37 protein-coding genes and 2 pseudogenes (1 of these 39 only partly in view) are annotated in these 43,518 nt (G+C 58.9%); 22 read left to right on the top strand and 17 right to left on the bottom strand.

Annotated features, from left to right (window positions below):
- Nucleotides 1–383: hypothetical protein (locus AC0L20_RS12960; RefSeq protein WP_473288829.1), on the bottom strand; the 383-nt coding region annotated here is incomplete at its 3' end.
- Nucleotides 384–514: 131 nt separating this feature from the next.
- Nucleotides 515–1,114 (bottom strand): SGNH/GDSL hydrolase family protein, encoded by a 600-nt coding sequence (locus tag AC0L20_RS12955; protein WP_473288828.1) that lies wholly within the window; start codon nucleotides 1,112–1,114, stop codon nucleotides 515–517.
- 865 nt (nucleotides 1,115–1,979) lie between these two features.
- Here AC0L20_RS12955 and AC0L20_RS12950 point away from each other — a divergent pair.
- Complete coding sequence (locus AC0L20_RS12950) at nucleotides 1,980–2,237, top strand: hypothetical protein (RefSeq protein WP_456768633.1); 258 nt, start codon at nucleotides 1,980–1,982, stop codon at nucleotides 2,235–2,237.
- 226 nt (nucleotides 2,238–2,463) lie between these two features.
- Here AC0L20_RS12950 and AC0L20_RS12945 read toward each other — a convergent pair whose 3' ends face one another.
- Together AC0L20_RS12945 and AC0L20_RS12940 are read right to left on the bottom strand one after the other, a co-directional pair.
- Nucleotides 2,464–2,655 (bottom strand): hypothetical protein, encoded by a 192-nt coding sequence (locus AC0L20_RS12945; RefSeq protein WP_473288827.1) that lies wholly within the window; start codon nucleotides 2,653–2,655, stop codon nucleotides 2,464–2,466.
- Nucleotides 2,656–2,974: 319 nt separating this feature from the next.
- Nucleotides 2,975–3,142: a hypothetical protein gene (locus AC0L20_RS12940; RefSeq protein ID WP_155809755.1), complete on the bottom strand. Its 168-nt coding sequence runs from the start codon at nucleotides 3,140–3,142 to the stop codon at nucleotides 2,975–2,977.
- 799 nt (nucleotides 3,143–3,941) lie between these two features.
- On the opposite strand from AC0L20_RS12940, the gene AC0L20_RS12935 reads away from it, so the two are divergent.
- The 8 genes from AC0L20_RS12935 (at nucleotide 3,942) to AC0L20_RS12900 (ending at nucleotide 13,491) form a co-directional block, all read left to right on the top strand.
- Nucleotides 3,942–4,211 carry a phasin family protein gene (locus AC0L20_RS12935; RefSeq protein ID WP_051462794.1) on the top strand — a complete coding sequence of 90 codons (270 nt, stop codon included), beginning with the start codon at nucleotides 3,942–3,944 and terminating at the stop codon, nucleotides 4,209–4,211.
- Between the two features lie 420 nt (nucleotides 4,212–4,631).
- Nucleotides 4,632–4,790, top strand: coding sequence for a hypothetical protein (locus tag AC0L20_RS12930; protein WP_197031148.1), 159 nt, complete (start codon nucleotides 4,632–4,634; stop codon nucleotides 4,788–4,790).
- Nucleotides 4,791–4,819: 29 nt separating this feature from the next.
- A complete protein-coding gene (locus tag AC0L20_RS12925) occupies nucleotides 4,820–5,254 on the top strand; it encodes a YybH family protein (protein WP_473288826.1) in 435 nt (144 codons plus the stop codon).
- A gap of 793 nt (nucleotides 5,255–6,047) precedes the next feature.
- On the top strand, nucleotides 6,048–7,577 hold the full coding sequence (locus tag AC0L20_RS12920; RefSeq protein ID WP_473288825.1) for an SUMF1/EgtB/PvdO family nonheme iron enzyme: 1,530 nt from the start codon (nucleotides 6,048–6,050) through the stop codon (nucleotides 7,575–7,577).
- Between the two features lie 17 nt (nucleotides 7,578–7,594).
- Entirely contained in the window at nucleotides 7,595–8,038 is a 444-nt protein-coding gene (locus tag AC0L20_RS12915) for a DUF4399 domain-containing protein (protein WP_473288824.1), read from the top strand.
- Between the two features lie 662 nt (nucleotides 8,039–8,700).
- Entirely contained in the window at nucleotides 8,701–10,743 is a 2,043-nt protein-coding gene (locus AC0L20_RS12910; protein ID WP_456768629.1) for a hypothetical protein, read from the top strand.
- A 640-nt stretch (nucleotides 10,744–11,383) separates the two neighbouring features.
- Nucleotides 11,384–12,271 carry a Bug family tripartite tricarboxylate transporter substrate binding protein gene (locus AC0L20_RS12905; RefSeq protein ID WP_245446915.1) on the top strand — a complete coding sequence of 296 codons (888 nt, stop codon included), beginning with the start codon at nucleotides 11,384–11,386 and terminating at the stop codon, nucleotides 12,269–12,271.
- A 26-nt stretch (nucleotides 12,272–12,297) separates the two neighbouring features.
- Nucleotides 12,298–13,491: an FAD-dependent monooxygenase gene (locus tag AC0L20_RS12900; protein WP_456768627.1), complete on the top strand. Its 1,194-nt coding sequence runs from the start codon at nucleotides 12,298–12,300 to the stop codon at nucleotides 13,489–13,491.
- Here AC0L20_RS12900 and AC0L20_RS12895 read toward each other — a convergent pair.
- Nucleotides 13,492–13,677 (bottom strand): annotated as a pseudogene (locus AC0L20_RS12895) (AraC family transcriptional regulator); the annotation flags it as partial. It lies immediately after the preceding gene.
- A gap of 36 nt (nucleotides 13,678–13,713) precedes the next feature.
- Nucleotides 13,714–13,914, bottom strand: coding sequence for a DUF6494 family protein (locus AC0L20_RS12890; protein ID WP_473288823.1), 201 nt, complete (start codon nucleotides 13,912–13,914; stop codon nucleotides 13,714–13,716).
- A gap of 371 nt (nucleotides 13,915–14,285) precedes the next feature.
- On the opposite strand from AC0L20_RS12890, the gene AC0L20_RS12885 reads away from it, so the two are divergent.
- From AC0L20_RS12885 to AC0L20_RS12870, 4 genes are all read left to right on the top strand, one after another.
- Complete coding sequence (locus AC0L20_RS12885; protein WP_473288822.1) at nucleotides 14,286–15,083, top strand: alpha/beta fold hydrolase; 798 nt, start codon at nucleotides 14,286–14,288, stop codon at nucleotides 15,081–15,083.
- A 119-nt stretch (nucleotides 15,084–15,202) separates the two neighbouring features.
- The gene (locus AC0L20_RS12880) at nucleotides 15,203–16,711 is read left to right on the top strand and encodes a tetratricopeptide repeat protein (RefSeq protein ID WP_106946060.1); all 1,509 of its coding nucleotides are present in this window, start codon (nucleotides 15,203–15,205) and stop codon (nucleotides 16,709–16,711) included.
- 1,020 nt (nucleotides 16,712–17,731) lie between these two features.
- On the top strand, nucleotides 17,732–18,310 hold the full coding sequence (locus tag AC0L20_RS12875) for a DUF2939 domain-containing protein (RefSeq protein WP_473288821.1): 579 nt from the start codon (nucleotides 17,732–17,734) through the stop codon (nucleotides 18,308–18,310).
- Nucleotides 18,311–18,580: 270 nt separating this feature from the next.
- Nucleotides 18,581–18,979: a hypothetical protein gene (locus AC0L20_RS12870; RefSeq protein ID WP_473288820.1), complete on the top strand. Its 399-nt coding sequence runs from the start codon at nucleotides 18,581–18,583 to the stop codon at nucleotides 18,977–18,979.
- A 937-nt stretch (nucleotides 18,980–19,916) separates the two neighbouring features.
- On the opposite strand, the gene mddA is transcribed toward AC0L20_RS12870, so the two are convergent.
- Nucleotides 19,917–20,699, bottom strand: a complete 783-nt coding sequence (gene mddA, locus AC0L20_RS12865; RefSeq protein ID WP_473288819.1) for a methanethiol S-methyltransferase — start codon at nucleotides 20,697–20,699, stop codon at nucleotides 19,917–19,919.
- A 515-nt stretch (nucleotides 20,700–21,214) separates the two neighbouring features.
- Between mddA and AC0L20_RS12860 the strand changes: the two genes are divergently transcribed.
- Complete coding sequence (locus AC0L20_RS12860; protein WP_473288818.1) at nucleotides 21,215–22,534, top strand: winged helix-turn-helix domain-containing protein; 1,320 nt, start codon at nucleotides 21,215–21,217, stop codon at nucleotides 22,532–22,534.
- A gap of 533 nt (nucleotides 22,535–23,067) precedes the next feature.
- A complete protein-coding gene (locus tag AC0L20_RS12855) occupies nucleotides 23,068–23,361 on the top strand; it encodes a hypothetical protein (protein ID WP_473288817.1) in 294 nt (97 codons plus the stop codon).
- 218 nt (nucleotides 23,362–23,579) lie between these two features.
- Here the strand turns inward: AC0L20_RS12855 and AC0L20_RS12850 are convergent, their stop codons facing one another.
- The 6 genes from AC0L20_RS12850 to AC0L20_RS12825 all read right to left on the bottom strand — a co-directional run bounded on the left by AC0L20_RS12850 (nucleotide 23,580) and on the right by AC0L20_RS12825 (nucleotide 29,633).
- Complete coding sequence (locus tag AC0L20_RS12850; protein ID WP_473288816.1) at nucleotides 23,580–24,056, bottom strand: hypothetical protein; 477 nt, start codon at nucleotides 24,054–24,056, stop codon at nucleotides 23,580–23,582.
- Nucleotides 24,057–25,085: 1,029 nt separating this feature from the next.
- Nucleotides 25,086–25,796, bottom strand: coding sequence for an ABC transporter ATP-binding protein (locus AC0L20_RS12845; protein ID WP_456768622.1), 711 nt, complete (start codon nucleotides 25,794–25,796; stop codon nucleotides 25,086–25,088).
- Nucleotides 25,793–26,545, bottom strand: coding sequence for an ABC transporter ATP-binding protein (locus AC0L20_RS12840; protein ID WP_456768621.1), 753 nt, complete (start codon nucleotides 26,543–26,545; stop codon nucleotides 25,793–25,795). Before AC0L20_RS12840 ends, AC0L20_RS12845 begins: the two co-directional genes overlap by 4 nt.
- A complete protein-coding gene (locus tag AC0L20_RS12835) occupies nucleotides 26,542–27,495 on the bottom strand; it encodes a branched-chain amino acid ABC transporter permease (protein ID WP_456768620.1) in 954 nt (317 codons plus the stop codon). The genes AC0L20_RS12840 and AC0L20_RS12835 overlap by 4 nt, the downstream gene beginning before the upstream one ends.
- Nucleotides 27,492–28,391, bottom strand: coding sequence for a branched-chain amino acid ABC transporter permease (locus AC0L20_RS12830; protein WP_473288815.1), 900 nt, complete (start codon nucleotides 28,389–28,391; stop codon nucleotides 27,492–27,494). Before AC0L20_RS12830 ends, AC0L20_RS12835 begins: the two co-directional genes overlap by 4 nt.
- A gap of 6 nt (nucleotides 28,392–28,397) precedes the next feature.
- Entirely contained in the window at nucleotides 28,398–29,633 is a 1,236-nt protein-coding gene (locus tag AC0L20_RS12825) for an ABC transporter substrate-binding protein (protein WP_456768619.1), read from the bottom strand.
- A gap of 619 nt (nucleotides 29,634–30,252) precedes the next feature.
- Between AC0L20_RS12825 and AC0L20_RS12820 the strand changes: the two genes are divergently transcribed.
- Nucleotides 30,253–31,224 carry an MBL fold metallo-hydrolase gene (locus tag AC0L20_RS12820; protein WP_456768618.1) on the top strand — a complete coding sequence of 324 codons (972 nt, stop codon included), beginning with the start codon at nucleotides 30,253–30,255 and terminating at the stop codon, nucleotides 31,222–31,224.
- Nucleotides 31,225–31,650: 426 nt separating this feature from the next.
- On the opposite strand, the gene AC0L20_RS12815 is transcribed toward AC0L20_RS12820, so the two are convergent.
- The 3 genes and pseudogenes from AC0L20_RS12815 to AC0L20_RS12805 all read right to left on the bottom strand — a co-directional run.
- Nucleotides 31,651–33,258 (bottom strand): flavin-containing monooxygenase, encoded by a 1,608-nt coding sequence (locus AC0L20_RS12815; RefSeq protein ID WP_473288814.1) that lies wholly within the window; start codon nucleotides 33,256–33,258, stop codon nucleotides 31,651–31,653.
- Between the two features lie 154 nt (nucleotides 33,259–33,412).
- On the bottom strand, nucleotides 33,413–33,841 hold the full coding sequence (locus AC0L20_RS12810; RefSeq protein ID WP_373681174.1) for a ketopantoate reductase C-terminal domain-containing protein: 429 nt from the start codon (nucleotides 33,839–33,841) through the stop codon (nucleotides 33,413–33,415).
- A 65-nt stretch (nucleotides 33,842–33,906) separates the two neighbouring features.
- Nucleotides 33,907–34,083: pseudogene (locus AC0L20_RS12805) on the bottom strand (hypothetical protein); the annotation flags it as partial.
- Nucleotides 34,084–35,653: 1,570 nt separating this feature from the next.
- On the opposite strand from AC0L20_RS12805, the gene AC0L20_RS12800 reads away from it, so the two are divergent.
- The 6 genes from AC0L20_RS12800 to AC0L20_RS12775 all read left to right on the top strand — a co-directional run bounded on the left by AC0L20_RS12800 (nucleotide 35,654) and on the right by AC0L20_RS12775 (nucleotide 42,385).
- The gene (locus AC0L20_RS12800; RefSeq protein ID WP_473288813.1) at nucleotides 35,654–36,655 is read left to right on the top strand and encodes a substrate-binding domain-containing protein; all 1,002 of its coding nucleotides are present in this window, start codon (nucleotides 35,654–35,656) and stop codon (nucleotides 36,653–36,655) included.
- Nucleotides 36,656–36,764: 109 nt separating this feature from the next.
- The gene (locus AC0L20_RS12795) at nucleotides 36,765–38,249 is read left to right on the top strand and encodes a sugar ABC transporter ATP-binding protein (protein WP_473288812.1); all 1,485 of its coding nucleotides are present in this window, start codon (nucleotides 36,765–36,767) and stop codon (nucleotides 38,247–38,249) included.
- Nucleotides 38,242–39,246: an ABC transporter permease gene (locus tag AC0L20_RS12790; protein WP_106946057.1), complete on the top strand. Its 1,005-nt coding sequence runs from the start codon at nucleotides 38,242–38,244 to the stop codon at nucleotides 39,244–39,246. Before AC0L20_RS12795 ends, AC0L20_RS12790 begins: the two co-directional genes overlap by 8 nt.
- Entirely contained in the window at nucleotides 39,243–40,250 is a 1,008-nt protein-coding gene (locus AC0L20_RS12785; RefSeq protein WP_106946058.1) for an ABC transporter permease, read from the top strand. The genes AC0L20_RS12790 and AC0L20_RS12785 overlap by 4 nt, the downstream gene beginning before the upstream one ends.
- A 6-nt stretch (nucleotides 40,251–40,256) precedes the next feature.
- Nucleotides 40,257–41,675, top strand: coding sequence for a carbohydrate kinase (locus tag AC0L20_RS12780; protein ID WP_473288811.1), 1,419 nt, complete (start codon nucleotides 40,257–40,259; stop codon nucleotides 41,673–41,675).
- Entirely contained in the window at nucleotides 41,672–42,385 is a 714-nt protein-coding gene (locus AC0L20_RS12775) for a class II aldolase/adducin family protein (protein WP_456768613.1), read from the top strand. The genes AC0L20_RS12780 and AC0L20_RS12775 overlap by 4 nt, the downstream gene beginning before the upstream one ends.
- Before the next feature lie 237 nt (nucleotides 42,386–42,622).
- Here the strand turns inward: AC0L20_RS12775 and AC0L20_RS12770 are convergent, their stop codons facing one another.
- On the bottom strand, nucleotides 42,623–43,518 hold the 3' portion of the coding sequence (locus AC0L20_RS12770; protein WP_027519166.1) for a tagatose 1,6-diphosphate aldolase. Its footprint extends 142 nt past the window's final position; 896 of the gene's 1,038 nt are visible here — the last part of the coding sequence; its start codon lies beyond the right edge, outside the window; the stop codon is at nucleotides 42,623–42,625.

The following is a 43,518-nucleotide window of genomic DNA, read 5'->3' as shown; positions in this document are numbered from 1 at the left end:
ACTGCGGCGGTGCCCAGCTGCTCCATTTCCTTGTCAGCAGTGTAGGCTGAAGCCGCTCGTCGATAGGCGATTGCAACTGTTGCGTATGCATCCGTGATCAGTACAGCTGAATGGTCGTGCGCATCCTTGGCTTTCCGATCACGTACTTGGACGACTTTTGTCGCCGCCTGAGCGGCTAATTCAGCAAGCTTCTCGTTACTTAAACTCGGATCATCAATACCAGGCTGACATGCAGAAGCCGCGCCGGCGATTGCCTGATAGTATTGGCGCTTTTGCCACTCATTGGCCGTCAGGTAACTCTGCAGCAGGCGGCGAGCCCTCACTTCAAGCTGCTTTCGATCGCTTCGGATCTTTTGATGATCTGAGCTAAGCCAGCGGAGCATCGTTTGCCTATTCCACTTCGGCGCCTAACGCAAAGATCAAGGGGCCATAAGTTCCATCAGCACACTTGAGCTTGTGTTGACGTCGATTACAGCCTTCAGGTCTAGCGAATAAGAACGAATTCTACGATGAATCAAGTGAGAGGAAAGAGGGAGTTGAGCGTAGGTCGAAAGTAATTTGCCTCCATGTTGCTTTGTCCGCCCTGCGAAGGATGCGTGCCGTCAGGGTATAAAGCTTGGTTTGCGGCAGCGGAGTCAGACCCCCAGGTCGGATCGGCAGCCCAATCGACGACAAAATCGCACTTTCCTTCATCTGGAAAACGCCGCAGGGCTGCGTCGGCGGCGGCCCGATTAACATTGAAGATAATTTCGTTACGAGGATTATGCGTGCTGATTCCGAGCTGCACGATTTTGCGTGAGGACTTAATTGCTTCCTGAAAGTTGGCTAAATAACCGACAAATGCCGCCAGCCACGCTGATGCGTCACTCGAACGAAGATCGTTTTGTCCCGCCTGAACGAACAGGATGTTCGGGACATCCTTGAATGCGGCGATTACTGACGATTGTCGGCCGAGCATATCTGCAAGAAGAGCACCATCCGTCGCAAAGCATTGCTGACTAGTCTCATGGATAGCGTTTAGTAGGTAGAGGGTGTGATACGATGTCGTCCTAGCCCCGCCGTTATCGACACTGGAGCTTGAACCTTCAACGATGAGGTGACGGATCAGATGCATTCGGCTTCTCCCAGTTGCAGACCAAGGGTGCAGCGCTACGAGAGCATTTGGCCCACCACCTGCTCGGCTGGAGCGCATGCCCTGCGCTGGTCGCACGACTCTTTGCGCCCTCCCAATAATCTGCTTTAGCGCCCTGTTCTTCTTAAGTGACTTCCATTTGGAACGAGATCGAGCTGGGGCGTTTTTTCCTATGCAGCATAGGAGCCCACAATGCGATCTTCCACATTTCTCTTCGTAGCGGCGCTAGTTTTGACCAGCGCCTCGGCGCTGGCGCAAGCTGGCGGAGGTGGTTCAGGTGGAGCTTCTGGAGGAGGAACAGGCTCAGGCAGCACGGCGGCCGGCTCGATGTCGAGCAGTGGCACCGCGAGCGGTACGGGTGGTTCGCCCGGACCTAACACAAGCAACGCTCTCAACTATCAAACCACGGGAAATCGGCTGGGCAATCCCGCCAGGAATGAGAACAACGGCTCTTCTACCCCCGCCAGCGGCTACGTCACCGACCCTACGATGAACAAGGCTGTGCAGGATTTGGGGAATACGAACACTGGTATTGTAGCGCCGAATCGCTAGGCCTCCCCTCCCACAGTGGACGTTCATCAATTCCGGCTACTTCTCACGAGGATAGACCAATCTCCTGATGGGTGGACCGTGCCGTCTGCAAACCTCGGGAAAGAAAAAGACCGCCAGAGCAGGGCCTAATCGCTGATGTACCGCCGCCACGACGCGCAGAACATGTCGGGGCCGAGGAGTTTTGCCAAGTGGTGTACACGATTAACACAATCATTCGCGACAAAGGGTGGCGATTCCCGCCTACGTCGCGGGCAAGTCAAGCCAGGCATAGGCGCTTGAGGTTTTGATTCCAGCGATGAAGCACGTCACTGAACGCCCTTTTGCCGATCCAGAGGCTGCCGCCCGCCAGCTCGTTCAGCTGGCTTCGGGCATTGGGGCAGTACAGGACGGCAGAATCTATATCGAGAAGATCAACTACACGTTCAAGGGAAGCGGCACGGAGTTCGGCGCCGGCATCAAGTCTGCATTCGAGCGCGACTGGTTCGATCTGCACGAAAGCGGCACCTATGTGCGACTCCTGACGCCGGGCAAGGATTTGCTGGCGAAGGCATGAAGTGGTCCGCTTTCGACGAGTCGATCGTGCTGCCAAACCGCGGCAAGTTGGTGACGCTGCTTGACGCTAGTGGCAAGCCGCGATGGACCGTTGATTTTGGTCGCGGAAGGTGGAAGCCGACCATGTTTGCCCGCATCGGTAGCATGCGGGCGTTGAACGGGCACTAGAACCACACTGAGGCCGACGCAAGCTGAACAGGATCAATGATCACGGCTGCCCCTGAGGGTCACCAACCTATCGCATGCTGCACATCGCGAAGCACCGTAGCTGTGCTTCGTGTATAGCGGCCATCGTTCCAGCGATGATCCGCCGCATATGCCGCAATCGCAGCAAAGATGATTGCAAATCCGATCTTGCCCATTATCCAACTGCGCTCGCCCGCGCTCAAAATGAACTTCGGGATCAAATTGCTACGCAAGACTGTCGTCTAACGAAAATTTCGATGTGCGCGGAAGTGTATTTCTCACGGAAAAGCCGCAGCGTGGTTCCAGCCCCACTGCGGCATTCCCGGTCAACTTGAAATTGGTTGGTATTTAAATCGCGCCGGTGTTCTCACAGTAGAACACCCCGTTCCGAAAATGGACTCCGGACAACTACCGGATTCCGGTTTTGTACGCATTGTCGATATAGGGCTAACGTGGCATCGCATGGCTTCCAGCCCCCAATGCTCCCGGCAGCCGATCCAATTGCGGATTAGAGCGCCGGGAGTGCTAGGCCGGCCAGCGTGACCGGAGCCCTTAACCCCGCAGTTGAAGGCCGAAGTTTTCCGCCACACGCTTCACCGATGAAATGTATCTATCCAACGCACTCGCAATCTGTACCGCGCCGGCGCCTTCGCGCGACAGAGCGAGCAAGAGTTGCACCTCTGCATCGGTCCATTCTTTGGGTTTGTCGTTTCTCTTCATCCACGCGATGCTTGATGGATCATCAGACTGTTTCAGATAGGAAGAAAGCCCGCCAGGTGCGTTAGCTAGCGGGCTTCCGGCCGAAGGTCGCAGCGAGTTCACCATTGCGACCGACGAATATGAACGCAACTAGGTTTACAGTTTGTTAGCGGCGGCTGCGTGGCTTGTTGCTTGGGACAGGGCCGTGGGGGACATACGCGGCCTTGTGCTCGAGGTGAGAGCCCGCCAGCTAGCCCGCCTCGGCGGCGCTCTCCCTCAGCATGGATGGTTCAGATTAATCACTAATGCGGGTTCGTGATTTAGATCATACTTCCCTTGCCCGACGGCCCGGTATGATCGGTTCACCGGGGCTGGCTTCATATTTCACTTAGATCTTTTCCACCCGGATTTTTGACCGCGCGGGGCCGCAGCAGGATCTCCCTGCTGTGGCCTTCGCTCGCCGGGGCGCCGATGGAATTCCCAAAGATCGATCGCGACACGCTTCGCCTGATCAAAGCGTTCAAAGAGATCAAGAGTCGGGGCACGCGCCGCGCAATTCTCCTGCTTCTTGAGCAGCTAGCCCACAAGGACGGCGGAGCCTCAAACGCCGACCGGAAGGGCCATTAGGCCGTTAGAGGCAGCCTGTGACTCGAAGCCGTCCATCTTCAAATGTGAACTCCGTAAAACTACAGTCTACAAACTGTCATTGCTGCGGCGCACCAATTATGCTTGCTTTTTAGGCACCCCCACCTTCATAAGACACCGTGATCAATTGGATCGGAGATCTCCTCCGGGACTGATCGACCAAGGACCATTTAACATGACCGATTTTTCCAACATTCAGCAGCATCTTACCGCTATTACAACCGCCCAGACCGATTTCGCGAAATCGTCGTTCGAGGCCAGCAAGGCCTATTTCGAGAAGCTTGCAGCCGTGAAGTCCCCCGACAAGTTCACCGAATTGACAACCGAATACGCCAAGTCTGCACAAGAGACGTTCTTCGCTGAAGCGACCAAGATCGGCGAGCTTTACAGGACTTTTGCGCAGGAAGCCTTCAAGCCGATCACCTCAAGCTTTCTGCCCAAGTGACCGCATCGCTCGGCCACTCCGACGCATTGAAGAAGCAGCGATAAGCTGCATCAGGCCCCGGCGGCCAACGACAGTGCTTGGATTACTAACGCAAGTAAGGATTTCGCGCCGTAGCACTTCGATTGTGACACGCTTTGTCCGCGAAATCTGTGCGCTGCAAGATGCGCGAAGGCCGTCAGCTCGAAACCATATGGCAGGTCCCACGAAGCGATCCTGAAACAGAACGGCACTAGCCTTCATCAGGTGGATAGGGGACCTCACGTCATGTGGACGATCATCAACGCACTCTATGAAGAGTACTGCCAGGCTCGCCTCGACGAGATGCTGCGGATCGATGCTGTAAAATAGGCGCTGACTCCGCGCCGTGATGGGCCGAGCGCGAGTTTGGTTCAGCCGCGATAGAACAAATTGGAGGGCAACATGGCGGCATTGACTACCCGTATTTTTCCCAAGGCGTCGGTCGAGACGATTGCTGACTTCGAGGCGTTCTTATCGGTATCTCTATTCTGTTTTGGCGGCTTGCTCGTGTCTGTGAGCATTATTGTTGCCGACAAGTACATGCCGGGCGAGTGGTTCTGACCGAATCGTCCTGACGAAGGCGAACCCCGATGGCGCGTACGATCGTACTTGCCGCATTCTTATTGATGTCGGCTTGCTATGTTGCCGCCGCTCAGCAGACTACGGCCGACCAGTATGCCGACCTGCAGAAGGATTTCGCCGAGGCATACAATCGCAAAGACGTCGATGCCATGGCTGCAGCTTTTACCAACGACGCTATTCGGGTGACGCCAAGCGGTATCTTCGTAGGCCGAGAAGCGATTCGCCGTAACCTGCAGGATGTCGTCAACTTGGACCTGCACGACTACTCGGTCGAGCGCAACGTGGCGCGGTCTTTCGGCAACTTCGTGTTCAATGCTGGCGAGTGGCAGGCCAAGCTCGGCGACCAACCTCTACACGGCTACTATACCGCAATCGTGGTCCGAGACGGTAGCGTGGCGAAGATCATGGAAGAGACCGTGACCATTGCTGCTCCTGGGCAGTGATGAAGCCTTATCATGAGGCGGAGATCGGCGTGCTGCGCTGGTTGGCATTGTTCTTCTAGCTGTGCAAACTTGCGGCTCAGTTCACGCCGAACGCCGGATCGCGCTCATGATAGGCAACTCCGCCATAAGAGCGTTCCTCCGCTCGCGAACCCGGTGAACGACGGCACTTTTGTCGGATGCCGCAGTCATCCCACCGCGGCGGCGGGGTCTCACAATTGCGCCTGGTGGGGTTGGCATGAGCACGCAGATGATGCTCGGGCGCCAATGGTCCTGGTCCCTAGCAGCGATTTGTCGTCATCGTCACGATGAACACTGGTCCCGTCTCACTGACGACGCGAAGTGTTCAACTTTCACCGGTCGCAGCCCATGCTCAAGGTCACGGGCAAGCCGAAGGGCCGCTCCCAGGCAGCCTCGTCGTCTTGAGGACTTCGCCCGTATGGTTAGTATGGGGGCGACTTCCTTCAAAGTGAAACTAGTACCTGCGCATTCCATGCAATGCCGAAAGGTATCGGAATGTTCTAGGACCGGCTGCTAGCAGCCCTATCGTCTCTTCGCCGCTGACATGCCCTCACGCCGCCCTATGGTCGCGGCGCCCAATACGTACGCTCGACAGTCATCGGCGGCGAGACCGCGTCCGAGGACCGGCAGGTAATATAGGATGGCATTTCGGTCGGCAACGCGATACAGACGAGTGCTTCGATATTGTCTGCGTTCATCGGTGTGATATTTTTTGGAATTCGATCCTTTTGGCGGATCGTATGCTGCGGTCGCCTTCCAGTTTTGTAGGTCCGCTATGGGCGAAATTCGCAACTTCCGATCCGGGAACAACGGTGAACCCCCTTCACATGGCGTGGGGCCTCGCCGTCTGGCAGCGATCATTGTCGGTGACATCGCTTCCTACAGCCGCCTGATGCAGGCTGACGAAGAGGGCACGCACGTTCGCGTCAAGCGGATCGAGCGGGATCTCATCCAGCCCAGCATCGTCGAGCACCATGGGAGCCTGGTGAAGACGACGGGCGATGGCTTCATCGCGATCTTCGACAGTCCAGTCGAGGCCGTCCGATGCAGCATCGTCATCCAGCAGAACCTCATCGGCCGCAACGCCTCGCTTCCGAAGGATACCCGGATCGAGTACCGGATTGGCGTCAATCTCGGCGACGTCATCGTTGAGTCTGACGATATCTACGGTGACGGCGTCAACATCGCCTCACGCATCGAGGGCATTGCGGGGCCTGGTCAGGTCTACATTTCGGGGGCGATCTACGAGCAGATCAAGCACAAGGTGGTGTGCGGCTACGAGTCGCTCGGGGACCGGAAGGTCAAGAACATCACCGATCCCGTCCGCGTCTATCGCGTGCTTCCGGATGCAGATGCAGTCGGCAAGACTAAGGGCCGGCGCGAGAATATCTTGATCTTCCTCCTGAGCCTCACGCTGCTGGTCATTGCCACCGGCGTGCTGTGGTACCTGCTGACGCAGGCGCCGGGCAAGGTGAGCGAGCAGGCCGCCCTGCCCGCTTCTCCTAGCGCTTCTCCTACCGCATCGCCAAGCCCGCAGCCTCCGCCGCGCGACGCGGCGCCGCAGACTTCTCCCTCGTCGGCTTCGTCGCCCCCCTCGCCCGCTCCGGCGCCAAGTCCATCGACCGTTCCCGTCCGCGAACCCGAGATGGTCGCCATTCGCGGCGGCAGCTTTGCAATGGGAAGCAATGATGACCCGACCGAGCGTCCTGTGCATCAGGTGACGGTCAAGCCATTCTCGATCGGCAAATATCCGGTGACCGTGCAGGAATGGAACGAGTGCGCCGCCGCAAAGGCGTGCAGCTTCACGGCCATCGGCAAGGACGATGCGCCGGTCAGCAATGTGAGCTGGACCGACGCGCAGCAATATGCGGCTTATCTCGCTCAGGCGACAAAGAAGACGTATCGGCTTCCGAGCGAAGCCGAATGGGAATATGCCGCGCGGGGCGGAACGCAGACCAAATATTGGTGGGGCGACAAGCTGCAGCCGGGCATGGCCGGTTGCAAGGATTGCGGTGATCTCCCGGCCGAGCAGCCAACGAAGGTCGGCAGCTTCAAGCCTAATCCGTTCGGGCTCCACGACATGGGCGGCGGTGTCGATCAATGGGTCGAGGACTGCTGGCACAAGACCTATCAGGGCGCGCCCGGCGACGGCTCGGCATGGAGCAGCGGGGACTGCAGCGCTCATGTTCTGCGCTCGGGCTCCTGGAAGAACGATTCGAGATATGTGCGGCCATCCAACCGCGACGGCTACGACACCAATGTTCGTTATCCCACGCACGGATTCCGCGTGGCGCTCAGTCCTTAGGTGGTGGAGTTGGTCTGATGCAGATCCTTCGTTGCGCCGCACTGGCGGCGGCGCTCGCATTGCTTCCGGGGGCAGCCTTTTCGCAAGGCAAGGCAGCGCCCAAGGACGCAAAGCTCTATTTCATCACCCCGCATGACGGGCAGAAGGTCCGTGGCGGATTTCTGGTTCGGTTCGGCCTTCGGAACATGGGCGTGACGCATGCCGGCGACGAGTATCAGAACGCCGGTCACCATCATCTGCTGATCGACGTCAACGACCCCATCGATCCCAAGGAGCCGATCCTGCAGGACAAGTCGCATCTGCATTTCGGGGCGGGACAAACCGAAACGCTGCTCGAACTTCCGCCCGGGACGCACACGCTTCAGCTCGTGCTAGGCGATGCCAAGCATTATCCGTTCGAGCCGCCCATTGTTTCGGAGAAGATCACGATACGGGTCAGGCAGCCCGTGACGGCGAAGTAAATCGCAAGCAGGGTCTAAGGTGTCATTCCACCATTGCCGTCACTGGCCGCCGCTGCTGCGATGCGTATATTTTTAAGGAGATCAGCTTCGAGCGACAGGACTGGCAATGAACCTGCACCCTTGGTGCTTTTCGGCCTGGCAGTCACCCCGATCATTGCGATTTGGCGTGGTTCGCTTTTGAGAGCTTTGAACCTTTTTCGCGATGCGAGCGTCTTATAATTGAAGCTTCCCTAAGCTTCACCCCCACCAGAAAGCCCCGCTTCCCCCGGCGGGGTTTTCGCTTTTGCGCGCTGCATCAACGCACCAAGCTTTCCAAGCGGCACCGCGAGCAAGCTTGGTTCGTTCTACGGCTTACTAGCCATCGGCGGTGTACTCATCGTGAAAAGAGCGCTCTTGGGCAAGCGTCGCAGAAGCTGATCGACCTGGAGCTTCCACGCTTTCCAGCGGACTTATCGATTTAGATCCGAGACGCTCGCTGAAACCAGGCTTGGGCCGCCACTAATGACAATCGGCCAAGCGCCAATCTCTAGGTGCAAACCAACTCGTATATTCATTTGCCGATGTGAGCGAGTTCACACGCGCTCCGCGCGTCCGGGCGTATTCAACTTTAGGGGACAAGGGATAGATGAAACGACCACGTCGACAGCACCGTCGGAGGTATCATGCTTCACTATTCATCCGAGACAGCAGAGCTTCTCAGAGAACACTATCACCCGCACTCGACCACAAAACCGGAGCACGTCAGGGTCACTCCGTCACCGGTTTTGGACAAACATGCCTATGCTAGGGCGTTGGCCGAAGGCTTGCGAGCCTCTACGAAGTTTGGACGCGTGGATGTGCTTGGACCGCGAGCGCTCCGGGAGCCCGTCAGCGGCGTCTATTCGTTGGCGCAATGGCAATCGGGATTCAAGCTCCAGAATGACCGCGGTACATGCTGGGCTTTTGCGGGTGCCGCGGCTTTGGAGGCGGCATATCGACGCAAGTATGGTCTGCTCATCGATGTATCCGAAGAATACATCTTTCATATGGGCAAAGCGTTTGCTTTGAATCGAGACAGCGCGGGGGCGGCAGCGCGTCCGGTAGAGAACAATTCCTCGCTGACCGGTTTCCAAGGCAGTGGAGATATTGCGGAGAAAATTTCGGAGAATGCCTCGCCTCCAGAGGATGCGGCTCCATACTTACAAAATCAGCAGACGTTGTTGGACATCTTACCCGTGTTGGGATTTGCAGGCGTGGAAGCAGTGGCGAGCCAAGAGGACTACGACGCCGTTGAATTTTGTGAACAACACATTCCGCTCCTGGCGCGGGTGAACGCTCGCTACAGAGCGGCGGGTTGGGGGTCTCTTGGCAACAACCCGAGCATCATCGCGCTGGAGAATACCATCCTCGCGGACCGCGAAGTAATCTGCGATGTCTTCCACAAGACCCCGAACATCGGAGGTCACGTGCTTTTGCTGATCGGCTTCGATCGCAATCGACAGGTGTTCTTCGCTAAGAACCACTGGGGCGAAGGCAAATTCATCGAGATCGCCTACAACAACGATCCGAACTGGCAGATTAATTCGGGCTGGTACATCACGGACGTCGTCGATCCAACGTTTGTGCAGAGCGAGGCTTGTTGGCTTGGCAACTGGCATGCAAACGTGGGGAACTCCTCGTTTCGGCTTATCCTGCGGAGGTCTGAGGATTTTGCCAATCCGGGGACGCCGACGAAGCTTGGGACGGCGTACTTGAGCGATGGGCCTCACGACGTGAACGGACTATTTCTAAACGGGGGCGCTCATCTGCGTATGTTTATTGCGCCGACAACCGCCCCAGTTTCCATTGGAACACTGAGCGGCTGGCAGATCGACGCCGACCTAAACTTTTCCGACATCTATAACGCGGCTGGGCAGGCCGGACAAGAGTCTGCCGCACTCTCCCGCTTCAACACACGCTTCGCAGCTCTGTTCGACAAGGGTGACGGATCGGCATGGCAAGCACGGCACGGGATCACCCCAGAGGCCTATCAATCGATTTTTGATTTGCTGGTCAGAGAAGGATACCGGCTGACCAATGTATGCGGATACAGCGAGGGGACGGGCTCCCGGCTCAATGCTGTCTGGCAACTGCGCGATGGCCCCGCATGGCAGGCGCGCCACGGCCTGACTAACGACCAGTACCAATCGACATTCGATGATCTCGTGGCAAAAGGCTACCAACTCGTTTGCGTCAGCGGTTACGCCGAGAACGGACAGGCCCGGTACGCCGCGATCTGGGAACAGCGGACATCTTCTGATTGGGAAGCGCGGCACGGGATGTCGCGGAGCCAATACCAGCAGACCTTCGACCAGATGGCCGCCGACGGCTTCGCGCCCGTGCAAGTTTGCGGTTTCCGGGTCAATGTTGATGTACGTTTCGCAGCGATCTGGGAACGGCGCCCTGGCCTGGAATGGGTTGGTCGGCACGGGTTGACGGCGAGTGAATACCAAAAGGCTTTTGATGACCAGAACGCCGCAGGTTTCCGTCTGGTTTCTGTGAGCGGGTATAGTGACACAGGGATCGCTCGCTACGCTGCAATTTGGCACAAGGACCAGCCGGGCGAATGGCAAGCACGGCACGGTCTCGATGGCGTGGCATATCAACAAGCCTTCGACGATCTGTCCCGGCGAGGATTCCGTCCCGTCCAGGTGTGTGGATACGGTGATGGATTTTATCCGGCCTAGACCCGGAGCTGCCGCCGCTCAGCAGCCGACAAGCTCTCGAACTGCGCGGCTAATTGTACCGATCACGCCGGCGAGGCGTAACGCCTCGCCCGCGTGATGATCATGTTACCTTTGCGGCCTGTAAGTGCTCCGGTCTTGACGGCTTGGCAGAAGTCTCGGCTCGGGATGGGTGAAGCAAGCTTTTCCGTATCCGTCTTTGACGTCGATAATTCTGTTCTGACTGAGTAAGTGTCCTCAGCGCACGGGTTGCAGCGAGACTCGCGGTGGTTGCAGAGTTTCAGAAATGGATGCCGACTTACTGCAGCTTCGCCGCGCAGGGGCCAGTAGACTAAAAATAAGCGGCCCGGCTCCGAAGGGTGATGAGCTCCGTCCGAGCCGGAATCTCAGCCAATCTTCATCATAATTTCAGGACAGTGACGCCCGGCCATGGTCTACTGGCAGCGGCTTAGTCGCGAACGCGGTGCCATCCAAGTCCTGGCAACATCGTGTTTGAAGACACTTTTCGAAATTCTCCTTCGAGGCCGACCGGGAGAAGCTAGTGGGGTTGCGAGACCTTCGAAATGTCGTCCGCGTCGCGATGCTTCTTGCCGGAGCCACCTGGGCGACTGTATCCACCTGTCGTGGAGACGACACCTGGCCAGTGCGCAATGTGAAGATCATTGTCCCATTTGCCGCAGGCTCCGCCAACGATGCAAGCGCGCGTTTCTATGCCGACGGTTTGACCAGGCGTTGGGGCAAGCCGGTCATCGTCGAGAACCGGCCCGGCGCCGATGCCGTCGTCGGAGGCGGCGCGTTTGCAAACGCCAGGGACGATCACACCCTTCTCTACGGGACCGCCTCGATGGTCACCGTGAGCCCGCTATTGCAGGACTCGCTTCCCTACGATCCGTCCCGGGACATGGTACCGATCGCCTCGACAGCTAGTTCGATCCTGGTCATCGCGGTCCACGACGGCCTCCCAGTGCGCTCGCTACAGGAGCTGGCGGAACTGGCCCGAGCGAAGCCCGGTGAATTGTCGTGGAGTTCGGGTCCAAGCCTGCCACACTTCGTGTTCGAAGCAATGCTGGCGCGGCACGGGCTTAAGCAGATCTACATCCCCTATCGGGATGCCTCGGCCCAGCAGGCGGATTTTGGCGAGGGACGCGTGCATATTCTTTCCCACGCCCTGCTGTCGGTGAGAGCTCCTGTCCTTGCGGGCAAGGCGCGGATACTGGCCGTCACAAGTCCCGAACGCCAATCAAGCTTGCCCGACGTGCCGACCGTCGCTGAATCCGGCTTTCCTGAAATGGAAATCGAGGGTCTTGCAGGTCTGTTCGGCTGGCGCGACATGCCGCTGGGGTTGCGCGACCGGATTTCCGCGGACGTGCAGGCGGTGGCCGCCGATCCCTTGGTCCGCTCTCGAATTGAGGCGAGTGGCGCGCAAGTCCTCGGCGGCACACCCACTGAGTTTTCCGCGGCCATTGAACGGCAGCGAACGCGCATCGAGCAGATCAACCGCATCGTCGATTTGAAAAACGTCGCAAGGTAGTGCGGCGCGAGAACAGGGAGGTTGAAATGAAGCTTCGGGCCGCCATTGTCGGCGGAGGAATAGGCGGTCTTTCCGCGGCATGCGCGCTGCGTCGAAGGGGCATCGACGTCATGGTTTTCGAGCAATCCGATGCGCTCGGCGAGATCGGTGCCGGCCTGTCGATCTTTCCGAACGCGCTGCGGCAACTCGAGCGAATGGGGCTGGGACCTGCTCTGGCCAACGTCGGTGCCACGATCGGCGATGCATCACAATACTGCCGCTCCGACGGCACGAGGGTCGGCTCTGTCGTCACGACCGACTCCAGCGGCTGGAATGGGATGTATGGCATGCACAGAGCCGATCTGCTGAATGTGCTCGCGGCAAGCATTCCCAGAGAATCCATTCGAGCCGGCTATCGCTGCATCGAATTCGAGCAGAGCGCGGTCGCGGCGCGATTGAAATTCGCGAATGGGGAAACCTTCGAAGCCGATGTCGTGATCGCTGCCGACGGCATACACTCTGCCTTACAGAAGTATGTGGTCGAGCCGACGCTACCCGAATATTCCGGGGTCCGCTCCTATCGCGGCTTGATTGCCAGCGACAAACTTCCGGGATGGCGAGAGGCAGCTCATCAGGTTTGGATGGGGGACGGGAAGCACTTCATTGTATTTCCGGTGCGCGCCGGCCGGCTGCTGAACTATGTCGGGTTCGTCCCAACCTCCGACGCCAAGGCCGAATCCTGGTCCGCCATCGGAGACCGCGACGAGCTTGCGTCGTCCTTCATCGGATGGGATGCACCTGTCGTGAGACTGCTCGCAGCGGTGGAGAGCTGCTTTTGGTGGGGCTTGTATGACCGCAAGCCCCTGCAATCGTGGACGAACGGGCGGCTCGCGCTGTTGGGTGACGCTGCCCACGCCATGCTTCCGCATCTGGGGCAGGGCGGCAACCAGGCAATCGAAGACGGCATCGCTCTCGCTGTCCTTCTCGAGGGACGAGATCCGGCCGAGGTGCCGGCCATCTTACCGCAGTACGAAACAATGCGCCGCGTCCGGACTGACGTCATTCAGGCGGAGGCACGGAAAAACGGACTGCGTTTTGATTCGAAATATGAAGACCTCGAACAACGCGATCGAGAAGTCGCAAACTCCGCCGCATTCCGCAGATGGCTGTTCGATTATGATGTTCAGAGCGCTGCCATTAGCCAGCGCGCGCACAGTAAAGATTTGCCAGCTCATCGCTGATTGCTGCGATGCGACCAGTCTCTTGGCGACTTTGAGCGCCGTTTCCGCGCCATGCCGCTGCCCGACCAGCGCCAAACCCAAATCCATTCCCGCAGTCACACCCGGCGCGGTGATCAGCCGCCCATCGCGCACATAGATCAAATCAGGCTCGACTTTTGCTCTTGAGAAGCTGGCCGCCAGCGCCTGCCAAGAGGACGGCAGTGACAGGCGCCCCGAATATTGTCAAAGTGCAATTCTTTCCTCAATTACATGTTCCAGCGGCGTTCCCTCAGCGGACAAGGTCATTCGCAATTTGAGCTCGCCACTTTCCACTGCCCCGCTACGCACGAGGTTCTCAATTTCACGCTGCGATGTAACCCCGACATGCTTCAGAAATTTACGGATAGCCATATTGAAGCGGTCTTCATCGAACTCGGCGGTCATGTCTGTTCTCCTGGTCTGACGGGCCAAGTCTACCACGACGCGCGCCAAGACCAAAGATCCGAGACCCAACTCGCGTCACCGCCGACTTCCTCCTCTATTTGATTGCCTGAATGCGAGAAGGGAGCGAACAAGAAGCCGGTCACGACGCGCGGGACAGCACAACGAAGCGCGAGATCGAAAGCTGGCAAGACACCGAAAGGGCGTTACGCGATAGGCTTGCACGTGTTAAGTGTAGGGCGAACCGCCGCCCGGGTTTTCATAGTTGGTTAGTTCCGGACATTGGAATGTTCACAGGTTAGCCGCACGTCACGAACTGAACTGACGATACTATCTTCACTACCGATAATTTCGTTGCACGGAGGAGGAAGACGATGAAACGTCGAGAATTCTTGGCAGCAGCCGTCGCGAGCATCGCCCTTCTTGCAACGGCATCGCCGTCCATCGCGCAGTCTTCTGGAACAACATTTTTAGTCTGTACAGGTGCGTGGTCTGCGGGATGGTCGTGGAAGAAGATGCACCCGCTAATGGCCGCCGGCGGCCATCGTTTGGTCACTCCGACCTACACAGGTCTTGGCGAGCGGGAGCACCTAGCTAGCCCGTCAAACGATCTCGAAACCCATATTCAGGACATTCTGGCGGTCATCAAATACGAAGACTTGCGCGACATTGTGCTAGTCGGCCACAGCTACGGTGGCATGGTCGCGACGGGGGTCGCGGACCGGGCGCGAGACCGTATCACCCGATTGGTTTATCTGGACGCATTTGTGCCAACGGATGGACAGTCTCTGATGGATGTGGGGCCCCCGATGGCACGGCAGCGCATGAAGGAGCTCGCAAAGGCGGGCGATGGCTGGCGGGTACCATCGAATCCCATTCCGCCTGACACATCGGATGCCGACGTGAAGTGGATTTCTGAACGCAGGTTGCCCCAATCCATCAAATGCTTCGAGCAGCCGCTGAAGATGCACGGTGGGGAGCTGTCCTTGCCGCGTAGCTACATCTATCTCACGCGCGTAGCTCCTTCGGACCCTTTCCGACCATTTGCCGAGCGCGCGAAAAGCGATCGTAATTGGCGTTACTACGAACTCGACGCCAGCCATTCGGCGCACATAACCGCTCCCGTAGCTCTCACCCAGGAACTTCAAACGATCGCGTCGCAGCCCACGTAAGGTTGTCGAGCGGCAACTTAAAAGAACGCGAATGAGTCATAGGCCCTGACCCAACCTGAAGTCGTGCAATTCTGCTACGGTTAAAAAATCCGGACGTATGGCTAGTGTGGGAGGCAGCTGTGACAAACTGGGAGGTCTCCAACGATCCATCTGGCAAGCCGCCATCCGATAACGGGCAGCCGGACAAAGCAGGATCCGATGAGCAGCGATCGGGGAAGCCGCCATCTGATCGCAGTTTAAGGATTCGCTTGCGGGCACGATTGCAGTTGATGGGCGGCGCGCTCGCCTCAATTGCGGCCGTGGGTGCAATCGCGGGCGGCCTTGTCGGCTACTGGACTGTTTGGAAGACGCTACGCACAGACGTGTTTCCGGAAAGCCAGAAAACGCAGAAACAGGCTACGGCCCGGCCCGACATTGCTCCCCGTTTGTCTTTCGTTGTCCTGCCATTCGCAAACCTCAACAACGATGCAGAGCAGGACTATTTCGCCGATGGCATTACGACCGATCTGACGACCGACCTCGCGCAAATGCCCGATACGTTCGTGATCGGGCGTGGGACGGCTTTCACCTATAGGAATAAGCAGGTCGATCTCAAGACGCTCGGCAAGGACCTTGGTATCCGATGGGCGGTGCAAGGCGCCGTGCAACGGGCCGGAGATCGCGTCCGGATGAACGTGTCGCTTGCTGACCTTTCGACCGGTCGTGACGTCTGGTCGGACCGTTTTGACGGCGATCGCATGAATCTCGCCGCCTTGCAGGACCAGGTGACGGCGCGGCTTGCCCGCTCTCTCAACGTTGAACTCATCCAAGCCGAAAGTCGGCGCAGCCTGATGGACCAGCCCGCGAATCCAGATGCCGTGGATTTCACCATGCGCGGATGGGCAAAAGTCTATGGACCTCAGAGTAAGGTAACGATCATCGAGGCAAAGGACTTGTTTGAGGCCGCGCTGCATCTCGATCCGGACCACATTGATGCAATGCTCGGTAAGGCGTGGTGCATAGCCGGCGGCATACTCAGCGGATGGTCAACGTCCGTGACCGAAGACAAAAAGATCGCCACCAGCTTAATTGATCAAGTTCTTTCAAAGCGACCGACGAGCGCGAATGCGCACATAACCAAAGGAAACATTTTACTCTATGGAGATCCCGAGGCGGCGTTACCTGAATTCGACGCCGCCTTGGAAGCCGACCCGAATTCGCCGATTGCATACGCAACAAAGGGAATTGCACTGGTCACAGCGGGGCGCGCACACGAATCATTCGACCCCGTTCAGATTGCTTTACGCCTAAGCCCCAAAGATCCGGCGCGTAGCACCTGGCATTTCTTCCTGTGTCACGCTCACGTCCATGTGCAGCAATATAAAGAAGCCATTGAGGAATGCAGGCGCTCGATCAATCTGAATAAATTATACTGGATGCCGTATGTGGATCTGGTTTCAGCCTATGGAGCCACAGGCCAACTCGAAATGATCCCGCAAATGACGGCCGAACTGGATGCAATCCTGCCGAATTTCACGGTCCAATGGTTCCGTCAAATAGGCTACGCTCGTTCGAGCAATACGCAGTTTCGTCGTGAGTACGACAACATCCTTGATGGACTTAGAAGGGCTGGCGTCCGCGAGCAATAAGATGAGCAGGGTCTTCTTTGCTTGGCAACCAGCACAGTCTCCTCTGGTCCTAAGCCGAAAAGCGCTTGAGCCGCGGTGACGTCCGGCGTCGCTGGCGACTCAGACGCCGAGCTGCTCTTCCAGTCCCCCAAAATCGACATCCAGTGCCGCGCTCGACAGTATTCATCAATGTCCCTTACCTACTCGCGCCAGGGCTATGTGCAAGCTGGCAGGGGGGTGTGCGAGTGTGCTTGCTCGCCGGTAGCGTTCCCACATTGCCTTTCCGTCTAGATCTTCAACCAGCTCCAGTCCAACACAGGCGAGATCGTTGACGATCTCATCCGGATGGAACCCCGAAATCCAAGGTTCGCCGGTCTGCGCTACCAGGTTGGCATTCTCGTTGTGCGGTAATTGCGATCTGTTTTGGGCTGTCGAGCACATAGCAGTATCGATTGCGAGGTGCAGCCTTTTTGCGGGAGACGGGGGCGGCGACTAAAACGGGCGTGGGTTGGCCGAAATACTTCCACTATATCGTGGTCGACGCTCAGTCACTTTTTCATGCAAAGCCCAATCGTTGGGGATGTCCCGCACTTCGCGCCGTCCGCGGCACCGCCACTCGGGCAGAACACGGACACTAGTGCTTCGCTGCTGTCGCAATTGACTGCGCCGTCGGCCTGAACCGCTCGGATGTTGACCGTCGCTGGATCACCCTTGTCTCCCTTTTCGCCTTTCGGACCCTGCGGCCCTTGAGGCCCCTGCGCGCCGGCGGGGCCTTGTGGTCCAGGCACTCCTTGGATGCCTTGGGCTCCCTGCGGGCCGGCTGGACCTTGCGCGCCTGGATCTCCTTTAGGCCCTGGGTCTCTCCCACACGCTGCAAGTGCGAACGCAGCGCTCATTGCGGCTACAGCGATCATTTTGTGCATTGCCAACCTCCAACGATCAAGATGATTAAACTTCTCGGCTGACGGCCGTGCAAGAGGCGTCAGAGGCCCTTGCCGATCGCATCTTGGAACAATGCCCTTCCACCACGATTGCCGCTCCATGAGGTGGCTCGTTGGCATCGTGGCGGCGTTCCTGATCTGCCTCCTTACTTATGCCGGGTCAGCCTTCGTTTCTGTCTTGGAGCTGGTTTCAGCGGTGCGAAGCGGAGACGCCGCTCAGGTGGTGGCCCGAACGAACCTTCCGCGCCTCCGCCATTCGGTGGTCGATCAGGTTGTGTCCGCCTATCTCGACCGAATTGGCCAAAAGCGACCGGTGCGGCCGTTCGAACGAATGGCAGTTAACGCAGTCGGTGCGACAATCGCTGACGATCTCGCGGTCAGGCTCATGACACCGGAAAATTTGTCCGTCCTGTTGAGGAGCGGCACCGTCCGCAACGCGGCAGAAAACATTGCATTTGGGACGATGTCTTCGTTTGCCGAACTCGACGTTTCGAACATCTTTGTTCTCGCGGGACGGATAACGCCAGTGCAGCCGGTCGAGTTTGCGGTGAGGCTCGGAGCAAATCAGGACGCGGGGAGTGTTAGCCTGCATTATGAAGGGGCGAGCTGGAAGCTATCCGGCATCACGTTGCCGCCAAAGGTCTTGTCCAGCATAGTGGACCGGCTACCGGCGCGCTGAGCCGACGCTTTTGGTGACCTTGCGCGCGGGAACGACCCCGGTCGTCCCGGGGCTGGCGCCGGACGCGCCGGGGCCGCCCGACGCACTACCGAAGCAGCGCGCCGTTGCTATCTTGCGTCCCGCGGTAACTAGCTGGAGTATCATTTGATTGAAGCCGGCGCTAAATCCCCGCTGCCCTTCTTCCGAATGAATCCTGGGGAGATGCCAATACGGTACCAATCCCGCCTGAAGCAAAAATGGGATATCTTGCCGCGACTCAGGGAGGCCCGGATGGCTAAAAAATCAATAGTAGAACGAATTTCAGACACTGTGAAAGAGATCGTGGACACCGCCTCGACTGCAGCCGCGGAGGCTATGAAGCCCGATCCAGAAGCGGTTGCCGGAGTGACTAACGAGCAAGTCTACATTCCTGAAGCGACCGATGCTGCCGCTGTTCCGCCGCCGAGTATCACTCGGAAGAAGAAGCGCGTTCCTCCCCCTTTGAGAGCTAACAAACGGGTCGCAGCTGCTCGTACAAAGAAGACACCATCCGCGGCGAACAAGTCTGCCAAGAAGGCGGCTAAAACGCCACCCAAGAAGGCTGCAAAGAAAGCCACACCAAAGAAGGCGGCCAAGAAATCTGCGCCTAAGAAGGCCGCGAAGAAGAGCAAGAGTAAATCGCAGCGCTAGCGCTCCTTCGTGGAGCGGTGCGTTGCAACGCCAGAAACGCCTCCATGCTTGGCTTCTTCGACGCCCGAGACCTCCCTCCCCGTTCGTCGGTCGTAGCCCGGCCGTCCTGACAGTCGAAATAGAACCTTGTCATCCCACTAATGCGGTTGATGCGCCCGGAACCTGATTGCCTCGACGGCTGAAGCTTTCTAGCGGGTTACTTTCACGACTCGAACTGGGCGGGCGAAAGCACATTTTTTTCAGACGCCTGTCCTAAGCAGTACGCTGGAGCCCGATGATGAAGCCATCACAGATTTACAAAGAGAACGCAGACAACTGCGCCATGCTCGCTGAAGGAGAAGCATCTAAGGATAGTCCGGCTTACAAGCGGTACCGACGCATGGAAGAAGCGTGGCGAGCTTTAGCCGAGGAGCAGGAATGGCTGGACGGGGAAGTGCCACCCGTCGGGACAAACCGCGCCAACACAACCAAAAAGCCGCCTGGTTAGGGTGGCACCTACCAGCACTCGATATTTTCAAGGTACTCATGATGCCGCTTTGATGGCGGAGAGTCTCGCCCTATCCCACAGAACACCCCCAATGAACGCCGCCGGCCGGCCGGGAAAAGTCACCTTCGGCGAGATGGATGAGATGGGTCTACGTGGCGTCCTGGTCTACTGATCGAGTCGCGCTTCCTTTGCGCCCGAGGCGGCAACCGGGGGCTGACGTCAGGCCGGATTTCAGCAGTGGCAAGCCTCCGCAGTTTGCGACCGCGACGTGGCAAGCTTATTGTCGAGTGCGATGGTTCGGACCTTGGGTGAGGTGCCGTGCCTACAACGCAGTGAGTCAAGGCTTACCCAGAACGGGACGAGATCCGCGATTGCTGGCTAAATGTTGAACCACCGCCGGCGGCAAACGGCCCGCTTATCGGTAGGCCGTTCGCGCACGAGATCGATCGATCAAAACAGACCGGGGAGCAGCATTGCGACCCGCTCGCGATACTTGCGGTACTCGTCACCAAAGAAGGCGACCAAATCCCTTTCTTCCAGCCAAATTCCCACAAAGATGTAGCCTGTCGTGACCGACGCGAAGAGCAGATGGCCGACGGTCATCAACGGGGTGCACCAAAAGGCGATGATGAAGCCGAGGTAGATCGGATGCCGAACCAGTCGGTAGAGTCCAGGCGTCTTGAACTTGATAGGCTGGGCAACCCGTCCCATGAACTGCGTGATCACCTGCGTCAATCCGAACAGCTCGAACTGACTGATCAGGAATGTGCTGTACAGCACGATGATCCAGCCGATGGCGCCACCAGCGGCGACGGCGCCGGCGAAGACCGGGCCATCGATGCCCCACACGACGGTGGGTAATGGTTGCCACTGCCAGAACAGCAAGATCAAGCTAAGACTCGCGAGCAAGACGAAGGTGCTGCGCTCGACGGCCGGGGAAAAGAAACGCGCGAAGAACGACTTGAAAGTGCGCCGTGCCATCCCGCTATGCTGCACAGCGAAGACCGACATCAAGGCGAGGTCGATCATTAAGGCCGTGCTCCACGCCCCAGTCGTGCCGTCGTCGATCGTCTTCGGCACCAAGACGCCCGTAACGAAGCCGATCGCGTAGAGAAATGCACCCAGAAAAACGGCATACGAGAGGAGGCCGTACACGAGGCCGAGCGATCGTGTCGCGCGAGATGGCGTAGCCGGAAAAGCGGAATTTTGATCGGGATGCAAAACCATAGTCATGTGAATCTCCATCACTTCTAAAATTTATCTCGGGATGCGTGCGCTTCAGAGTCGTCGGCCGCTGCCTAGCCGTGCTGCCGCCCAAGCGATCAGCTGGTCGAGGGGACTGTAGCGAGTTGATCTCTGGACGAGGTGCGAACTCTCGGCTCGCCACTGCTGCCGCGTCACCGCATGCTTGGCCTGTTCGGCTATTGCCGCCGCGATCGCCTCGTTTGTTGCCCGCCTTAGCCGAGCGGCCACGACCAGAACGCGCCGTGATAGCGAAGGCTCCGGCTCGAAACGAAGGACAAGCAACGACGATCCGGGTCGGGTTGGTCGCTTCACGGGGCAGAATTTGCCCGAAGCACGGGTGTAGTTTTGAGGTGGGCCGGTCATATGGCTTCTCCTGTTGAACGCTATTTCATCGGTCTGTAGATTGTTGTTGTCCGAACTGCTTGGCGGACTCCTTGAGGAAACTCTTATTTTTCGTTTGCTCGAGGATCGTTGACCGCCCGGCAGCTTGAGGGGCAATGGTAATGAAATACCGGTTCGCGGAATTCGAGATTGATCTCGGGCAGCATGAATTGCGCCGGCGCGGCTCGCCCGTTCATGCCGAGCCGCAGGTTTTCGACCTCATCGTTCATCTCGTGCGCAACCACGACCGGGTCGTCAGCAAGGATGAGCTGATCGAGAACATCTGGAACGGCCGGATCATCTCGGAAGCCGCGTTTTCGAGCCGCATCAACGGCGCCAGACGCGTGCTCGGCGACAGCGGCACCGAACAACAATTCATCAAGACCTTGCATCGCCGCGGCTTCCGCTTCGTGGGAGATGTCGAAGAAGTGCCGAGCTCGGACGCGGATGCTGTCAAGCTCGTACCTGGCGAGGCGGGCGGCCCGGAACGTAGTCCGCCGAGTACTTCCGTTCACGGTGAGATTTCGCAGCTGGACGACGTCGTTTCGGAGGCCGTCAAAGCCGAGGCGATCACCCGACCATCCATCGCCGTGCTCCCGTTCCAAAACATATCGAACGACCCCGAAAACGAATACTTCAGCTATGGGCTCACTGAAGACATCATCCGGCTGCTCGCCCGAAACCGATGGCTTTCCGTGATCTCCCGCCATTCCACGATCGGCTTCCTGGGCGGCACCGTCGACGCTCGCGAAGTGGGCGCGCAACTTGGTGCGACCTACGTCATGTCGGGAAGCGTGCGAAAGAGCGACGGCTCGGTGCGTATCGCCGCGGAGCTCGCGAGAGCCGCGGACGGACAGCAGCTCTGGTCCGAAAAGTACGAATTTCAGCTGCTGAACATCTTCGACATCCAAGACGAGATGGCGCGACAAATCGCCGCCACTATCGAGCCCGAGCTGTCGAAATTGGAACAGCAGCTGGCGGCCCGCAAGCCACCGGAGAGCCTGGACGCTTGGGACTGCTATCAGCGCGGACTGTGGAATCTATGGCGTTTCACCACGCCTGGTTTCGACAGCGCGGAAGAATACTTTCAGCGGTCGATCGCCGCCGATCCGACTTTCGCGAGAGGACACGGCGCGCTCAGCTACGTCAACATTCAACGCTCACTCTACGATGCGCCCGAAGCCCGGGGGGCTCGGCTAAAAACCGCTTTGCATCAAGCCCAAACCGCCGTATCTCTCGACGAGCTCGATTGCTTCTGCCATTGCGCGCTCGGACGCGCGCTATGCCTCACGCGGCAGAACGAAGAGGCGTCCGCGGCAATCGGCCTGTCATTGGAACTCAATCCCAGCTTCGCACAAGGCTATTTCGCGCAAGGCTTCAATCTCCTGTGGTGCGGGCGCGAGATCGAAGCGGAAACGCTGCTGACCAGGCCACGATATTAAGTCCACGCGACAGCCACCTGTGGAGCTTCCACCACACGCGTTCGTGGGCACACTTCTCGCTTGGAGAGTACGACATCGCTGCGGAGTTCGCCCGCAGAGCGGCGCGCCAATCGAACGCCACGTATCGAGCCTATGCAACCTTGGCCGCTTCGCTCGGACGCCTCGGTGACCACGCGCAGGCAAGCGCCGCTGTGGCAGAATTGATGAAGCGCAAGAGCGGTTACACAACAGGAACCGCGGGACGAGAGCTCTTCTTCTGTAGGGATCCCCGGTTCTTGAGCGAATACACCGAAGGATTGCGTTCGGCCGGCGTTCGCGACGACTGATCGTTGCGCATTGCGTTGCGGCCTGGGGCGCGCCCGATGTCCTCAACTTCCCGAGGTCGAACGCCATGCTATTCGCCCCCCGCACGATCGATCAAGTTGACGGATGCCCGGCAGATCACGCCTTACAAGTGGGTGCATCCGACCGAGGAGAGCTAAAGGTGCGACCGAGGGCGAAGTGTGCCAATGAATAGCCGATGAAGCGGCTCAATGGCGGCGCTTCTTCACGTCTACGTCCGAAATGACGTGGCTGGCATCCGGCTCCTCGATTCCTGCGTCTACGTCCGGCGACCTGTTGCAGGCGCACGGATCACCGGCACCACACTGGCAGCCGAAATCCCTAATCTTGCCGCGCGCCTGCAAGGCGTGGCCGAGCCGAACACCGTTGTCATTGCTGAGAGCACGCGAAGCCGCCGCACGTTCATCTCGAGGTTCACGGCCGGTTCGAACGGCTCAATGCGTGCGATCGGCTGCTCAACGTTGCGCTGCGTCCGGACTTGCTGATCGCAACGCCGGTTCCATCGCAAGGTGGGCCCGGCCGCGTGCTGAATTTCGATATTTGTTCTTGCGCGGGGATAGGTCGGCAAGACAGAAGCATGTCGGCAGCCAATGTTGCGACTACCCGCTTCGCGCCAGAGATGGCCGTTCCGAGGAATCAGCTTTTGACCGGAGCGCAGTTAGAGCGACCGAGGCCGATTCAGCGGGAACGACGGCTCGGTGAATCAGAACTCGCAGTCGGCTGAACCCAAAGCCTTAAGCAAGCCACCAAACGCGCCTAGCCGGCAAGGTTCGGCGTTCCCGGCAGCCTTTCGCCGTTCGGTAGTTGTGGTCCGCTTGACCTCGGCTTTCTTTGGCTTCGACTTCGGAGAAGGGACGGTGGTGACTTTCTTCGGCTTGGGATCGTGCCGATGGGGGTTCATCGTCCTCGGCGGCTCCGATGCACCGACACTGGTGCCTTCCGGCGAGGAATTGCGTTCGTCGACGAGAGCAGGCCGCGCTGGTGTCTCGATGCTCGCTGCGGCCACTTCGAGTCGATCAGCCTTGGCCAACACCCCGCGTGGCTCGGAAACGCCTGCGGCTATCTCGGCAACGGGCGGGACAGGCACTGCTGCACTCCGCGCTGGCGTTTTGAGTTCCATTGCCGCAAGCACTCCCACACCCAGTGGGATGAGGAAGCCCAACAACATCATTCTCAGCATGATGCCTCCGGCTTGAAATGGCGCCGGTTAGAATTCTCCGATCTAATGAGGCAACTTGGCGGCGGCCGACCTGACAACGCGCCCCACGTGCAGAGCGTTGGCCGATAGGGTTAACAGCCGCTCCAGAAAATCCGCTTTGCTAGATCGCGGAACAGGCTTCGGTCAGGCTTGGCCGCGGCATCGCCGTCGTGTTGAAGTCTTCTCGAACTTGCTGTCGTACTGCCCGTCCTTGCACTTGGCGTCATCGAGTTCAAAGCAGCCGCTGCCCTCGGTTTTCCTTTCCATCTGCCGTCCGTGCAGCCAAGGACTTCCAGGGCAACTTGATTTCTCAGCCTCCCCCGGTACCACGGGTGTGTCAGCAACTGCGAAAGTGCTGTTTGCAAGTGCAGTAGCGACGCCCGGTGCTCCTACGGACGAATAAAGGCCGCACCTTGCTGAAATCAGCCTTCGGGCGAATGCCCGCTTCCCGCCAGAAGGGGCCGTTCACAAGCGTGACTCCCTGCCCGCCGTGCGAACTGATAAGCTTTTGGCAACTACCTTATCAGTCGGCCAACTGACTCCATTTGCGACCAAACATTACAAGTCACCGGAATAAGTGGCGAGAGAGGAATCGACCCGGTCTTGGCATTGCACTGCAGTACGCCTTCTGAAGGTCTGCAACAGGTAAACGGTCGTCTGGTTGTCGCAAATCGATGTACCTAGAGCGCCGAGGCCTTGAACCGGCGGATTTTTGCTTCGGCGCCAGCGTATTCGCGGGTTTTTGGGGCCTGCTAGGTTCTGTCAGCCCGGCTTCGGTCATACGATACTCGACACCTTCGCCCGTTGAGCGTTGCTCCATCCATCCGTTTCGCAAAAAGAGCGAGCGTTGTTCCGGGTTGATCGGGAAGCTTCGAAAACACATCCAATCGCGGTCACGAAGAGGATCGAGCTTTTGCCGGTGATACTGATTAAAGATCGGCCTGCGCTTTTCCTGCTGACCGATGTCTTGACGTGTCGTTTCAAGCGGGCGTTCTGTCTGCTCCGCAGGGTTTACATCGCCAGATAGCGCCTTCGAATATCGTCATTTCCTGAAAGGCCTGTCGTGCTTTCACGATGTACGACTTTGCCCTTATCGATGACGAGCGCCTCCTGTGCAATCCGCAGGCAGAAATGCATGTTCTGTTCAGCCAGCAAAATCGTGGCGCCGCCCGCGCCCAATTCTCGCAAGACCCTGCTGATGTCGGCCACAATGATCGGCGCCAGCCCTTCGCTAGGCTCGTCAAGCAGCAGGACCAGCGGGTTTCCCATCAGCGCACGGGCGATCACCAGCAGCTGTTGCTCGCCACCGGAAAGGCGGCCTGCCTGGCGGGATCGAAGCCTTGTAAGAAGCGGGAACGTTTCCCAGATCCGCGGCAGCGTCCAGTCACGCCGGCCGCCAGGGCCGCTCTTAGCCGCGATCTGGAGGTTGTCCTCCACACTGTGCTCGGGGAATACTTGCCGGTCTTCCGGCACATAAGCCATTCCCAGCTGCGCGCGCGCGTGAGGCGGTGCGTGCGTGATGTCGCGGCCAGCGAAGAAGATGCGTCCGCTGCGCACCGGGACAATGCCAGCGAGCGCCTTCATTGTCGTGCTCTTGCCCGCGCCATTTCGGCCGAGCAGCGCTAGTGTACGCTTTTCCTGGAGCGCAGCATCGACGCCGAATAGGATCTGGCTCGCGCCGTAGAACACGCTTACGCCCTCCGCACGCAAGAGCTCGGTCAAGTCGCGTTCTCCTCTGCCCCAAGATAGGCGTCGATGACAGCCTGGTTGTTGCGGATCTGGTCTGGGGTGCCCTCGGCCAGCACCTTGCCGTAGCAGAGCACGCGAATGCTGCTGGCAACCTTGAAGACGATATCCATGTCGTGCTCGATGAAAATAAGTGTCAGCTTTCGGCGTTCCCAAAGTGCGCGAACGCGGTCAATCATGCGCCAGCGTTCGTCCGGGCCCATGCCAGCCGTAGGTTCATCGAGCAACAGCACTTTGGGCTCCAACGCGAGCGCAATAGCGATATCAAGCAGCTTCTGATCGCCATGCGAGAGGATGTTCGCCTCGACATCGGCAACATCGGTCAACCCGACGAACTCCATCACATCGTCCGCACGCTCGCGCATGCCGGGGGACGGAAAGCGATGAGACAGGCTGGCCCAGCGGCCGGCGTGGGCCGTGACCGCAGCCATCAAGTTCGCGCGCACAGTCATGGTCGGAAAACAACTCGCGACCTGGAAGGCACGCCCAATGCCCCGCCGCATGCGTTCCGTCTTGGAGAGCTGGAGAATGTCCTCACGGTCAAGCAGCACCTCGCCAGAATCGGCCATGAACGCGCCGCTGATCAGGTTGAAGAAGGTGGTCTTGCCGGCCCCGTTTGGTCCGATAACAGCTGATAAGCTGCCGGAGGGAAAGGCAAGCGACACGTCGTCGATCGCGCGTACGCCGCCGAATGACTTGGTGAGATGATTGATCTCAACATTCATCGCGCGCGCTTGCTCCAGACGAGGTGGATGAAATCGAGTACGCCTCGGCGCAGGCCAAGCGCGAATGCGAGGATCACGATGCCCAGAACAAGTCCGTGATACTCCGTGAACCGCTGCACTAGATCGTTCAGCGCGAGCAGGATCATCGCGCCCAGCACGGGCCCAAGAAAGCTGTTGATGCCTCCCAGCATGACCGCAAAAATGGCCTGGCCCGAGTTGGGCCAATCGGCCAGCTCGGGATAGGCGCCTGATACGAACAGGGCCGCCAGCACGCCTCCCATCCCGGCGAAGCCGCCCGCGATCGTGAAGGCTAGCAGCCGGGCGCGCCACAGGACGATGCCGACAAAGCTGGCGCGTTCCGCATTGTCGCGGATCATGCGCAACGTATTCCCAAACGGACTCATCGAGACATGGCGGAGCGCCAACAATCCGAGCACGGCTACGATGGCGCAGAACTGGTATAGATGAAGCTGCGAGCCCAGGTCGAAACCAAAGATGTGGCGGCGAGGAATACCACCGCGCAACCCCTGATCACCTCCGGTCAGGCTCTGCCATGAGACAATAACGCTGAAGAAGAGCATCTGCACCGCGAGGGTGATGAAAGCGAAATAGTCCGTGCTTAGTCGGACGCAGATTGCGCCAACCACGAGAGCGGCGATGGTCGTCAGAGCCACCGCGAATAGCGCCGCGACGGGCAGAGACAATTCCGTCAACTGCATCGTGAGGCCAAATGCATAGGCGCCGAAGCCATAGAACATCCCGTGGCCGAATGAGACCATTCCTGTGGTGCCGACCAGCAGATTCAGCGACGTCGCGAACAGCGCCATCGCGCTGAGACGGATAATGAAGTCCTCGAAGGCCGGGCTACGGTGCAAGATTGGGATCGCGAGCAGCAAGATAAGCACGATCGCGGCGAACAGGGCATCGCGCGAGGCGGGATTGCGCTTCATAGGGGGCGGCCGAACAGTCCCTGCGGGCGCAGGACCAAGATACCAATCATGACGATGTAGATAAGCCCATCTGTGAAGCCGGGGAAGCCGATCGTGCCGAAGCCTCGAACGAGCCCGATGATGAGCGCCGCAACCATCGCGCCTGCGATCGAGCCCATACCGCCGATCACAGTGACGATGAATCCCTCGATCAGGATCGAGAAGCCCATGCCGGGCGAAAGCGAGCGAACGGGACCCGCGAGCGCGCCTGCGAGGCCAGCGAGCCCGCCGCCGATCGCAAAGACGATCGCGAATAGCACCGTCGTATTGACCCCCAGCGCCGAGACCATCTGCGGATTGACCGCCGCGGCCCGAACTGTCTTGCCGAGGCGCGTTCTGGACAGCCCGAGGCTGAGCACGATGGCGATCAGCGCAGCTATTCCGATCAGCACGGCGTAAAACGGGGGCACGACGCCGCCTGCAATGAACAGCGGCGGGACCTGAAAGGCTGCCGGCATTCCCATGGCGCGGAACTCGGGACCCCAGACAATCTTGACGATGTCGTCGAAGATCAGCACCACCGCGTAGCACACCAGAAGCTGCATAAGCACGTTGCTGCCGTAGACCCTGCTCATCAGCACGCGTTCGAAGAGCACGCCGAACAAGGCCATGGCCACCGCACCCGCCAACACGGCGAGCGCGTAACTATCCGTCGCGGCATATGCACTGTAAGCTACATAGCCGCCCAGCATGTAGAAGGTGCCGTGGGCGAAGTTGACGATCTTGAGAACGCCGAAGATCAGCGTCAAGCCGGCAGCCACCAGGAACAACAGCATGCCCACGATCAGGCCGCTGGTGGCCTGCGTCACCACACAGGCGGGGGTCGTGAAACATGCGCCGAGCGCGTTGAAGTCCATCGATCGTCAGCTATAATTCTGCTGCTTCTTCCACTCCGTCTCAAGTTCGATGATCTTGCCCCAATCGGCGGGTTTGATGTCGGTGATGAACGGATCCTTCGGAATGGTCTGTCCCCACCCGATCGCATAGCCGATCGTGGTGTGATCGTCCCGCATGGTGATGGTGCCGTCGGCGCCAAAGGGCGAATTGATCTTCAGTCCCGTCAGGGCAGCCGCTATCGCCTTGCCGTCCAGAGAATTGGCCTTCTTGATGGCCGCCTCATAGAAGTGCATGGCGACCGAATTCTGCCAGGACCAATTAGTCGGCCGTTCGTTCCACCTTTTGAAGTACGCCTGACCCCATTCCTTGTTCGCCGGCGTATCCGGGAATGTCTCAAGATAACGCGTGGCCGACTGGATGCCCGCGGGCAGGTTTTTGATCGCAGCCAGCACTGGATAGTCGACGTTCGGAGTTGCGACGGTCATCTGCCCGAACAGAGCATAGACATTCCCCTGGTTCACGAACGCCGAGAGATCGCCGGCATACAGCAGTGTGAACAGCGCCTGCGGCTTGGCCTGGATAAGCTTGGTAATCACTTCGGTGAAGTCCGGCTGGCCGAGTTTGGGCCAGGCCTCGGTTACGACCTCGACATCCGGTTTGAACTTCTTGAAGAACTGCAGATACTGCGCCGTCGTGTCGCGCCCATAGGCGTAGTCCGGTGAGCAAGTCGCCCATTTGTTGATTTTCTTGGCATTGGCGAAGTCGGCGAGGTAGAGGCTGCCGGCGACAGCATCGTGCACGCCCTGACGCGCCACGCGAAATGCGGTGGGCACCCGGATCTTCGGATCTGCGGTGAGCGATGACGTCTCGCTGTTGGTGTGAATGCAGGCCACATTGAGGTCGCGCATAACCTCCTGCACCGCGAATGAGGCGGACGACGCTTCCGCATCGACCAGCAGCTCGCAGCCTGCAGTGTTCACCAGTTCACGTGCGACGCGCGCGGCTTCCTGCGGCTGGCCTTTGGAATCCCGGAATACGAACTCGATTTGCCGGCCCAGGAAGCCGCCAGCGGCATTGATGCGATCTTGCTCGATTAGGAGCGAGTTGCGCGAAGAGGTGCCGAGCAGCGCGATGGGTCCCGATAGGATGCTTTGCATGCCTATGCGGAGAGCATTTGCCTGTGCCCTGGCTACCCATGGGGCGGCCACCAAAGCAGCCGTGCCACCGGCCAAAAACGTGCGACGCGTGACGGGTCCGCTCATCGAACTGCACCTCCCTGTGATCCGGCTGTTGAACCAACCAGTCGTGTTGTGCCCCGACTGTAGATCGGCGAGGCCATGCTGATCAAGCGACATAAAGGTGGAGCGAGGCCGGAGCCTCGGTATGGGCATTGTACCTTCCGGTAGAGTGGGGCGCCGCCTTGCTGCTCAATATACGTCACGGGATCGTCCCGCGATGCGCTGGTGCCGCACTATCCACCCTGCCCATTCCGCTCATCGCAAGGACTTTCGCGAAGCGGATCCGGTTCGGGAATGAACGACGACATAGCGATCGCAAGATGAGCGCACGGCGCCTGTCGCCCGAGGTGTTTAGCGCGAAGGAAGGACGTCTACTCGCGGTCCCACACGTCGAGCTCATCCAGCGCGGGTCATTTCCCTTCCAACCTAACTGCGGACAGATGGCGACCCGGGAGAACTCAGACGCAAATGATATGTGACGCAGCTCCGCTCACCAGGAGCGATCTACGGCAGTACGCGGGTCATTTCGAGCCGACGAGCGAGATATACGGACGGTTCGCTCGCACAAGGCGGACGCCCCTTGCCAGCCTTCGGGAACGAGCGCATCCTACTATGTTACTTCATAATAACAAAAGGAGGAAACATGACATACGACTTTTCGCGACGCTCCTTGCTTGCTCTCGGCGCAGGATTAGGCGCATCGACCGTGCTGGGCAGTAACGCTTTTGCGCGAGCACCCAAGCTTGGGACGCAGCCAGCTTATTTCTATCGCTTCGGTCTTGGAGACGCCGAAGTGACGGTCGTTTCTGACGGTCCGCTGCCACTCGGTCCTCCGAAAGGGACCTTCATCGGCGTGCCTGATGAAGAAGTGAAGAAGATGCTGAGCGACAATTTCCTCTCACCAGAAAATGTGGTGCTGGAGCAGAATTCGCCAATCGTGAATATGGGTGACAGGCTAGTTCTGTTCGACACAGGCATGGGAACGTCTAAGGCCTTCGGACCGACCACCGGCCGTCAGCAGAAGAGTATGGCAGAGGCTGGCATTAAACCAGCCGACATAGACGCCGTGGTCTTATCACACGCGCACATCGATCATATCGGCGGCATTGTGGACGCGGACGGCAAGCCATTATTCCCCAACGCACAGTACTACATAGCTCAGAGCGATTTCGATTTCTGGACCGATGAAGGCAAGCTTGGCAGTCCATTGAAGGACTTTGTCGTTCATGCACGCAAGAACTTACTGCCGGTACGAGATCGCCTTGTGTTCTTCAAGGACGGTCAGGAATTCCTTCCCGGCGTGCAGGCCATGGCAGCTCCTGGCCACACCGTAGGTCACACAATCTTCATGGTCTCGTCGGCAGGGAAATCGTTCGCCTTCCTCGGTGATCTTACTCACCATCCGATACTGCTGCTTGAAAAACCGCGGATGCAGTTCTCGTACGACACCGATCCGCAGCAGGCAGCTGAAAGCCGGGTCAAACTGCTGGATATGATTGCTGCAAATATGATTCCTGTGATGTCCTATCATTTTGCCTGGCCAGGTTACGGCCATATCGCCAAGACATCGGAGGGCTTCCACTATTACCCGGAAGCGATGAGCTTGAATCTCTGAACTCCGAGCGCAGACAAAAGAGACGACCTACAAAGCAAACTCTAGCCCCGGACTTGACGGGGCATTTTTGCGCCTTGTCTCTGACGAGAACGGTGTCGGACTGCGATGTGGCCTTCGAGTCAGACTCGGACGTGTTAGTGAAAATCACGACGCCCGATAATGGTCCTCGCAGACAATGCTGGAGCTCAACCTGCGCAGGCTTGTGCTCCGCACATCGCGACTTAGGAGAACATCGGCTTTGGCGTCAACCTTGTCCACCGCATCACCCCAGGATTTTCCACCTGCAGCTGGCGACTTTCTGGGGCACGCTTCGGCCGTGAGGGGCGGTGGCCTCGGAAGGATAGGCGCTTCCAGCTCCGCTAGGCACGGTTCAGGTCAACGACCGGACCATCGCCGAGGAAGACGGGCCGAACTCGTTGCGAACGACTATGACAGAGCGAAACCTTCGTAGCCGCGGGTGACGACGTCCTGACAGATCTCGCGATAACGGACCAAGCCGCCCGCATAGGGCATGAACACCTGCGGCTTGCCTGGAATATTCGCCCCGAGGTACCAGGAATGCTTTGCCTGCGGCAGTAGTGTTCGGGCAGCAGCCTCGTTGACTTCGCTTACCCATTTCTCGACGGCGTCGGCTCGTGCCTCGATGCGCTCCAGCCCGTTGGACCGCATATGAGCGATGCAATCGGTGATCCAGTCGACATGTTGCTCTATGGCTACGGGCATGTTGCACAGAACCGATGGACTGCCGGGCCCCGTGATGGTGAAGAGGTTTGGAAAACCAGCGACCTGCAAACCTAGATAATTGCGTGGTCCTGCCTCCCAGACATCCTTGAGTGCGATCCCGCCCCGCCCGCGAATATCCATCTTGAGCAGCGGTCCCGTCAACGCATCGAACCCTGTCGCAAAAACTATGATGTCTAGGGGGTACTCGGCCTGATCCGTGCGAATTCCAATCTCGGAGATCTGCCGGATTGGCGCAGCTTTGACGTCCACGAGCGTGACATTCGGCCGATTGTAGGTCTCAAAATAGTCGGTATCGATCGGCGGGCGCTTGGCCGCATACGGATGATCAATGTCAGCGAGGACCGCCGCGGTCTTGGGATCCTTCACAATCGAACGGATCTTCCTTTTTATGAAGTCGGCAGCGGTGTCGTTTGCTTCCTTAGAAACGAGCATGTCCTCAAAGGATGCGCGGAACTGCAGCCCGCCACGCTCCCAGGCCTCGTCATAAATCCTCTCGCGCTCCTCGGGCGGCGTGTCGACCGCTTTGCGTTCCGCAACCCTGAAGCCCATGCCATTATAGGTTTGATGCGTAGTCGCGCGTATTTCGCTGGCGCTGTTTTTGACATATTGCTTGAAGTCCGCCGTCAATGGGACGTTGCGTGCTGGTACTGAATAGTTCGCGGTACGCTGAAATACGGTCAGATGCTTGGCTTGATCGGCGATCACCGGCGCCGCCTGGATGGCGGTCGATCCGGTGCCGATCATCCCCACTCGCTTGCCCGCAAACTCGACGCCTTCGTGCGGCCACTGCCCTGTATGGTACCACTCACCCTTGAAGGTCTTCAGTCCCAGAATGTCGGGCACGTTGGCAGTGGAGAGGCAGCCGACCGCGGTAATGAGAAACTTCGCAATGAAGGTCTCGCCCGTTTCTGCACGGATGTGCCAGCGATTCCTCGCTTCGTCGTAATGCGCCGACGCAACCCGGGTACCAAATTGAATGTCGCGTTTCAGGTCGAGCTTGTCGGCAACAAAATTCAGATAACGCAGAATTTCTGCTTGGCCCGGATAGCGTTCAGACCACTCCCATTGTCGCATCAAATCTAGGGAAAACGTATACCAATAGACATGGCTTTCAGAGTCGCACCGAGCTCCAGGGTAGCGATTCCAGAACCACGTGCCCCCAACACCCTGAGCCGCTTCTACGGCCTTGACTTTCAAGCCAAGGTTATCCCGAAGCCGAAACAGCTGGTAGAGGCCCGCAAAGCCCGCACCAACAACCAGCGCGTCTAGCTCAACCGGTTCATTGGACATTGCCGCACTCGCTCATTACGCCCACCCCACAAACATAAGGCTAGGTATACCGTCAGCGCCGTAAAGGTGAAAGTGCGCTGCGTCAAAGTGAATTGGGATTAATATAACCGTCCCGGTCAGTGCCCTCAAGCTCGCCTTCTCTGCTCAATGCAGCTCACTGCCGGGGGTCGCCTTCAAATCTGGAATGCACACCTTCAAAGACCGAGCCGGTCCAGAAGCAATCAACGTCGATTTGCGGGGACTCCATTTCTCGGACCTGCCGTTTCGACGTACCATGAGAAGAATTGCAGCGGCCGCAAGATTCAATTTTCCGGTCGATGTCTAATTGGAGCGACCGCGACTTTGGCCGCAGACATGCGTTATCTTGTGGGCGCGGCAATCCGGCCTGCGCTCGCAAGTAAACGCGGCGTCTTCCAGGAAGTGGCGGGAGAGACTGTAAGGGTGCCGCTCGATTCAATCGCAGCTCCGTGATGTGCTTCGGATCATCCACGACGAAGCCATTGAGGGGTTCGATTTCGGTGCGACGGCCCTTCTGCATGTCTTGGGACATCGAGGGGCTGCTCGGAGGAAGTGTATTTGGAATCCGAAAAGCGCTGCTGGTCGCGGACGTGCATCACGCTTCGTCGCCCTCGCCAGGCCCGCGATGGTCTCGGCCGGCAAATGCAGGACCTCCTCCAGCTGATAGCCCAGCGCCTGGCCCTCACGAATTGCCTCGCTCCCGAGGCGGGTCGAGAAGCGGCGGATCGAATCGCTCTGCAGCATGGCTCGCCCAGACAGGCCAGTGCAGGTAGAGCGTCCATTTCCCATGACGTTGGCCACGAGCTTGGACCAGCGCTCGCCCCCAAGATGTGGTCACCTTGGCGTTGTCGGCATAGGCGACCAGGCGGGATACTTCCTTTGCGCGTGGCGTGATGCGGCCGTGCAGCTCGCCAGTGCGAACACCGTGTGCTTGGCGCCGTGCTTGCCAGTGCCGCGGTGGATGTGCCCTGGAGCAGGCAGATTGACGGTGATGCAACTGGGGATGCAGCCGAGCGTTTTGCCCCACCCGACAACGTGTGCGATGGTTTCGGTAAAACTTCGGCTCGGCCCAGGTGGCCCTCGGCTTCTTTATGCGCTTCTTGATTTTTTGCTTGGGGGTTACGATCGTATCAAGCGCCTTGCGGATCTCCGGCGATTTCGTCCGGCTTCAGCCCAGACCTTGCCCATGTAGCGCAGCTCGTTCCCTTCCTGCTTGCCAAGGTAGAGCGCGGCGACGCCGGTGGGGTCCTTGACGAGCGCAACCACTGTGGACTTTTCGCGCTGCACCGTCTTGATCTTCTGCCACGCCTCGACGCGCTCCGACCGGTACGGCGCATCAACCCGCTTGGAGACGATGCCCTCGCAATTCAGCTTGCTGGCCGCCTCGAACAGCGCCTGCCCGTCGCCTTCATGGTGCTCACTGTATAAGATGGGGCGTCAAGCCCGTTCTCATCTATCAGCTGCTTCAGCCAGTCTTGTCGTGGTAAGATACCAATTCGGCACCGACGAGCTTTCGGACAGCCTTTCGAACATTGCGTCTGCTGCACCCTGCCTCGTCAGCAAGCTCATTGGCTGACCGCAAAGGTGCGAGGCCTTCCCCAATGCGAGCCGCGATGTTCTCAGCAGAGCTCAATCGGAGTATCCGCCAAGCAGCGGATTCGAAATGCTGCGTCATGTCGAAATCTTCTTCGCGGCAGTGCTTTCTTGACCTTAGATCAAGCGTCATGGACGTCGCCTTAACGCGGCGCATAGCCAATGGCGGGAATTGCCCTTCCCCTGCGCGCGCGGGGTTAGGATGGCATGCGACCCGCGATGCTGACAAGCAGGCGCCCGAGCGAATAATGATGTGAACGAACGGTCGGACGATGACGATTACGGGAAGCTAAAAACGTAACGATGACAGTCAGATAATCGTGGCCGGCAATTGATTGTGCAACGGCGAAGCTCGCCATGCCGGCCCTTCGCGAGCGCCCCCACACGGTGACGAAATAATGACACTCAGAGATCAGTGAAAAGTGTGAATCGCTGTGCGCAGCCAACCTGGTGGGTTCTGAAGCCAGGGCCGGGACTGTTTGCTTTCGTCCGGCGGGATGGCGTGGGCGTTCCTTCGCTGACGTGATGGCTGTAGGGAGGCTGATCGATCGCTGCAGCTCACTCAGCAGCTTGAAGACCAGACTAGGTATCGCACTGCGATGGTGGCTGGCGAGCATGTCACTTGCTTGACACGTTCTGGAGCGCCAGTCTCTAATCTGCTTCAAGGTCCTGCGGTTGGACAGGCAATAACTTTCTGCCTCCAGCAAGAACAGGGTCGACGGCCCCACCCAGCGACTGCCAGGTCAGGGGTGCGGAATCCAAGATAATTTCCTGGGAGGGAACAATGGACAGACGCCAGACGCTCAAGCTGATCGGCGGCACGGCCGCGTTGGCCAGTGCCGGTATTCCGGGCTTTGCCTTTGCGCAAGCCCAAAAGGAAATGGTCACGGTCGTGAAGATCGCGGGAATTCCGTGGTTCAACGCACTTGAAAAGGGAATCCAGAAGGGTGCGAAGGATTTCAGCATTAATGCCACTATGGTTGGCCCGGCGAACGTCGATCCGGCACAGCAAGTAAAGCTCCTTGAGGATCTGATTGCCAAGAAGGTCAACGTGATCGGCTTAGTGCCCCTTGATGTAAAAGTCTGCGAGCCCGTGCTGAAGCGCGCCCAGGCCGCCGGAATCAAGGTCATTACGCATGAGGGTCCGGAACAGGAAGGCCGTGACTGGAATGTGGAATTGATCGACTCCGTTCGCTTCGGCGAGGTGCAGATGGAACGTCTCGCCAAGGACATGGGCGACGAAGGTGATTATGTAGTCTATGTCGGGACTCTTACGACGCCACTTCACAACAAATGGGCCGATGCCGCGATTGCCTACCAGCAGAAGAATTTTCCGAAAATGAAGCTCGTCGCTGACCGCTTCCCAGGGGCCGACGAGATCGACACCAGCCAGCGCACGACGCTCGACGTGATCAAGGCCTATCCCAACCTGCGTGGTATTCTCGGCTTCGGCTCGAATGGACCAATCGGGGCTGGAAATGCTGTGCGTCAGCAACGTCTTGGCAAGAAGATCGCCGTTGTCGGCACCGTGCTGCCAAGCCAGGCGAAGTCGCTTATCGCGGATGATACGATCCGCGAAGGATTTCTGTGGAATCCCACCGATGCGGGTTACGCGATGGTCGCGGTGGCCAAACTCGTGCTCGATGGCAAGCCCATCACGGATGGCGTCGATGTACCCGGCCTTGGCAAGGCGGCCGTGGACGTTGCAGGAAAGCAGATCAAGGTGGACAAGATCATGCGCATCAACAAGGAAACCATCGACGGACTGATTGCCGGAGGGCTCTAGCCCGAAGCCGGTTCAGCCGCCTCATCGCGCTGCATTCCCGGCCTTCCGGTCGGGAATGCGGTACCACTCGAGTGATCGCACGATCCAACGGTCCATTGCAGGCGAACCTTTGGCAACTTTCCTGGAGATGTCCGGCATATCGAAGCGCTTCGGCGGCGTGCACGCGCTCCGCGGCGTCGATCTCGCTCTGGAAGTCGGGGAGGTGCACTGCCTGGTGGGTGAAAACGGCTCCGGCAAGTCGACCCTGATCAAGATCATTTCGGGCGTAGAGGCAGCGGAGCCCGGCGGCCGGATCGTAATTTCCGGCAAGGAATTTCCCAAACTAAACCCGGTCTACTCCACGCATTGCGGCATTCAGGTCATCTACCAGGATCTTTCGCTATTCCCCAACCTCACCGTCGCCGAGAATATCGCGATGGCGCACCATCTTGGCGGTCTCCATTCGGTGAACTGGGCCTCAATGCGCGCCACCGCTAAGGCCACAATGGCAAAGATCGGCGTTGAGTTCGACCCGGACGCGAAAGTGTCTGAGCTCAGCATTGCCGGACGCCAGTTGGTCGCGATCTGCCGCGCCTTGGCTGCGGATGCCAAACTCCTGATTATGGATGAGCCGACGGCATCGTTGACTCGCCACGAGGTGAACGCCCTGATCGCGCTTGTAAGCGAGCTGAAGCGTGCTGGCATCTGCGTCGTTTTCGTCAGTCACCGTCTCGACGAGGTGCTTGAAATCGCCGAACGCGTAACGGTACTGCGGGATGGCGCCAAAGTCGGTACTTTTGCTGCAGACGTAATCGACGGGCGGAAACTCAGCCACCTGATGACGGGTAAGTCCTTCGAGTATCAGGTACAGGCGCCTGAGCTTGCCACTGGCCCGGTCGTGCTGGAAGTAAAGGGCCTGGGCCGCCAGGGTGAATATGAGGATGTAAGCTTGCAGTTGCGCGCAGGGGAAGTGGTGGGTCTCACCGGCCTGCTCGGCTCAGGGCGAACCGAATTGGCGCTATCCCTGTTCGGCATGAAGCCGCCCGATCGCGGCACCATCGCACTTGACGGACGGCCGATCGCGCTGCGTACAAATGCAGAGGCGATCGATCGAGGGATCGCCTACGTATCCGAGGATAGGCTTACGCTTGGTCTCATCCTGAATCAGTCCGTCACGGCGAACGTCACGCTTACGGTGCTGGATCGTCTGGCTAGCGCGTTCGGCTTGATTGCCGCACGCGCGCGACAGACCCATGTCGCTCGGTGGGTTGCTGAACTCGGGATCAAGGTCGCCCATCCGGCCAACCCGGTGAAGACGCTCTCCGGGGGCAATCAGCAGCGGGTCGTGCTCGCCAAATGGATGGCGACCAATCCCCGGGTGCTTATCCTCGATAGCCCCACGGTGGGCGTCGACGTCAGCGCCAAGGACGGCATTTATGAAATCATCCGGCGGTTGGCCCGCGACGGCGTCGCGGTCTTGATGATATCGGACGAAATTCCCGAGGTCCTTTATCATAGTCATCGCGTCCTGGTGATGCGGGAAGGTCGTTTGACAACCGACGTGGCTGCCACAGCCACTTCCGAAGATGCGCTTCGGCAGGCCGTCAATGCCTGAATCGCATATCGCATCATTCGGCAGGTTTCGTCGCAGCCATGAGTTCTGGCTGCTGATAGTCATCCTCGGGCTCTGCGCCAGCTTGGGCTTCGCGAACGCCCAATTCCTGACCATGCAGAATCTGTTTGACTTGCTGACCTCCTATGCATTTGTCGGCATCCTGGCGCTCGGGCTGCTGGTCGTGCTAATCGCCGGCGGAATCGACATCTCATTCACCGCGACAGCATCGGTGGCGCAATATGTCACACTTTCGCTTGCCAATGCTTACGGGGCGAACTGGATCGGCGTCTTCGCCATCGCGATTGGAATTGGCGGTGCGCTCGGTGCCCTCAACGCGATTTTCATCCAGAAACTTCGAATACCATCGATCATCGTTTCGGTCGCGACGCTGAACATCTTCTATGGGCTTCTGATCTTCTTCACCGGCGGCAAATACATCTATTCGTTGCCCGACTGGTTTGCGACCGGAATATTCTGGTTCGAGTTCGAATGGGGCAAGGATAGCTCGTACGGTGTCAACTTGCAGATCCTCGCGCTCGCGCTAGCATTTCTCGTCACCTGGCTCCTGCTGAACCGAACCAATATCGGCCGCCAAATCTACGCCATGGGAGGCAATACCGACGCCGCACAGCGGCTCGGCTTCCACGTTTTCGGCCTCAATATACTGGTCTATTGCTACATGGGTGTCATGGCCGGAATCGCGTCCCTGATTCAGGCACAACTCGCGCAGTCCGTTGCCCCGACGGTGCTGGTGGGCAAGGAACTGGATGTGGTCGCTGCCGTCGTGCTCGGCGGCGCCAGCTTGATGGGCGGCGTCGGCAGCGTCTTCGGCACGTTTCTGGGCTTGACACTGCTCGCGGTACTCCAAAATGGAATCATTTTGCTGGGCGTTTCGTCCTATTGGTCGCCGTTCTTCGTCGGCTTGGTTATTCTCATTTCGGTCTCTGCGACCGCCTGGTCGCAGCGCGAGCGGCGAAGCCAGAGCGCATCCCGATGAGCAATGTACCCGCCCTCTCACTTCGCCGGCGCATCGTCGGCCTCGCCGGCAGCGGCACGGTCGCCACCCTCATCCTGCTGTTGTTCGCGCTCTGGGTCGTGTTCGCGATCGCGATCGGCGACCGGTTCTTCTCGGTCAACACGCTGCAATCCATGGCTTTCCAGATGCCCGAACTTGGGATCCTCTCGCTCGCGATGATGCTGGCGTTGCTATCTGGTGGCCTCAACCTTTCCATCATCGCGACCGCCAATCTGTCCGGACTGACCATCGCGTTCCTCCTGACGCGCTACATCCCGGAGAGTCAGGGTCTTGCCTGGGTCGGCATTCAGGTGTTTGCGATCGCTGCAGGATTTGCAGTGGCTGCATTGGTCGGCCTCCTCAATGGTTTTGTCATCGCCTATCTTGGCGTTTCGCCGATCCTGGCCACGCTCGGCACGATGACGCTCTGCAAGGGCCTCGCGATCGGCCTGTCGCGCGGTAACGTCATCTCCGGATTCCCGGAGCCGATTGTGTTTATCGGCAACGGAACGGTTTTCGGGGTACCCTTTGCTCTGATCGTACTTGCGTTCTGCGCCTTGCCCGTCGCGCTCATGCTGAACGCGACACCGTTCGGAGCCAAGGTTTACATGATCGGCTCGAACGAGAAGGCGACCCGCTACTCCGGCATCAATACCCGCGCTGTCCTCCTCAAGCTCTATGTGTTTTCCAGCCTGCTCGCGGGCGTGGCAGCGGTGGTCATGTTGGCGCGTTTCAACTCGGCCAACGCGGCATACGGCGAGAGCTATCTGCTCGTCACCATTCTTGCGGCCGTCCTCGGCGGCATCGATCCGTTTGGTGGTTTTGGCAAGGTTGGCGGGCTATTGCTTGCACTGATCATCCTTCAGGTTATCTCCTCGGCATTCAACCTTCTGAACCTCAGCCAATTCCTCACGTTGGCGATCTGGGGTGGAATCTTAATTGCCGTTGCGGCGGTTCCTAATTTCGCCGGCAAAGCGCCGCGGTAGCCAGCGATGATGAGTTCGATCGTCTCGCCCACTATCGCGGTACTCGACATTGGCAAGACCAGTCTCAAGCTGTTGGTGGCGAGTGACGACGGGCGGCCCCTCGAAACACATGCGATTCCGAACGTGCCGATGACTCAGGGCCCCTACCTCGCCTATGATCTTGCCGGGGTAGAGGAATGGTTTCTCGATACCCTTGCCATCGTGTCTCAACGCCATACCATTGGCGCCGTGATCGTGGCTGCGCATGGATGCGGTGCGGTTCTCGTCCATGGCGATGCGCCAGTGCTGCCGATGATGGACTACGATGCCGTCTGTCCGCCCGAAATCGATGAAGCCTATGCCCGGATCGCGCCCGGTTACGATGAGGTGTTTTGCGGAACCGGAGGCGCGATGCGGCTCGGAAAGCAGCTGCTGTGGCAGGAAAGCGCGTATCCCCTCGAATTCGCCCGCGCGAAAACCTATTTGACCACGGCGCAGTTTTTCGCCTTGCGGCTTGGCGGACGTGCGGCCAGTGAAATCTCGCAGCTCGCGGCTCAGAGCCATATCTGGGACCTCGTCCACCATCAGCCTTCCTCTCTTATGCGCAAGCGCGGTTGGAGCCATCTGCTGCCCGTAAGCGTCGCTGCCGGCGCGGTGCTAGGGACGGTTTCGGAGCCCGTAGCGAGGCGCACCGGCCTGGCGCAATCGACCGAGATCCTCTGCGGCGTGCATGATTCCAATGCCAACTTGTTTCGCTACAAGGCTGCCGGCATGGCCGATGCCTCGATCCTATCGACCGGTACCTGGATGATTGGCTTTCAGCGCGGCCTCCCCCTGGACCAACTCGATTGCGCGCGCGCGATGGTTCTCAATATCGATGTCGATGGCGAGAATGCACCTTCAACATTGATCGCGGCCGGCCGCGAATACGACCTGATCCGCGGGAAAAGTTGTGCTTCTGATGCAGCCGTCCTTGCCGCATTGCCCATCCTGCTGTCGAGGGGGACCTTGGCGCTCCCCTCATTCGTCGGCGATGATGGACTGTTTCCGGGCGCTGCTGACCGCGGACGGGTCATCGGGCCGCCCCCCGAAACGGCTGCCGAATGGCAGGCATTGGCGGTGCTCTACGCAGCATTCAGCGCAAACCGCTGTCTGGATGCGCTCAAGAGCTCAAAACGCATAGTCATCGATGGTGGCTTTGCCGCAAACCTGCCCTTCGCCCGGTGCATTGCGACCTTGCGACCCTCGCAGCGCGTCGGGGTGAGTCAATCACCGCACGGAACGGCGCTTGGCGCTGCGCTGCTGTGGCGGCGATTCTCGCGTACGCAGCCGGTTTCGAGCGTAGTACTCGAAGCTGTCACATCGCTTAGCAACGATGGGTTCGAGCCGCGCGGCCTTTCCACCGCCTACCAGTCCTGGATCGCTTTCTCGGAGGCCGCCTCATGACAGACCACAATCATGCCGATCTCCGTCAAGGCATTGTCGATACCTGCCGGGAGATGAATCGAAACGGTCTCAATCAGGGCACATCCGGCAATCTTTCGCACCGGACTCCAAGCGGAATGCTGATCACGCCTACCAGTCTGCCCTATGATCGGATGCAGCCAGAAGATATTGTTGCGATGGATTTTGCCGCGAATTACCAGGGCAACCATCGGCCTTCGTCCGAATGGCGCTTTCACCGCGACATTCTGCGAGCACGCGAAGACGTCAACGTCGTGCTCCATACGCATTCGACCTTCAGCACAACTCTCGCCATTCACGAGCGTGGCATCCCCTGCTTCCACTATATGGTCGCAGTTGCAGGTGGCAACGATGTCCGTTGTGCGCCATATGCTTGTTTCGGCACGCAGGCGCTGTCAGACTACGCCCTCAGGGCACTCGAAGATCGCAACGCCTGCCTGCTTGGCCATCACGGCATGCTCGTGGCGGCCCAGACGTTTGAAAAGGCTCTTTGGCTCGCCGTGGAAGTGGAGACGCTGGCGAAGATGTATGTCCATGCGTTGGCTATCGGCGAGCCGCCGCGCCTCAGCGACGCTGACATGGCGCAGGTACACGAGCAGATGAAACGCATGGGATACGGCCAGGCGCCTGACCTTGACGATGTCGGCGATGTTCCGCGCCCATTACCTGAGTCGAATGGGGCAGCACATTGACGGTGGCTGCGACCACGTTTTTTTGGTTGGAAACTCAGCCATGTACGACGGAAGGGCTGGGCTATCGCCGGGGACCGCCGTTCGGCTGATAATGGCTGCCGCTCGACTGGCGGGTGCGAAGATTACGTCAGACTGATAAGCTTTGTGGCCAAACCTTATCAGTCTGCATCCAACTGTCTGAGCATTCTCTTATCGATCGCTCTTTCAAGACCTCACATGCTTTCTCGACAGGCGTGCTCAGTAGGCGCGCGCGAAGTCACCCTCCTGCTTGATATCAGTGAAGACGGGATAGCGCGGTTTCCAGGCCGTGCCCTTGGCCGTGGTCAGCTGGCTGAGCCGTTCGAGCACGTTGAGACCGTCCTTGCGCAGACTTGCAGACACCGCGGCGCGATCCGGAAAGTTCTTTAGAACGGCGTCGAGCCAGATCGTGCGGCCCGCCAGGAAGCCGCTCGCCCCTGCAGCATAAGAGTAGTCGAGCACGCGTTCGAATTTCTCCGGCGCAGCGCCGCCCGACAGCAGCACCCAAGGAATGTTGCGCTCGCGGCAGATATCGCCGATTGCATCGAACTCCTTCTGCGCGGCCTTGGCTGCCCCGCTGCCGTCACTGGCCGGCAGACCGTTGGCCGCGACCGGGCTCTCCAGCTTGAGGAGATCGACGCCATATTCGGGCTTGGCAAACTCGCGCACGCTGTCGATGACCAGACCGGGAAGCTTGCCCGGCGATTCGACGTAGTCAGCGGTGTGATTGGCGCTGCCCAGGAACGGATAAACCAGCAGCTCGAGAACATAGGGAATGTCGTGGCGGGCGCAGTCCTCGCCGATCTCGCGCACGAACTTCTTCTGGTGTTCGTTCACCGCGGCATCGGCGTCTGGCCGATACCAGGCCAGCACCTTGACGGCATCACCGCCCATGGCGCGGATCTTCTCCACACTCCAGTTGGTGATGGCCCGCGACTTGCGACCGCCCGCGGTCTCCTCGACGCGGTGCTCTTCCAGCGTCATGATCAGGCCGCAGCGCGGCGGCAGCAGATCGATCGCGGCGGGCACGGCAAAGTTCGGGTCGAACAGCATCGAGCTGCAGTGCGGCGCGAGATTCTCGACCAGAAGACGCTTGGCCGCCGTGACGTCGGAAT

This window comes from Bradyrhizobium sp. Kon58 (assembly GCF_055807455.1).
This window is presented reverse-complemented; position numbering and strand designations above follow the sequence as displayed.

Bases quoted from the DNA above. Each gene is read 5' to 3' on its own strand.
- AC0L20_RS12875 (WP_473288821.1), top strand. From the start codon at position 17,732: ATGAGGTGGCTCGTTGGCATCGTGGCGGCGTTCCTGATCTGCCTCCTT.
- AC0L20_RS12925 (WP_473288826.1), top strand. From the start codon at position 4,820: ATGGCGCGTACGATCGTACTTGCCGCATTCTTATTGATGTCGGCTTGC.
- AC0L20_RS12775 (WP_456768613.1), top strand. From the start codon at position 41,672: ATGACAGACCACAATCATGCCGATCTCCGTCAAGGCATTGTCGATACC.
- AC0L20_RS12870 (WP_473288820.1), top strand. From the start codon at position 18,581: ATGGCTAAAAAATCAATAGTAGAACGAATTTCAGACACTGTGAAAGAG.
- AC0L20_RS12935 (WP_051462794.1), top strand. From the start codon at position 3,942: ATGACCGATTTTTCCAACATTCAGCAGCATCTTACCGCTATTACAACC.
- AC0L20_RS12900 (WP_456768627.1), top strand. From the start codon at position 12,298: ATGAAGCTTCGGGCCGCCATTGTCGGCGGAGGAATAGGCGGTCTTTCC.
- AC0L20_RS12950 (WP_456768633.1), top strand. From the start codon at position 1,980: ATGAAGCACGTCACTGAACGCCCTTTTGCCGATCCAGAGGCTGCCGCC.
- AC0L20_RS12955 (WP_473288828.1), bottom strand. From the start codon at position 1,114: ATGCATCTGATCCGTCACCTCATCGTTGAAGGTTCAAGCTCCAGTGTC.
- AC0L20_RS12800 (WP_473288813.1), top strand. From the start codon at position 35,654: ATGGACAGACGCCAGACGCTCAAGCTGATCGGCGGCACGGCCGCGTTG.
- AC0L20_RS12825 (WP_456768619.1), bottom strand. From the start codon at position 29,633: ATGAGCGGACCCGTCACGCGTCGCACGTTTTTGGCCGGTGGCACGGCT.
- AC0L20_RS12815 (WP_473288814.1), bottom strand. From the start codon at position 33,258: ATGTCCAATGAACCGGTTGAGCTAGACGCGCTGGTTGTTGGTGCGGGC.
- AC0L20_RS12890 (WP_473288823.1), bottom strand. From the start codon at position 13,914: ATGACCGCCGAGTTCGATGAAGACCGCTTCAATATGGCTATCCGTAAA.
- AC0L20_RS12820 (WP_456768618.1), top strand. From the start codon at position 30,253: ATGACATACGACTTTTCGCGACGCTCCTTGCTTGCTCTCGGCGCAGGA.
- AC0L20_RS12860 (WP_473288818.1), top strand. From the start codon at position 21,215: ATGAAATACCGGTTCGCGGAATTCGAGATTGATCTCGGGCAGCATGAA.
- AC0L20_RS12920 (WP_473288825.1), top strand. From the start codon at position 6,048: ATGGGCGAAATTCGCAACTTCCGATCCGGGAACAACGGTGAACCCCCT.
- AC0L20_RS12910 (WP_456768629.1), top strand. From the start codon at position 8,701: ATGCTTCACTATTCATCCGAGACAGCAGAGCTTCTCAGAGAACACTAT.
- AC0L20_RS12850 (WP_473288816.1), bottom strand. From the start codon at position 24,056: ATGCTGAGAATGATGTTGTTGGGCTTCCTCATCCCACTGGGTGTGGGA.
- AC0L20_RS12785 (WP_106946058.1), top strand. From the start codon at position 39,243: ATGAGCAATGTACCCGCCCTCTCACTTCGCCGGCGCATCGTCGGCCTC.
- AC0L20_RS12830 (WP_473288815.1), bottom strand. From the start codon at position 28,391: ATGGACTTCAACGCGCTCGGCGCATGTTTCACGACCCCCGCCTGTGTG.
- AC0L20_RS12915 (WP_473288824.1), top strand. From the start codon at position 7,595: ATGCAGATCCTTCGTTGCGCCGCACTGGCGGCGGCGCTCGCATTGCTT.
- AC0L20_RS12930 (WP_197031148.1), top strand. From the start codon at position 4,632: ATGGCGGCATTGACTACCCGTATTTTTCCCAAGGCGTCGGTCGAGACG.
- AC0L20_RS12835 (WP_456768620.1), bottom strand. From the start codon at position 27,495: ATGAAGCGCAATCCCGCCTCGCGCGATGCCCTGTTCGCCGCGATCGTG.
- AC0L20_RS12780 (WP_473288811.1), top strand. From the start codon at position 40,257: ATGATGAGTTCGATCGTCTCGCCCACTATCGCGGTACTCGACATTGGC.
- AC0L20_RS12790 (WP_106946057.1), top strand. From the start codon at position 38,242: ATGCCTGAATCGCATATCGCATCATTCGGCAGGTTTCGTCGCAGCCAT.
- AC0L20_RS12885 (WP_473288822.1), top strand. From the start codon at position 14,286: ATGAAACGTCGAGAATTCTTGGCAGCAGCCGTCGCGAGCATCGCCCTT.
- AC0L20_RS12840 (WP_456768621.1), bottom strand. From the start codon at position 26,545: ATGAATGTTGAGATCAATCATCTCACCAAGTCATTCGGCGGCGTACGC.
- AC0L20_RS12940 (WP_155809755.1), bottom strand. From the start codon at position 3,142: ATGAAGAGAAACGACAAACCCAAAGAATGGACCGATGCAGAGGTGCAA.
- mddA (WP_473288819.1), bottom strand. From the start codon at position 20,699: ATGACTATGGTTTTGCATCCCGATCAAAATTCCGCTTTTCCGGCTACG.
- AC0L20_RS12855 (WP_473288817.1), top strand. From the start codon at position 23,068: ATGGCGGCGCTTCTTCACGTCTACGTCCGAAATGACGTGGCTGGCATC.